This window comes from Marinobacter sp. F3R11, assembly GCF_003318275.1.
In the GTDB taxonomy this organism is placed as follows: domain Bacteria; phylum Pseudomonadota; class Gammaproteobacteria; order Pseudomonadales; family Oleiphilaceae; genus Marinobacter.
Genome location: NZ_QOCH01000015.1, coordinates 1176640 through 1234310 on the forward strand (window position 1 = coordinate 1176640; position 57671 = coordinate 1234310).

Annotated in this window: 52 protein-coding genes (2 of these 52 only partly in view); 38 read left to right on the plus strand and 14 right to left on the minus strand. The window is 55.1% G+C overall.

Going from position 1 to position 57671, the window contains the following annotated elements; genetic code table 11:
• The 3 genes from hslR to DS878_RS13845 all read left to right on the plus strand — a co-directional run.
• Positions 1–220: the 3' portion of a ribosome-associated heat shock protein Hsp15 gene (gene hslR, locus DS878_RS13835; protein WP_113816500.1), read on the plus strand. The gene continues 188 nt to the left of window position 1, outside the view; the window shows 220 of its 408 coding nt (coding positions 189–408); the start codon falls outside the window, past its left edge; it ends in the stop codon at positions 218–220.
• A gap of 58 nt (positions 221–278) precedes the next feature.
• Complete coding sequence (gene hslO, locus DS878_RS13840; RefSeq protein WP_113816501.1) at positions 279–1133, plus strand: Hsp33 family molecular chaperone HslO; 855 nt, start codon at positions 279–281, stop codon at positions 1131–1133.
• 173 nt (positions 1134–1306) lie between these two features.
• Entirely contained in the window at positions 1307–2839 is a 1533-nt protein-coding gene (locus tag DS878_RS13845) for a phosphoenolpyruvate carboxykinase (protein WP_113816502.1), read from the plus strand.
• A gap of 122 nt (positions 2840–2961) precedes the next feature.
• Here DS878_RS13845 and DS878_RS13850 read toward each other — a convergent pair whose 3' ends face one another.
• Complete coding sequence (locus tag DS878_RS13850) at positions 2962–4212, minus strand: ABC transporter substrate-binding protein (protein ID WP_113816503.1); 1251 nt, start codon at positions 4210–4212, stop codon at positions 2962–2964.
• Positions 4213–4382: 170 nt separating this feature from the next.
• On the opposite strand from DS878_RS13850, the gene DS878_RS13855 reads away from it, so the two are divergent.
• The gene (locus DS878_RS13855) at positions 4383–4655 is read left to right on the plus strand and encodes an HU family DNA-binding protein (protein WP_113816504.1); all 273 of its coding nucleotides are present in this window, start codon (positions 4383–4385) and stop codon (positions 4653–4655) included.
• Between the two features lie 38 nt (positions 4656–4693).
• On the opposite strand, the gene DS878_RS13860 is transcribed toward DS878_RS13855, so the two are convergent.
• Genes DS878_RS13860 through gshB form a run of 7 tightly spaced genes read right to left on the minus strand, consistent with a single transcriptional unit; the run spans position 4694 to position 10420 of the window.
• Positions 4694–5995, minus strand: a complete 1302-nt coding sequence (locus DS878_RS13860; RefSeq protein WP_113816505.1) for a dihydroorotase — start codon at positions 5993–5995, stop codon at positions 4694–4696.
• Positions 5992–7014 carry an aspartate carbamoyltransferase catalytic subunit gene (locus DS878_RS13865; RefSeq protein ID WP_113816506.1) on the minus strand — a complete coding sequence of 341 codons (1023 nt, stop codon included), beginning with the start codon at positions 7012–7014 and terminating at the stop codon, positions 5992–5994. Before DS878_RS13865 ends, DS878_RS13860 begins: the two co-directional genes overlap by 4 nt.
• Before the next feature lie 28 nt (positions 7015–7042).
• Entirely contained in the window at positions 7043–7552 is a 510-nt protein-coding gene (pyrR, locus tag DS878_RS13870) for a bifunctional pyr operon transcriptional regulator/uracil phosphoribosyltransferase PyrR (protein WP_113816507.1), read from the minus strand.
• 15 nt (positions 7553–7567) lie between these two features.
• The gene (ruvX, locus tag DS878_RS13875; protein ID WP_113816508.1) at positions 7568–7999 is read right to left on the minus strand and encodes a Holliday junction resolvase RuvX; all 432 of its coding nucleotides are present in this window, start codon (positions 7997–7999) and stop codon (positions 7568–7570) included.
• Positions 7992–8558, minus strand: coding sequence for a YqgE/AlgH family protein (locus DS878_RS13880; RefSeq protein ID WP_187298796.1), 567 nt, complete (start codon positions 8556–8558; stop codon positions 7992–7994). The genes ruvX and DS878_RS13880 overlap by 8 nt, the downstream gene beginning before the upstream one ends.
• Complete coding sequence (locus tag DS878_RS13885; protein WP_113816509.1) at positions 8555–9421, minus strand: energy transducer TonB; 867 nt, start codon at positions 9419–9421, stop codon at positions 8555–8557. The genes DS878_RS13880 and DS878_RS13885 overlap by 4 nt, the downstream gene beginning before the upstream one ends.
• Before the next feature lie 45 nt (positions 9422–9466).
• Positions 9467–10420, minus strand: a complete 954-nt coding sequence (gene gshB / locus DS878_RS13890) for a glutathione synthase (RefSeq protein ID WP_113816510.1) — start codon at positions 10418–10420, stop codon at positions 9467–9469.
• Positions 10421–10720: 300 nt separating this feature from the next.
• Here gshB and pilG point away from each other — a divergent pair, with 300 nt between their 5' ends.
• The 11 genes from pilG (at position 10721) to znuB (ending at position 26422) form a co-directional block, all read left to right on the plus strand.
• Positions 10721–11113: a twitching motility response regulator PilG gene (gene pilG / locus DS878_RS13895; protein WP_100689151.1), complete on the plus strand. Its 393-nt coding sequence runs from the start codon at positions 10721–10723 to the stop codon at positions 11111–11113.
• A gap of 32 nt (positions 11114–11145) precedes the next feature.
• A complete protein-coding gene (gene pilH, locus DS878_RS13900) occupies positions 11146–11508 on the plus strand; it encodes a twitching motility response regulator PilH (RefSeq protein WP_072795640.1) in 363 nt (120 codons plus the stop codon).
• Between the two features lie 21 nt (positions 11509–11529).
• Positions 11530–12075: a chemotaxis protein CheW gene (locus DS878_RS13905; RefSeq protein WP_113816511.1), complete on the plus strand. Its 546-nt coding sequence runs from the start codon at positions 11530–11532 to the stop codon at positions 12073–12075.
• Between the two features lie 93 nt (positions 12076–12168).
• The gene (locus tag DS878_RS13910) at positions 12169–14244 is read left to right on the plus strand and encodes a methyl-accepting chemotaxis protein (RefSeq protein ID WP_187298797.1); all 2076 of its coding nucleotides are present in this window, start codon (positions 12169–12171) and stop codon (positions 14242–14244) included.
• Positions 14245–14271: 27 nt separating this feature from the next.
• The gene (locus DS878_RS13915) at positions 14272–15171 is read left to right on the plus strand and encodes a CheR family methyltransferase (RefSeq protein WP_113816513.1); all 900 of its coding nucleotides are present in this window, start codon (positions 14272–14274) and stop codon (positions 15169–15171) included.
• Positions 15172–15182: 11 nt separating this feature from the next.
• Positions 15183–22691 carry an Hpt domain-containing protein gene (locus DS878_RS13920; protein ID WP_113816514.1) on the plus strand — a complete coding sequence of 2503 codons (7509 nt, stop codon included), beginning with the start codon at positions 15183–15185 and terminating at the stop codon, positions 22689–22691.
• Positions 22691–23743: a chemotaxis protein CheB gene (locus DS878_RS13925; protein WP_113816515.1), complete on the plus strand. Its 1053-nt coding sequence runs from the start codon at positions 22691–22693 to the stop codon at positions 23741–23743. The genes DS878_RS13920 and DS878_RS13925 overlap by 1 nt, the downstream gene beginning before the upstream one ends.
• 11 nt (positions 23744–23754) lie before the next feature.
• Positions 23755–24216 carry a chemotaxis protein CheW gene (locus tag DS878_RS13930; RefSeq protein WP_113816516.1) on the plus strand — a complete coding sequence of 154 codons (462 nt, stop codon included), beginning with the start codon at positions 23755–23757 and terminating at the stop codon, positions 24214–24216.
• A 110-nt stretch (positions 24217–24326) separates the two neighbouring features.
• Entirely contained in the window at positions 24327–24818 is a 492-nt protein-coding gene (locus DS878_RS13935; RefSeq protein WP_113816517.1) for a Fur family transcriptional regulator, read from the plus strand.
• Positions 24811–25611 (plus strand): zinc ABC transporter ATP-binding protein ZnuC, encoded by an 801-nt coding sequence (znuC, locus tag DS878_RS13940; RefSeq protein ID WP_113816518.1) that lies wholly within the window; start codon positions 24811–24813, stop codon positions 25609–25611. Before DS878_RS13935 ends, znuC begins: the two co-directional genes overlap by 8 nt.
• Positions 25598–26422: a zinc ABC transporter permease subunit ZnuB gene (gene znuB / locus DS878_RS13945; protein ID WP_113816519.1), complete on the plus strand. Its 825-nt coding sequence runs from the start codon at positions 25598–25600 to the stop codon at positions 26420–26422. Before znuC ends, znuB begins: the two co-directional genes overlap by 14 nt.
• 20 nt (positions 26423–26442) lie before the next feature.
• Here the strand turns inward: znuB and DS878_RS13950 are convergent, their stop codons facing one another.
• Entirely contained in the window at positions 26443–27525 is a 1083-nt protein-coding gene (locus DS878_RS13950) for a patatin-like phospholipase family protein (protein ID WP_113816520.1), read from the minus strand.
• 231 nt (positions 27526–27756) lie between these two features.
• On the opposite strand from DS878_RS13950, the gene DS878_RS13955 reads away from it, so the two are divergent.
• The 15 genes from DS878_RS13955 to DS878_RS14030 all read left to right on the plus strand — a co-directional run bounded on the left by DS878_RS13955 (position 27757) and on the right by DS878_RS14030 (position 44845).
• On the plus strand, positions 27757–28836 hold the full coding sequence (locus DS878_RS13955; RefSeq protein ID WP_410003483.1) for a GGDEF domain-containing protein: 1080 nt from the start codon (positions 27757–27759) through the stop codon (positions 28834–28836).
• 104 nt (positions 28837–28940) lie between these two features.
• Positions 28941–29510, plus strand: a complete 570-nt coding sequence (folE, locus tag DS878_RS13960) for a GTP cyclohydrolase I FolE (RefSeq protein WP_113816522.1) — start codon at positions 28941–28943, stop codon at positions 29508–29510.
• 25 nt (positions 29511–29535) lie between these two features.
• Positions 29536–29910, plus strand: a complete 375-nt coding sequence (gene folX, locus DS878_RS13965; RefSeq protein ID WP_113816523.1) for a dihydroneopterin triphosphate 2'-epimerase — start codon at positions 29536–29538, stop codon at positions 29908–29910.
• A gap of 23 nt (positions 29911–29933) precedes the next feature.
• On the plus strand, positions 29934–30371 hold the full coding sequence (locus DS878_RS13970; protein WP_113816524.1) for a CoA-binding protein: 438 nt from the start codon (positions 29934–29936) through the stop codon (positions 30369–30371).
• 101 nt (positions 30372–30472) lie between these two features.
• On the plus strand, positions 30473–32737 hold the full coding sequence (locus DS878_RS13975; protein WP_410003475.1) for a putative bifunctional diguanylate cyclase/phosphodiesterase: 2265 nt from the start codon (positions 30473–30475) through the stop codon (positions 32735–32737).
• Positions 32738–32788: 51 nt separating this feature from the next.
• Positions 32789–33109 carry a hypothetical protein gene (locus DS878_RS13980; RefSeq protein ID WP_113816525.1) on the plus strand — a complete coding sequence of 107 codons (321 nt, stop codon included), beginning with the start codon at positions 32789–32791 and terminating at the stop codon, positions 33107–33109.
• A 110-nt stretch (positions 33110–33219) separates the two neighbouring features.
• Entirely contained in the window at positions 33220–33651 is a 432-nt protein-coding gene (locus tag DS878_RS13985) for a MerR family transcriptional regulator (RefSeq protein WP_113816526.1), read from the plus strand.
• Positions 33652–33657: 6 nt separating this feature from the next.
• The gene (locus DS878_RS13990; RefSeq protein ID WP_113816527.1) at positions 33658–36279 is read left to right on the plus strand and encodes a heavy metal translocating P-type ATPase; all 2622 of its coding nucleotides are present in this window, start codon (positions 33658–33660) and stop codon (positions 36277–36279) included.
• A gap of 284 nt (positions 36280–36563) precedes the next feature.
• Positions 36564–38549 (plus strand): ribonuclease R family protein, encoded by a 1986-nt coding sequence (locus DS878_RS13995; RefSeq protein WP_113816528.1) that lies wholly within the window; start codon positions 36564–36566, stop codon positions 38547–38549.
• A 446-nt stretch (positions 38550–38995) separates the two neighbouring features.
• Positions 38996–40504: a carboxyl-terminal protease-like protein gene (locus DS878_RS14000; protein ID WP_113816529.1), complete on the plus strand. Its 1509-nt coding sequence runs from the start codon at positions 38996–38998 to the stop codon at positions 40502–40504.
• A gap of 18 nt (positions 40505–40522) precedes the next feature.
• Positions 40523–41164: a penicillin-binding protein activator LpoB gene (locus DS878_RS14005; RefSeq protein ID WP_113816530.1), complete on the plus strand. Its 642-nt coding sequence runs from the start codon at positions 40523–40525 to the stop codon at positions 41162–41164.
• Entirely contained in the window at positions 41148–42404 is a 1257-nt protein-coding gene (locus DS878_RS14010; RefSeq protein WP_113816531.1) for a hypothetical protein, read from the plus strand. The genes DS878_RS14005 and DS878_RS14010 overlap by 17 nt, the downstream gene beginning before the upstream one ends.
• The gene (locus DS878_RS14015) at positions 42388–42849 is read left to right on the plus strand and encodes a YcfL family protein (protein ID WP_113816532.1); all 462 of its coding nucleotides are present in this window, start codon (positions 42388–42390) and stop codon (positions 42847–42849) included. The genes DS878_RS14010 and DS878_RS14015 overlap by 17 nt, the downstream gene beginning before the upstream one ends.
• Positions 42849–43667 carry a hypothetical protein gene (locus tag DS878_RS14020; RefSeq protein WP_113816533.1) on the plus strand — a complete coding sequence of 273 codons (819 nt, stop codon included), beginning with the start codon at positions 42849–42851 and terminating at the stop codon, positions 43665–43667. Before DS878_RS14015 ends, DS878_RS14020 begins: the two co-directional genes overlap by 1 nt.
• Positions 43668–43708: 41 nt before the next feature.
• Positions 43709–44845, plus strand: a complete 1137-nt coding sequence (locus DS878_RS14030; protein ID WP_148707080.1) for a S41 family peptidase — start codon at positions 43709–43711, stop codon at positions 44843–44845.
• 5 nt (positions 44846–44850) lie between these two features.
• Here the strand turns inward: DS878_RS14030 and DS878_RS14035 are convergent, their stop codons facing one another.
• The gene (locus tag DS878_RS14035) at positions 44851–45753 is read right to left on the minus strand and encodes an acyltransferase (protein ID WP_113816722.1); all 903 of its coding nucleotides are present in this window, start codon (positions 45751–45753) and stop codon (positions 44851–44853) included.
• 121 nt (positions 45754–45874) lie between these two features.
• Here DS878_RS14035 and DS878_RS14040 point away from each other — a divergent pair, with 121 nt between their 5' ends.
• The 4 genes from DS878_RS14040 (at position 45875) to DS878_RS14055 (ending at position 50283) form a co-directional block, all read left to right on the plus strand.
• On the plus strand, positions 45875–46786 hold the full coding sequence (locus DS878_RS14040; RefSeq protein WP_113816536.1) for a LysR family transcriptional regulator: 912 nt from the start codon (positions 45875–45877) through the stop codon (positions 46784–46786).
• A gap of 212 nt (positions 46787–46998) precedes the next feature.
• Positions 46999–48222 carry a Bcr/CflA family multidrug efflux MFS transporter gene (locus DS878_RS14045; protein WP_113816537.1) on the plus strand — a complete coding sequence of 408 codons (1224 nt, stop codon included), beginning with the start codon at positions 46999–47001 and terminating at the stop codon, positions 48220–48222.
• A 111-nt stretch (positions 48223–48333) separates the two neighbouring features.
• Positions 48334–48831, plus strand: coding sequence for a thiol peroxidase (gene tpx / locus DS878_RS14050; protein WP_113816538.1), 498 nt, complete (start codon positions 48334–48336; stop codon positions 48829–48831).
• 159 nt (positions 48832–48990) lie between these two features.
• On the plus strand, positions 48991–50283 hold the full coding sequence (locus tag DS878_RS14055) for an MATE family efflux transporter (RefSeq protein WP_113816723.1): 1293 nt from the start codon (positions 48991–48993) through the stop codon (positions 50281–50283).
• Here DS878_RS14055 and DS878_RS14060 read toward each other — a convergent pair.
• A complete protein-coding gene (locus DS878_RS14060) occupies positions 50269–50694 on the minus strand; it encodes a thioesterase family protein (RefSeq protein WP_113816539.1) in 426 nt (141 codons plus the stop codon). The two genes, DS878_RS14055 and DS878_RS14060, sit on opposite strands and share 15 nt — an antisense overlap.
• Positions 50695–50888: 194 nt before the next feature.
• Between DS878_RS14060 and DS878_RS14065 the strand changes: the two genes are divergently transcribed.
• Entirely contained in the window at positions 50889–52526 is a 1638-nt protein-coding gene (locus DS878_RS14065) for an MBL fold metallo-hydrolase (RefSeq protein WP_113816724.1), read from the plus strand.
• Between the two features lie 35 nt (positions 52527–52561).
• Here the strand turns inward: DS878_RS14065 and DS878_RS14070 are convergent, their stop codons facing one another.
• On the minus strand, positions 52562–52720 hold the full coding sequence (locus DS878_RS14070) for a YqaE/Pmp3 family membrane protein (protein ID WP_096782488.1): 159 nt from the start codon (positions 52718–52720) through the stop codon (positions 52562–52564).
• A 202-nt stretch (positions 52721–52922) separates the two neighbouring features.
• Here DS878_RS14070 and DS878_RS14075 point away from each other — a divergent pair, with 202 nt between their 5' ends.
• Positions 52923–54374 carry a succinylglutamate desuccinylase/aspartoacylase family protein gene (locus DS878_RS14075; protein ID WP_113816540.1) on the plus strand — a complete coding sequence of 484 codons (1452 nt, stop codon included), beginning with the start codon at positions 52923–52925 and terminating at the stop codon, positions 54372–54374.
• Between the two features lie 47 nt (positions 54375–54421).
• Positions 54422–55342, plus strand: a complete 921-nt coding sequence (locus DS878_RS14080; RefSeq protein ID WP_113816541.1) for a DMT family transporter — start codon at positions 54422–54424, stop codon at positions 55340–55342.
• Positions 55343–55362: 20 nt separating this feature from the next.
• Here DS878_RS14080 and DS878_RS14085 read toward each other — a convergent pair whose 3' ends face one another.
• Positions 55363–56556: a MalY/PatB family protein gene (locus DS878_RS14085; protein ID WP_113816542.1), complete on the minus strand. Its 1194-nt coding sequence runs from the start codon at positions 56554–56556 to the stop codon at positions 55363–55365.
• Positions 56557–56686: 130 nt separating this feature from the next.
• Here DS878_RS14085 and DS878_RS14090 point away from each other — a divergent pair, with 130 nt between their 5' ends.
• Positions 56687–57574, plus strand: coding sequence for an AEC family transporter (locus DS878_RS14090; protein ID WP_113816543.1), 888 nt, complete (start codon positions 56687–56689; stop codon positions 57572–57574).
• 4 nt (positions 57575–57578) lie between these two features.
• Here the strand turns inward: DS878_RS14090 and ppk2 are convergent, their stop codons facing one another.
• Positions 57579–57671, minus strand: the end of a protein-coding gene (gene ppk2 / locus DS878_RS14095) for a polyphosphate kinase 2 (RefSeq protein WP_113816544.1). It continues 939 nt past the right edge of the window; 93 of the gene's 1032 nt are visible here — the last part of the coding sequence; its start codon lies off the right edge, out of view; the stop codon is at positions 57579–57581.

The following is a 57671-nucleotide window of genomic DNA, read 5'->3' on the forward strand; positions in this document are numbered from 1 at the left end:
ACTTGAAAAAGTCATCATCGTTGATGATATAAGTGAACGCCGACGCGGTGCACCTGAGGCACAAAAGCTTTATCACGAGACTGAAGAAAGCGTGAAAAAACGGGAAGACCTCTCGTGGCAACGCAAAACTATGCAGGCAGCTCAATTGCCACCAGCCCGGCGACCCTCAAAGAAAGATCGCCGCAATATCCAACGATTCCGTGATCAAAACGGTATCTGAACAAGACCGCTCTGTCGTCATCCATCGATGCAAGCACCCAGTTTTCAGGAGAACCAGCATGGCATCCCGCGATCAGTTCCAGCGCTTTATATTCGAACACAGTCAGGTGCGCGGAGCCTGGGTGCAGCTTGACGAAAGCTTTCGTGAAATTACCAGCCAGGCACCTTATCCGGAGTCCATTCGAGGACTGCTTGGCGAAGCTCTGGTTGCCAGCATTGTGATGAGCAGCAGCCTGAAATTCGAAGGCACCCTGTCCATTCAGGCTCAGGGAGAAGGCCCCTTGCGAACACTGATGGCAGAATGCAGCCACGACCGGAAAATTCGTGGTCTGGCCCGGTTTGATGAGCACGCAATAAGCGAGGAAAGCTTTCATGACCTCCTGGGCGACGGACGCATGGCCATCACCATTACCCCACAGCAGGGCAACCGCTATCAGGGAGTGGTCCCCCGGGAGCGCGACAGCCTCGCGGGCTGCATTGAGGAGTATTTCGAGCGTTCAGAACAGATTCCGACCAGCCTGTTCCTGTTTTCCAGCGAGCATGGTGCCGCCGGCCTGATGCTTCAGCGCCTGCCCGGGGCCACCGACGAAGACAACGAGCTCTGGGAGCGGGTTAATCACCTCGCACGCACTGTAGAACCTGATGAACTTCTGGAACTGAACAGCGAAACCTTGCTGCACCGCCTGTTCCACGAAGAAACCGTGCGCCTTTTCGACCCTGAAAACGTGGCTTTTCACTGCAGCTGCTCCACAGAAAGAACACTCAACGCGCTTGAAGCCATTGGCAAAGAAGAATGCTACAGCATACTGGAGGAACAGGGAGCCATAGAGATGGATTGCCAGTTCTGCCACGCACACTATCGGTTCGATAGAAATGATATTGACCATCTTTTCACTGGCCATACGCTACACTAGGCTGGCTTAGCATTCTGACAGAACGCCTGCAAACACTAGATTTCTGTGGCAGTCGTTTTTTATTGGCGCATCTGGCATAATGACGCGCCTGAATTGACCCGATTGTTCAGTTTTCCGCCAGCTTTCAGAGGCGGCCTGAGCAGTCACTAAGACATCCCGAGGGCGAGGTCGAAGTGAGCAACACTTATAATGATCTGAGTACAGCGCGGCTGGTCGAAGAAGCACTGGCGCGAAATGAAGGCCAGCTAGCTGCCAACGGCTCACTGGTTGTAAAAACCGGAAAACGTACCGGACGATCCCCGATGGATCGCTATATCGTTGAAGAGCCGAGCACCTCTGACGATATCCACTGGGGGCCGATCAACCGTCCTTTTGACGCCGATAAATTCGACGCCCTGTGGGATCGTGTAGAAGCCTACATTGCTGAGAAAGACAGCTTTGTTTCCCAGGTTCACGTTGGCTCCGACCCCGAGCACTATCTGCCGGTCAAAATGACCACCGAGACTGCCTGGCAGAACTTGTTCGGTCGCAACCTTTTCATTCGCCCGGAAGTCTACAACCCGGCTGACAAGCAGGAATGGCAGGTTCTCAACGCTGCCAATTTCGAGTGCGTGCCTGAGCGCGACGGTACCAACAGTGACGGCTGTGTGATCATTAACTTTGCACGTCGCAAAGTACTTCTTGCCGGCATGCTTTACGCTGGCGAGATGAAGAAAGCCATGTTCTCCGTGCAAAACTTCCTGCTGCCGGAAAAAGACGTTCTTCCTATGCACTGCTCGGCCAACGTAGGTGAAGATGGCGAAACCTGCCTGTTCTTCGGCCTGTCCGGCACTGGCAAAACCACTCTGTCTGCGGATCCGCATCGTTTCCTGATCGGCGACGACGAACATGGCTGGGGTCCCGGCACTGTCTTCAACATCGAAGGCGGCTGCTATGCCAAGTGCATTGATCTGAGCCAGAAGAACGAGCCAATAATCTGGGACGCTATCCGTTTCGGCGCAATTGTTGAGAACGTCACCATTGATCCGGAAACCCGCGAGCCGGATTACAGCGACGTTTCCCTGACCGAAAACTCCCGCTGCGCCTATCCGCTTGAGCATGTAGAAAAACGTGTTCTTGAAAACAGAGCCGGTGAGCCGTCTCACATTGTGTTCCTGACCTGCGACATGACCGGCGTATTGCCTCCTGTGTCCATACTGAACCGCGAAGGCGCTGCATATCACTTCCTGAGCGGCTACACAGCGTTGGTTGGCTCTACGGAAATGGGTTCATCGTCCAAACTGAAGTCTACCTTTTCTACCTGCTTTGGCGCGCCATTCTTCCCTCGTCCGGCTGGCGTATACGCCGAACTGCTCATGAAGCGTATCGATGAGTACGGCAGCAAGGTCTTTCTGGTCAACACCGGCTGGACCGGTGGCCCGCACGGCGAAGGCACTCGCTTCAGCATCCCGACAACCCGCGCCATCATCAGCGCCATCCAGAACGGCGACCTTGACGATGTGGAAACCGAGCACCTGTCTACCCTTAACGTAGACGTGCCCAAACACATACCGGGTGTAGACTCAGGCCTGCTGAACCCACGTAATACATGGGCCAGCACCGACTACTATGACGAAAAGGCCAGAGAACTCATCACTCAGTTCGTAGAGAACTTCAAGAAATTTGATGTCTCCGATGCAATTGTAGAAGCTGGCCCCAAGCTCTGATTCTGCCAGCTAAAAAAAAGCGCCGTGTTTTCCCACGGCGCTTTTTTTGTATCTGACTGCCGGCCCTCACTGTTACAGAAGGAACCCACCAGCCATAACCTGCTGTGATGCCAGGATATGGCTCACAGGTGCGGCGGTTTATTGGCTGCGGCGCGCTCAGCCCGCCATTCGGTGAGAGTCTGGGCCGCTTTTTCCCCTTCCAGCGACCCTACGACTTCAAAAAAATCACTACGCAGCGGATCACTTGTAACCTGCTCTCTTTTTTTGCTGCGTACCACGTATACCGTCTGCAAATTCTGATGATCAAAAGCACGCCATTGCTGACGATCCTTGAGCAGAGTGAATTCATGCCCCTCCAGTGCTTTGATCAGGCTTTGAGTATTGGTCGTGCCTGCACGCTCTACGGCATCCTTATACTGATAGACAATGCCATAGGCTGTAGCGGCAGTAGACGTAGGCCTGACGTCATATGCCGCAGTAAATGCCTCAGCAAACTGCTGGCCCCGAACAAAACCCAGTTGATAGGGGATCATCCACTCCCAGGGGGTCGTAGAAATAACATCTTCCATGATGGTAGCTCCCACATTCTGGGCAATTCCTAGTGTGATATTGGGCAAGACAACCTTCATCTTGTCTTTGATACCCATCTCATAGGCAACCTTGAGAGCCCTCACCAGGTCATCACCATATAAAACCAGAATCAGTATGTCGGCCCCACTTGCCTCCGCTTTGACAAGCGCTTCCTTGAAATCTTTGATGAATGCTTTTGGGAAGGGAGTCAGGGCATGAGGGTGAGCTTGCTTGTCAGAAGTATTTGTAAATTCGCGGATAGACTCTTCTGAAGACCAGCCCCAGGTATAATCGGCCGTTACATAAAAGTATTTGGCATCACCAAACGTCGAGGTCAGATAACTTCCGAGGGCATTCGCTGTCATCCAGGCATTAGGATACTCGCGAAACATGTGGTCGTGACCTTCACTGCCTGTAGTGGCATTTGCAGAAGTTGTTGTACCGAAATAGAGACGACCCAGTTTTTTTGCAACCTTACCGGAGACAATGGTTACGGCGCTGGAAGCTCCGCCAAACACCATATCTACCTTTTCCTTCCTGATCAGCTCCTCGGTATTGGCAGCGCCGCGTTCAGGAGAACCGGCCGTATTACGAATAACCAGCTCAACTTTTTTCCCGAGTATTCCTCCGGCCTTGTTTATCTCATCGACGGCCAGAAAAGCTGCCAGCCTTTGTTGCTGTCCAAGGTCTTTATAGCGTCCGGACTGAGGGTAGTTAAATCCGAGCCTGATGGTATCCGCTAATAGCGAAAAGCTGCAAAATAGAAGTACAAATCCTGCAAGTACACTTGCGCTCCGTTTCATTTTTATAGTCCTTAACGCACTTGATATTATATTTATAGCGGGTGACTATATCCTTGTGCGGATCAGAAATTGAGGAATGTTAAGTTAAGAATGTCGTGGTTCTTGTAAAAAAATGTAGGCAGCCGCCTGGCTGCAGCCACCATGGACAAAAAACAAAAAAGGGATACCCGATGCGAAAACCTGAACTCGCGGCGACAATCGCCGAACAGACCGGCCTCTCCCGAGAAAAGGCCAACGAAGTGATTACTGCATTTACGGACCAGATTTCAGCTGCCGCGGCACGGGGTGAAGACACTACTTTGATCGGCTTCGGCACCTTCAGTATCCGCGCGCGGGAAGCGCGGGATGGCAGAAACCCTCAAACCGGAGCACCTATGCGCATTCCCGCCAGCAAAACCGTCGGGTTCAAAGCAGGTAAAGCGCTGAAAGATTCGTTCCGCTAAGCATAGACCCGCCCGTTCCCGCGGGCGGGTCTATGGCTTCAGGCCCCGGCCCAGGCCGCCTGCCCTTCTACCAGAGTAAGCCGCACCACGCCGGGTAATGGCTGGTTCAGGACAGGTGCGTGACAGCCTGCAGAGATCAGGGAGTGGCGGTCCGCAGTCCAGTATGCGGCGGGGTCAAACACACACAGATCAGCAACATCATTGTTACTGATCGTCGCAGTCCGGCCGATTACAGATGCCGGCCCGGTGGTAAGGCCACGAACCAGCTCAACCAGCTTGAGTTCACCACGCTGAACCAGCATCAGCCCCAGCGAAAGTACGCTCTCTACACTGGAAAGACCGGGTTCAGTGGCGGGCAAAGGTGCCTGTTTGGCAGCGCTGTCGTGGGGGAGATGCTGGCTCACAATCGCATCAATCACTCCTTCGCGGACACCGGCAATCAAAGCCTTACGATCCGCTTCAGAGCGCAGTGGCGGGCGCAGATGGAAACGACTGTCAAAACCTGCCAGCGCGTCTTCTGTAAAGACAAGCTGATGCATGGCCACATCGGCCGTCACGGCAATTCCCCGGCTGCGGGCATCGGCAATCATCTCAACACTGCGCCCACAGGACAATTGGCTCAAATGGAGACGCACACCGGTTTCCTCCGCCAGCAGAAGCATTTCCATAACTGATGCAGTTTCTGCCACTTCAGGAATACCCAGGAGGCCAAGACGGGCGGTAACCAGGCCATCATGCGCATAGCCGTCTGCCGCCAATGACTGGTTTTCCGGACGAAACATCACGGTCAAACCAAAGGTCTGGGCATAGGCCATACAGCGGCGGAGTATGCGCGCATTACGCACCCCCCGGGATCCATTGCCCAGGGCAACACAACCCGCGGCAGAAAGACCCTCCATATCACTGAGCATCTCACCTTCCAGCCCCCGGGTCACCGCTCCCACAGGAAACACGCGGACAGGGGAGTTGGTAGCCGCACCATCCCGGATCAGATGAGTAACAGCCCTGGAATCATTCACCGGGGAGGTTTCCGGAGAAGCACAGACAGTCGTGAACCCACCCCGTGCAGCTGCACGGGTTTCCGAGACTATATTACCTTTCTGACCATTGCCCGGCTCCCGCAGGTTACAGCACAGATCCACAAACCCCGGAGCAATCACACAGCCTTCAGCATTATAGGTCTGGTCGGCATCGGCATTTACCGCCGCTGCACCTTCACCCGCAATGCGTCCGTTGCGAACCAGCAGTGCACGGTTTTCCGTTTCACCGCCATGGCCGTTCAGTAGCCGGCCGCCAATGATTTTCAGGCTAGCGCCGGAGGAATGCTCATTACCACTCATGCCAGGCCTCGCTCAGTCTGTTCAGTCAGTTTCTGCTGCCGTTCTGCTATCTGCCCACCCATCGCCATGGACATCACCGCCATGCGGATCGCGATGCCATTGGTCACCTGGTTCAGGATGACCGATTGCGGGCCATCCGCCACGGCGGATTCGATTTCCACGCCGCGGTTAATCGGCCCGGGATGCATCACAATGCACTCGGGATGTGCCAGAGCAAGTTTTTCCTGACTCAATCCGTAAAGCCGGTAAAACTCTCGCTCACTCGGCAACAAGGCCCCCTCCATACGCTCCTTTTGCAAGCGCAGCATAATCACCACATCCAGATCTTTCATACCTCTGGTCATGTCGTATTCCACGGTGCAGCCAAGGCTCTCAACATCATTCGGCAACAGGGTTCCAGGCCCGATAACACGGATCTGGTCGGCGCCCAGCTCATTCAGTGCCCGGATCTGGGAACGAGCAACCCGGGAGTGCAGGATATCCCCTACAATCGCCACTTTAAGCCCTTCAAATGCGCCCTTGTGCTGGCGAATTGTCAGCATATCAAGCATGGCCTGAGTGGGGTGGGCATGGCGGCCATCACCGGCGTTGATAATGGCGACTCCGGGTGTAACGCTCTCAGCAATAAAATGCGGCGCACCGCTCTGGGCATGACGTACCACAAACATGTCGCTGGCCATAGCTTCAAGATTCAGAAGCGTATCTGAAAGCGATTCACCTTTAGAGGTGGCGGATGTGCTGATATCAAGGTTGAGCACGTCCGCGGAAAGCCGCTTAGCGGCCAGCTCGAATGTGCTGCGGGTGCGAGTGCTGGATTCGAAGAACAGGTTGACCACAGTTCGCCCTCTGAGCAGAGGCACTTTCTTGATGGTTCGTTCACCCACTTCGATAAATGAATCTGCAGTATCGAGAATGTCAGTGAGCAGATCCCGGCCCAGGCCATCCAGAGTCAGAAAATGCCGCAACTGGCCGTCCCGGGTTAGCTGCAGATGGTTGGGGGAAGCTGCGTTTGCGGTCATGGTTTGCCTGCTATCGATGTTCGGGAGTTTACTGTCCGGTTTCCTGGATTTCGATCCGGAGCGGATCCGGGCCGCGAAGCTTTACGCGCTGCTGCGCGTCAAGTACGAGTGTCTGCCCCGCCACATCGGGCTGAATGGGCAGTTCGCGCGCACCAAGATCAATAAGGGTCGCAAGTATAATACTGGCTGGCCGGCCATAATCGAATAGTTCATTCATCGCTGCACGTATGGTACGGCCACTCATGATTACGTCGTCGACCAGGATAATATCCCGGCCTTCGGTATCAAAAGGCAGGCTTGAGGGCGTCACCTTCGGATTCAGTCCAATCCGGCTGAAATCATCCCGGTAGAAAGAGATATCCAACTGACCAAACGGCTCTTCAATGCCGAGACGCTTACCCAGGATATCGGCCACCCAGACTCCACCGGTGCGGATACCAATCAGCACCGGTGACTCGATACAGCGCTCCGCAAGCATCTGGCGCAATCCGTTTTCCAGCTCATCCAGCAGCCGGTCTATATCAAGCAATGCACTCATTACTTCCTCGCTTCTCTATTCTGCTTGCAGCCGACACCAGGTTTCCAGTATCAGCACTGCTGCACGATCATCTACTCCGTGCCGGCCATAATCCCGGCTGCCACCAGCAGCCATTACCTGGCCCTTGGCTTCGTAGCTGCTCAGACGCTCGTCCACCATTTCTACCGGTACATGAAAGCGACCATGCAGGCGTTTACCAAATTTTCGCGCACGGCCACACATATCATTTTCGCTGTCGTCCATGTTCAGAGGAAGACCTACCAGAAGGATATCCGGCTTCCACTCCGCCAGCAGTTTTTCAATCTGGCCCCAGTCGGGCGTTCCGTTGTCAGCGGCTATCAGGGCCAGCGGCTGCCCTGTCCCCAGCATCTCCTGACCGGTAGCCACGCCAATACGGCGCAGCCCGAAATCAAAAGCCATAACACTGCGGCTGCCAGGTTCAGGCATGCCCCACCGTCTCACTGAGCTGGTTCAAGTCAATGCCGATCAGCCTGAGGACAGCACTGTAGCGTTCGGACCAGGGTGTTCGGAAGAGGATGTCTGTAGTGGCAGGACAAGTCAGCCAGGCATTACTCCCCAGCTCATCTTCCAACTGCCCCTCACCCCAGCCGGAATAGCCCAGAGCCATAAGAAACGCATCCGGGCCCTCGTTGTTGCCGATAGCAGCAAGTATGTCGCGGGAAGTAGTGAGCATAACGTCATCTGAAACCCGGGCTGTGTTCTGCCAGCTGGCACCTGGCGAATGCAGAACAAAACCACGCTCCGTCTCAACCGGACCACCACAGAACACTGGCAGATCGAGCTCGCCCCCCTGAAGATCGAGCTGCTCCAGTATTTCCCCGAGATGGATGTCCAGAGGCTGGTTGATCATCAGCCCCAGAGCCCCATCGCTGGAGTGCTCACAAAGATATATAACTGCACCATGAAAGCGTGGGTCAGCCAGGTACGGAGAGGCCACCAGAAAGTGATGTCGCAGGCTTTGAGGAGAATGCTTTGATGCCGTCATCCGGATGTCAGACCCCGCTGCTGGAAAGACCAGGTACGTATGATTTCCAGCTCATCCACTTCATTACGCATCTCCTCTGGAAACGGCGCAAACGGTGCAGCCATCCGGACGATACGAATCGCTGCATCATCAAGCAGAGTACTCCCGGATGACTGCAGTATGGAAACCTCTTTGATTGTGCCATCTTTCTGCATGGAAACCAGCATTCGCAAGGTGCCATAAACCCCGGCACGGCGGGCTTCGGTGGGGTAATTGATGTTCCCGACCCGCGTCACCTTGCTGACCCAGTTCTGCACATACCAGGCATTGGTTGACTTCAGTGTGGAGGCCGCTGTTACCCGCATCACTCTCGGTTTTCGCGCATAAGCCTGCCGCTGGGCGTCAAACCGGGCTTCAAGGCTGGCGATTTCCAGGCTGCGCTCCATCAGGCTTTTCTTCTCCCTGACCGGCAAAGGCTCATCTTCCGGTTTTGTGCGCTCTTCCGGCACCTGAACCTGATGACTCGACTTGCTTTCGGTTTGCACAACCGTCTGCTCCTGGCGGAGAACCGGCTCGGTTTGGGCCTGTGGCTCGGGCTGTACCTGAGCCACCTCTGTCTGACTGACTTCCGAGGGCTGGGGCGTTGTCATCTCCAGGACTTCTTCCTCGGTACCACTGCCCTGCTGACTTGTCTGGGCCAGAAAGTCCGCCTTCTCAGGTGCCTCCTCGTCGTCAAATTGCGACAGGGTGATCTCCATCGTCTGGGCAGAGGATCGCGGAGGCTCCGGCGCAAAGGTAATTCCCAGCACCACAACCGCATGCACCACCAACGCCATGAACAGCGTGAAGGAAAACCTGTCAAAATCACTTACCTGCACTGCCATTACCGCGTCCGTTCCTGTCGTTTGCCCTGATCCATCATTTCCCCGTCAGCCCTGCGTAAGACGTTTCTCGACGGCGTCCATCAGCATACCAGCAATGTCCGTTCCGAAAGCATCGTCGAGCTCGCGGACACAGGTCGGGCTGGTCACATTGATTTCCGTGAGATAATCGCCGATCACATCCAGGCCTACAAACATCAGTCCTTTTTCTTTGATCACCGGAGCAACCCGCGCACAGATCTCACGATCACGGGCTGTAAGCTCACGACCCTCGCCTCTGCCACCGGCAGCCAGATTGCCGCGATTCTCGCCTTGAGAAGGAATTCGTGCAAGAGAATACGGCACAGCTTCACCGTCGATCATCAGAATGCGTTTGTCGCCATCGCTGATTTCCGGAATGTATTTCTGGGCCATGGCCTGGTGAGCGCCGTAGTTGGTCAGGGTTTCAATAATCACACCCAGATTGAAGTCATTTTCTTTCACACGGAAAATCGAGTGACCACCCATCCCGTCGACCGGTTTCATAATAATATCGCGATGCCGGGCGTAAAACTCCCGGAAACGCTTCGATGACCGGCTTACCAGCAGAGGCGGCGTCAAATCTTCAAACTGCGTTGCAAACAGCTTTTCGTTACAGTCCCGCAAAGTTGCTGCAGGGTTAACCACCAAAGCGCCCTGCTGCTCTGCCGATTCAAGAATATAGGTAGCCATCAGGAACTCGCGATCTACAGGCGGATCCTTACGCATCAGGATCACATCCAGGTCACCCAGGGCGCGATCTCTGGCTGGACCGAAACTGTACCAGCTCTCGGGATCCATGTGCACAGTCAGGCTGCGCGTGTGAGCCATGGCCTTGCCGCCGTCCAGGTACAGGTCAGGCAATTCCATGTATTCGATTTCCCAACCACGATTCTGAGCCGCTAACAGCATCGCCAGTGAACTGTCTTTTTTGAAATGGATATCCTTGATCGGATCCATCACGATCCCGAGTCGAACTGTCATAATGCCTCTCTGGCGCTTTCAAGGGTTAAAAACACGAACCGGTCTGCAGAGTGAACCGGACAATAAGTGCTATGCTGAGAAACCAGATGGTATTGTACCCGAGCCGTGAATGCATCCGCAGAAATCCTTGGTCAATTACGTGATGTTTCAGGCAGAAGTACATTTGGTCACAAAGTAATACTTTTTATCGAGCCATCGATAATCTATAAATGGGCGGGGTTTCTAGAACAACTTTATGGTTTGTGCTAAAAACCTTCGTTTGAAAACAATGACAGTCGCTGAGCGCAAGGCACCTGGATAATGGATGACAACTTCGAGAACTTGAAGATCATGGTGATCGACGACAGCAAAACCATCCGTCGCACCGCAGAAACTCTCCTGAAAAAGGTCGGTTGTGAGGTGATCACCGCGACAGACGGTTTTGATGCTCTGGCCAAAATTGCCGACTCACAGCCGGATATTATTTTTGTGGATATCATGATGCCCCGCCTGGATGGCTACCAGACCTGCGCGCTCATCAAGAATAATTCCTCTTTCAAAAAGACGCCGGTCATCATGCTGTCCAGTAAGGACGGGCTTTTCGATAAAGCCAAGGGGCGCATCGTAGGCTCTGACCAGTACTTGACGAAACCATTCAGCAAAGATGAGCTGCTCAATACGATTCGTCATTATATTCCCGTGACGTCACAGTAAACCTGCTGACACAAAGAAACATCGAGGAACTCATGGCTCGCATTCTGATTGTTGACGACTCTCCTACAGAGGTTAAGAAAATCTCCACCATTCTGGAAAAGCACAAACACGACGTGCTTACCGCCGATAATGGCGCCGATGGTGTTGCCAAAGCGCGTGCCGAAACTCCGGACCTGGTGCTTATGGACGTGGTTATGCCAGGTCTCAATGGGTTTCAGGCAACCCGTCAGTTGACCCGGGCACCGGAAACAGCATCCATTCCAGTGATCATTGTGACCACCAAGGATCAGGAAACCGACCGCGTGTGGGGCACCCGCCAGGGCGCCAAAGGGTATCTGGTCAAACCGGTTAACGAAGACGACCTGATCAAGACCATCAACAGTCTGATTGCCTGATCCCCAAATCGTGGAGTAAGCATGTCCGCCCAGGTCGCCCCTTTTGAAGTTCTGAAGGATATCGCCCAGCGCAGCCGGTCCATGGCTGCGGGCCTGCCTGAACAGCAGGAAGCCGTAGAACTGTGGAACGGCATCGGTTTTGTTCTCGCAGGTGAACGTTATGTGGCCCCCATGGGCGAGGTCACTGAAATACTGCATGTTCCCCGGTTTACGCATATTCCGGGAGTGCAGCCATTTCTGATGGGTGCTGCCAACGTTCGCGGGCGCCTTCTGCCTCTGGTAGATCTTGCCGGATTTTTTGAAATACCCCGATCGTCTCGCAGCCAGCGGGAACGGCGGGTGCTTGTGGTGGAGCACGGTGATCTTTTCAGCGGCCTGGTCGTCGATACCGTGCTCGGCATGCAGTACTTTGCAACCGACAGTTTCAAGGCAGCGCCAGCTGGTGTGCCTGAAAACGTTCAACCGTTTGTCGCAGGCGGATATGAACGAAACGAAGAAGTCTGGAAAGTGTTTTCCGCCATCGACTTGCTCGAAGACGAACGCTTTCTCGACGTCGCACAGTGGTAAGGGTAGTGACCGTGGCAGGACACACACTCTGACTGCCTGAAGCTTGATTAAAAAAACATTTGCCAAATTCTTGTAGAGGCCGGGAGCCAGAAAATGAAAAACAGAGCCGGAAGAATCGGTATGGGCCAGGGAGGCAACAAACTCGTTGCCGGCCTGATTGCCTCGCTGATCGCACTCACCGTCCTGCTCGTTGTGGTCCTGTTTATAGTTAACAGTGACAGCCAGAACGATCAGGAATACATAGCCAACGCCGCAGAACTCAGGGTGCTTTCGCAGGAAATCGCGAAAAACGCGACGGAAGCCGCCGGCGGTACCGCCGAGGCATTCGACCAGCTGCGCCGCTCCCGTGATGAATTCCAGCGGCTCTGGACTAACGTGACCGACGGTAACCCGGCAACCGGCCTGCCGCCCAGCGAACTGGCCCGCGACAGCGGCGTTCAGCAGCACTGGAACACGGTACGTGAGAATGCTGACAGTATTCTGAGCACTCAGGACGCCGTACTCGGCCTGCACGAAGTAGCGCGAACGCTGAACGAAACTATTCCTCAGCTCCAGGTCGAATACGACGATATCGTACAGATCCTTCTGGACAATGATGCTCCGGCTGAACAGATCGCACTGGCACAGCGTCAGTCGCTACTGGCAGAGCGTATTGTTCGCTCGGTAAACAACGTACTTTCCGGTGATGAAGACGCCGTTATCGCTGCCGACCGGTTTGGCCGGGACGCCAGCTTGTTTGGCCGTGTACTGGATGGCCAGCTTAACGGCAATCAGGCCATGGGTATCTCCCGGGTAAATGATGAAGATGCAATCTACGGCCTGGAAGCTGTTGATGAATTGTTCGAGTTCGTTTCCCAGAACGTAGACGCTATCCTCGAGGCCTCTCCCGACCTCTTCAAGGTACGTACTGCAGCCAGCGACATCTTCCAGAACTCCGAGATCCTGCTGTCCGAACTCTCCGTTCTGGCCGAAGATTTACGTGGCGCCAGCGACTCGCGGGTTGTCAGCCCAACACTGGCTTTCATTATTCTGGCGGCCATGGTTGCCATGGTTGTATTTATCGGCCTGGCCCTCTACCGGGAAGCCCAGGGACGTCTTGCGACTACTCAGGAACAAAATGAGCAGAACCAGAACGCGATCCTGCGACTGCTGGACGAACTGGCTGACCTCGCCGACGGTGACCTTACCGCAGAAGCCACGGTAACCGAGGACTTCACCGGTGCCATTGCTGACTCCATCAACTACGCGATCGACCAGATGCGCGGACTGGTACAGGCAATTCGTGGTACAGCGGTACGTGTGGCCTCGGCGGCACAGGAAACCCAGTCTACTGCGATGCACCTGGCAGATGCTTCCGAGCACCAGGCCCAGGAAATTGCCGGCGCTTCAGCAGCGGTTAACGAAATGGCTGTATCCATCGACCAGGTATCGTCTAACGCCGCGGAATCTTCTGCGGTTGCGGAGCGCTCGGTTGCTATCGCCAAGAAAGGCGCCGAAGTGGTACAGAACACCATTCGCGGCATGGATAATATCCGTGAGCAGATTCAGGAAACATCCAAACGGATCAAGCGTCTGGGTGAATCTTCCCAGGAAATCGGTGATATCGTATCCCTGATCAACGACATTGCCGACCAAACCAACATCCTGTCCCTGAACGCCGCAATCCAGGCCTCCATGGCTGGTGATGCAGGCCGGGGCTTTGCGGTAGTTGCGGACGAGGTTCAGCGTCTTGCGGAACGTTCCTCTGCGGCAACCAAGCAGATTGAAGCACTGGTTAAGACGATCCAGTCTGACACCAACGAAGCCGTTATTTCGATGGAACACACCACGGCCGAGGTAGTTCGTGGTGCACGTCTGGCACAAGACGCGGGTATCGCCCTCGAAGAAATCGAGAACGTATCCATGAGTCTTGCGGAGTTGATTCAGAACATCTCCAACGCCGCACGTCAGCAGTCATCTTCTGCGGCACACATCTCCAATACTATGAACGTTATCCAGGAAATTACTTCCCAGACTTCGTCCGGTACCAACGCAACCGCCAAGTCTATCGGGAATCTGGCAGAAATGGCGTCCGAGCTGCGGTCCTCCGTTGCCGGTTTCACATTGCCTGATGAAGACCTGGCAGACCAGGAGCAAGAGGAAGACAGCAACGTTCCGGTGGTGGGCTGACACACAGCCCGGGGCTAATGGCGGTTTATGTCTGAGCTTCATAACACTCCGTCACCCGCCGAAAGCACTTGGCTTCTGCGCCGACTTCCTGACATGGACGAGGCGCAGTTCAACCAGTGGCAGGTACTACTGGAACATCGCACAGGTATGACGCTGCCTGCAGAGCGCCGCTCGTTTCTGGAAACCAACTTGAGTATCCGGATGCGGGAAATAGGCTGCAGCAGCTATCAGGCCTACTACGAAGCGATTGTCCTGGGGCCGGATGCAATACAGGAATGGTCAATTCTGGTTGACCGGCTGACGGTACAGGAAACCCGTTTTTTTCGGGACCCTGATGCCTTCCGACTAGTCGCTGACTATGTTCTTACACGGCCCAGAGAGCAGCTTCGAAAGCATGCTCTCGAAGCCTGGAGCGTAGGATGCTCCACCGGAGAAGAGCCTTATACGCTGGCCATGGTGCTGAACGAATGTATGCACCAGCTGACACTGCAGCCACTGTATGGCGTAACCGGCTCGGACATCAGTTCGCCGGTAGTCGAGAAGGCCCGGACTGGCCGGTTCAGTGCCCGCAAATTACAGGGCATGGACGAAAGTATAAAAGCCCGGTATTTCCGCCCGGCCGAGCGGAATACCGTTGAGATTATCGATAACATCCGGGAGCGGGTCTGTTTCACCAGGTTGAATGTGTTGGATCTGGATAAAGCACCCATGCACGGGATGAACATTATTTTCTGCCAGAATCTGCTGATTTATTTCCGTCGCTGGCGTCGACGGGACATTGTCAAGCGACTCGCAGAGCGGCTGGCGCCCGGGGGATTACTGGTTCTGGGCCAGGGAGAGCTGACCGACTGGCAGCCCCCAGGCCTGCAAAGAGTACCCTCGGAACATGTACTGGCGTGGATAAAGCGCCAGACTGACGAAGAATAACCGGAGAGGTTATGGGCAACCACCATGACAGCATCGCCCTCGACTGGGTTCGGGGCGAGATACAGGACACGCTGACTCAGGGTCAGCATGCGTTGGAGGCGTATGTCGAAAATCGTGACGACTCGGCTCGCCTGCGCTTCTGCCTGAATTATCTCCATCAGGTGCATGGCACTCTGAAGATGGTTGAGCTTTACGGTGCAGCTTTGCTGACCGAAGAAATGGAAAAGCTCACCCAAGCGGTGTTGGACAACAGCGTCAATAGCGTGGACGAAGCTGTTAACGTCCTTATGCAATCGATTCTGCAGCTTCCACAGTACCTTGAACATCTGGATAGCAGCCAGGACGACTTCCCCATGGTACTGCTACCCTTGCTGAACGACCTCCGTGCAGCCAGAGGTGAGCCTTTACTCTCGGACACATCCCTGTTCAAGCCAGATATGGGACCATCGCGCATGCGGGTTGCAGGCAGCGTATCCCAACGTCTGCAGGATCCCAAGGTCCTTGGGCATATCCGCAAACTGCGCCAGATGTACCAGTTTGCTCTGGCTGGCATCGTTCGCGAAGAAGACCTCAGTGCACAATTTGCTTACCTGCAAAAGGTCATTCACAGACTGATTCGTCTTTGTCAGCAAACGCCCCGCGGAGAACTCTGGAAAGCCGCAGCGGCCTTCGTTGAAACGCTGGAAGCCAGAGCTAATCCTGTCAACGCAGCGGTTAAGTCTTTGCTGCGGGATCTCGATAGTGAAATCCGCCGCCTCATAGATGAGCACGGGAATATTCTTGCACAGCCAGCGCCCGATGCGCTGCTGAAACACCTGCTCTACTACGTTGCCCGGGCAAACGATCTCGACTCCGATAAAGTCCGTGATCTGCGTAGCCGTTACCAACTGGAACAGGCCCTGCCATCCGAAGGTGACGTAGATGCTGCCAGAACCCGGGTCTCCGGCCCCGGCCGTGAAGCCATCCACTCGGTGGTCAGCGCGCTCAACGAAGAACTTGCTAAGCTGAAAGATCAGCTCGACCTGTTTGTTCGTTCAGAAGTGCGACAGAACAATGAACTTGAAGACCTTCTGCCCGGCCTGGTGCAGGTTGGCAACACGCTCGCTGTGCTGGGTCTGGGGATTCCCCGGAAAGTCATTACAGAACAGATTGAGCTTATCGAGAAAGTCAGCGCCCAAAGTGAACTGGTCGATGACGGCACTCTGATGGATATCGCAGGGGCTCTGCTGTACGTAGAGGCAAGTCTCGCAAGCCTTGATAATGACCGACAGCCGGAACTCTCCGGAAATAACGGCGACAACCTGCCTTCAAGCAAAGGGTTCCGTGAGCTCGGGGAAGCCAGCAGCGCTCTCCTCAGAGAGTCACGCAACACTCTGGAGCAGGTAAAATCAGCGGTAATTAACTTTATAGCGTCCCAGTGGGATACCCGTGAAATTGAGCACGTCCCTGGCCTGCTTCACAGCATTCGCGGCGGTTTGAGCCTGGTTCCTCTGGAACGTGTGTCCACCATGCTTGCCTCCGCCGAGCGCTACATTTCAGACGTTCTGCTCAGTGACAAGCACGTGCCTGACTGGAAACAACTGGATACCCTGGCAGACGCAATCACCAGCATTGAGTACTATCTGGAACGCCTGGATGAGGGCATCAGTGACAACGAAGATATTCTGAAAATCGCTGAAGAAAGCCTTGCAAGCCTGGGCTTTCCGGTGGGTGAAGAACCAACCTGGGACAAAGAGCCCGCCCAGGACGATATTCCGGTTGTCGAGCAAACGGAAGTCAAAACCTCTGACGAAGATCTTCTGGACGACGAAATTCTTGGCGTCTTTGTAGAGGAAGCAGAAGAAGTCCTGCAGACAATCGAGGAATTCTATCCTCGACTGCGCCAGGACCACGACGACAGGCAGGCATTGACAGAAGTCCGCCGGGCCTTCCATACACTTAAAGGCAGTGGTCGTCTGGTCGGGGCAAACAGCCTCGGAGAACTGGCCTGGTCCGTGGAAAACCTGCTGAACCGTGTCATTGATCAGACCATTAAACCGAACGACGAACTGTTCGCCCTGATTGATGAAGCCAACGCCCGCATCCCTTCACTTATTCAAGAGTTCCGGGAAGGCCAGGTAGGCGGTGACGTATCCAGTCTTATAGACCGCGCAGAGTCCATGGCGACAACCCGCCGCAGCGAAAGCGAAGAAGCTTCTGCTTCTGCACCCGAAGATGTGAGTCCCGAAGCGGCACCCGAGGAAATCCCGGTACCGTTAGTAGCAGAAGCCAACGACAATCAGCAGGATGACCTGATTGACGATGAAATCCTCGAAATCTTCATCGAGGAGGCAGGCGAGGTTCTGGATACGATCCGCGAGTACCTGCCTATGCTTCTTCGTCAGCACGACGATCGCAGCGCTCTGTCCGAAGTACGCCGCGCATTCCATACCCTCAAGGGTAGTGGCCGCATGGTCGGCGCACAGGTAGTCGGTGAACTTGCCTGGTCTATCGAAAATATGCTGAACCGCGTAATCGACGGCAGCATTTTCATGAACGACGATATAGCAAACCTGCTGGACGAGGCCACCGGCATTCTTCCTGCACTGGTAAGTGACTTCGAACGCAAGCAGCCACCTTCCGTCGATCCGGAAGGGCTTCAGGCACGTGCCACTGCACTGTCTAACGGCGAAATTCCCGAAACCAGCTCCATGCCAATCTCCGGGGAGGAGGCAGCACCCTCCATCGGCGTAATGGATGAACCCGATACAGACGATGGTGGCGTAGACCCGGTACTCCTCGATATCTTCGAGAGCGAAACCGAAACCCATCTGCAAACCCTGAACGAGTTCCTGGCCTCAGCCGGCGACAAAGTCAGCGTGTCCTACACCGATGGACTTTCCCGGGCTCTGCATACACTCAAGGGCAGCGCCCACACTGCAGGAATTACCCCCATTGCTGCAGTTATTGCTCCTCTGGAGCACTTCATCAAGGAGTCCCGCAGCCAGAATTTGCGGGCAGACCGCGATGTGCTATCGCTGATTGAACGGGCCTGTAACTTCCTGACACAAGGCTTGGCACAGCTTCGCAAAGATCCTCAGGCGTCCCTGCCTGGTACTGATGCGTTCCTGGAAAAACTGCAACTCGTTTCAGACGACAGGCTTCGCACATACAGCAAAGAGCCAAGCCCAGAAGGCGAGCAGCCAGCGCCATCACAGCTGGTGCAATTGTTCCTGAACGAAGGCCTGGACGTTGTTCTGAACGCAGATCCTATTCTCGATCAGTGGTCAGATAACCCACAGGACACTGCATCACTCAACCGGCTCAACACTGAACTGACGCGGCTTACCAATGCCGCCGCCGACGCTGGCCTGCCGGACGTTGCAGCGCTGTCAGAAGCCCTGCAGGAAGTCTACGAAGCAACCATCGCCGGTAATGCAGTACCGGATGCACAATTCTTCCCGACCGTTCGCAGGGGCCACGAGCATCTGATCAATATGATGGATCAGGTTGCAGCAGGGTTAGCGATCACACCGGGAGACGAACTGGTTGCCGAACTGGAAGCACTTGCCCAGTCCATCGCCAGTCGGGAGCCTCAGGAATCCAGTGATTTTGATCAGGCCTTTACTGAAGACCTGGAAGAGATTGATCTCAGCTTTGACCTGGATGAACTGGAAACACTTGGCTCAGAACAGGGTGACGCCAGCCAGCAGTCGCCCTCCGACCTGCCTTTACCAGAAACATCTGAAGATAATCTGGATGAGGAACTCGCCGAAATATTCCTCGATGAGGCACGCGACCTTATCGACAGCACCGGCGAGGCACTGCAGATCTGGAGCACTTCAACCGGCAATCTGGATATCCTGCGCCTGCTTCAGCGAGACCTGCATACGCTCAAAGGTGGAGCACGCCTGGCAGATATTCCGTCGGTGGGCGATCTTTCTCACGAACTTGAAAACCTGTTTGAAGGGCTGACCGAACAGCGGCTATCGGTAAGCGACGAGCTGTCGGACCTGCTTTTCCGTTGTCATGACCGCTTGGCCGGCATGGTTGAAAGCATGCAAGCGAAGGAGCTTCCACGACCTGCCCCGGATCTTATCAGCGAAATCCGGGCCTACGTGGACTCCTCAAGCGGCTCACGGCTGGTCACTGATGTAACCGTATCGGAAGAGCAGGATAAGGCCACATCCGATGAAGCCCCGCTCCCGGTTCCGGAGCCTGAGGAAGTTGACGAGGCCAAAACCAGCGATCACGCAACCTACCTCTCGCACATGGACCCTGAGCTGATCGGGATCTTCCTCGAAGAGGCCTATGACCTGATCAACTCAACAGGCAGTGCATTGCACACCTGGAGTGAAGATCCGTCCAATCATGCAATTGCCGCAGAGCTCCAGCGAGACGTACACACCCTCAAAGGTGGCGCGCGGATGGCCGGCGTCGAGGCCATTGGTGACCTGACTCACGTACTTGAAGATCTCTTCGAGCGAGTAGCTGAGCGCGACCTTGAACCCAGCAGCGCAATGAATGAGCTGTTGTTCGCCTGCCACGACCGGCTGGCCCAGATGGTTGAACAGGTTGCCACCCAGAAACCCTGCCCCCCCGCCAATGAACTGGTGGATCAGGTTGAAGCAATTCTCCGTGGCGAATCAATACCACCGGTCGCAGAAGCAACTGAAACTGAAATAGCCGAAGCCGAAGCCGAAGACGCAGAAGCAGAAGCAGAAGCAGAAGCAGAAGCAGATATTACCCCACCACTTCCGGAAGTTATCCAGGAAGAGGACAGCGATGACGAGCTGGTGAGCATCTTCCTGGATGAAGCTCACGAGATCCATGATGTTATCAGCGAATGCCTCGACCAGTGGCGCGAAGACCCGCAGGCTATGGAAGGTGTCGCACAGTTACAACAGGAACTGCATGCGCTCAAGGGTGGCGCACGGCTGTCCGATTTCGACCCCATCGCGGATCTCGCGGAAGCCTGGTCGGGCGCACTCGACACGCTGATGTCCAACCCCGCCAATCAGAAGCTTCTGCTGGCACTCAGCGACCGCGGGTTTGCAAACCTGGCCCAGATGTTCAGTACACTGGAGCAAGGTAGCGATCCTGTAGCGGACGCTGAACTTCTTGCTGCCTTCAGCGGCGTACAACAACCTGACAGCATTCCCGGAGAACGCCCGCAAGAGCAGGCAAAAGAGGCAGACCAGGAAGCAGTGGATCCGGAAATCCTGGAGATATTCCTGGAAGAAGCCGGCGAAATCATGGATCAGCTGGACCAGCTTCTTGATGACTGGCGCAAAGATCCGGGCAGCAGCCGCTTCAATCACGAAGCGCAACGCGCTTTGCATACGCTCAAGGGCGGCGCCCGTTTATCGAAGCTATCGGTGCTGGGCGATAAAGCTCACAGTTTTGAAGCCCGCCTTATCGAATTGGGCGACAAGGCACCGGATGATGCCCAGTGGCAGGCCATCACCGAAGCCCACGACGACATCATTGCCCTGGTGGCAGAGGTGCGCAATGGTTTCAAATCCGATGACACACAACAGGAAACCCTGAGCGAAGTTCCGCCAGCGGTTGAGGAATCGCCGCAGCCGGAGATATCCGGTGATGAGAACGCGCCAGATACTCAGGCAGAGCCTGCGGCTAAACCTGTACAGGCAAAAGCGCCGGCAAAAGCAAGAAACAAAGGCCCAGAGATACACCGCCCTGCGGCACAAGAGACCATCCGGGTATCTGCTCCTCTGCTGGATGACCTGGTCAACCTTGCGGGTGAGACCAGTATTACCCGTGGTCGACTGGAACAGCAAAGCAGCGATTTTGGCCAGACCCTGGACGAGATGGCCGCGACCATTGAGCGTTTACGCGAACAGCTGCGTCGGATGGAAATCGAGACAGAGACCCAGATCCTGTTCAGTGCCGAAAAAGAGCACGGACCCGACTATGGCGACGCCTTCGACCCGCTCGAAATGGACCGGTACTCCTCTATACAGCAGCTATCCCGGGCTTTGACCGAATCCTCTTCGGACCTTGCAGACTTGCGCGAGACGCTTTCTGACAGGGTCAGGGATACGGAAACCCTGCTGGTGCAGCAGTCCCGCATCAATACGGAACTCCAGGAAGGTCTGATGAAGACCCGAATGATTCCGTTCTCCTCCATGGTGCCGCGTCTACGACGGATTGTTCGCCAGATAAGTAACGAGCTGGGCAAGAAAGTAGAGTTTGATGTACGCAATGCTGAAGGCGAAATGGATCGCAACATTCTGGAGCGCATGATCGCGCCACTGGAGCACATGTTGCGCAACGCTGTCGATCACGGCATTGAAAGCCCCGCTGAACGCCTGAAAAATGGTAAGCCCGAAACCGGTGAAGTGACCCTGTCACTTGTCCGTGAAGGTGGCGATGTGGTTCTGCGCATGATGGACGACGGCGCAGGCATACCATCTGAAGTCATCCGTGACAAAGCGATCCGGCAAGGCCTGCTGCAAAAAGAAGAAGATCTCTCTGAGCGGGAAATCCTCCAGTTTATTCTGCAACCGGGGTTCTCAACCGCGCAACAGGTTACTCAGATTTCCGGTCGTGGCGTTGGTATGGATGTGGTGGCCACCGAGATCAAACAGCTCGGCGGAAGCCTGGATATAGAATCGCAGGTTGGCCGAGGCACCATGTTCACCGTACGGCTGCCGTTTACCGTCTCGGTAAACCGTGCCCTGATGGTATCCACGGGTGAAGACTTCTATGCAATCCCACTCAATACAATTGAAGGTATTGTCCGGGTCAGCACCTACGAACTTGAGGAATACTACAAGCCAGACGCACCGCTTTACGAATACGCTGGCCAGGAATATCGTCTGCAATACCTCGGTAGTCTGCTGAACAGCGACCATCAACCGAAGTTACAGGGCCAGGCACTGCCGTTGCCGGTAATCCTGGTTCGCGGCGCTGACCAGCCCATGGCATTGCAAGTGGACAACCTGATGGGCAGCCGGGAAATTGTTGTTAAATCCCTTGGCCCGCAGTTCAGTAGTGTCCGTGGCGTATCCGGTGCAACCATTCTTGGTGATGGTAATGTGGTAGTGATCCTCGATCTGCCAGCGATGATCCGTTCCGACATATTGTCTGAACGCCAGCGTCTGGCCGATCTGGAAAAAACACGGGAATCTGCTCGCTACGAAGAGCGCGCCACCGTTGTGATGGTAGTGGACGATTCTGTTACCGTCCGGAAAGTTACCTCACGCTTGCTGGAACGTAATGGCATGGAGGTAATCACCGCCAAAGACGGCCTGGATGCAGTTGCGCAATTGCAGGATCATAAGCCGGACATCATGCTGCTGGATATCGAAATGCCACGTATGGACGGTTTTGAAGTGGCCAGTTTTGTGCGACACGACGACACTCTGCGTGATATGCCTATCTGTATGATTACGTCACGTACCGGTGAAAAACACCGTGAGCGGGCACTGTCTATTGGCGTAAATGAATACCTCGGCAAGCCGTTCCAGGAGACTGAATTGCTGAAGACAATCGAACGGCTAACCGGTAAGCAGTGATGACCGGCCATAACGGTCGGGCTCAGGTTGGTATTGTGTCGGATATTCTCCTGCAGAGGCATCGTCTGCAGGCGACGACTACGAAGTTCGGCCTTGAGGTCTGCTTTACCGGGGATCCCGAAAGGCTTCAGAGACAGTCAGGGTTCCCGGAAGCAGGTTTATGGCTGGTTTCGCTGGAAGATGAAGCGGACCATCCGACTCTGTTCGATTACCTGCTGGAGAATACAGAGGCGCCCGTCCTGTTCGGTCTCGATCAGGCCCCGTCCTCAGGCAGTACCGAGTATTTCCGCTGGGAGCGCAGGCTGCTGGGCAAGCTGGAGCAAGAGCTGGGAGAGTTTGCGCAACTGGACTCCAAAGACAGTCTTGAAGAGCTTGCGGAACAACCTGCTAAAATCGATGGGGCGCCCGTGCTTCCACAGTGGCTGCCCGCCGCTGAACCTGGCTCTGTGGCTGAGGATGTCTGGGTACTATGCGCCTCTTTGGGCGGACCTGCAGCGGTTAAGGCGTTTCTGGATAACCTTCCTCCAGGCTTGCCTGTAGGGTTTATTTACGCCCAGCATATTGATGGTCATTTTACAGAAGTACTTACCCGTGTACTTGGCCGTCATGCCCATTACAAACTGCGGCATGCTGAAGAAAATTACCGGGTGAAAAACGGCGACGTAGTAATGATGCCGGTTGAAAACGAATGGAAATTTGACAACACCGGGGTACTTACCAAACTGGACACCCCATGGCCCGGGCCTTACGGCCCTTCCATTGATCAGGTATTGCTCAATACGGCAGATCATTATGGGGCCCACTGCCATGCGATCATGTTTTCCGGAATGGGTGCCGACGGCGTGACGGCCGCGCCATTACTCAAAGCCTATGGTAGCCGGATCTGGGTTCAGGAAAGTTCCAGTTGTGGTAACAGCTCCATGCCCGATTCTGTAGCCGCCACGGGCTGTTCCGGTTTTTGCGGCACTCCCGAACAACTGGCCCGGGAACTGGTCAAAACTATTGAAAAATCCTGTCTGCTCAAAGGCAGGCAGAAACGGGATACCGTCTGAGGACACAAGCAATGAAAGACAACAGCCAGACTCTCTCCTGCGTTATGATCCCCGTAAGCAGGCGGCAGCTTATTCTCCCCAACGTATCCATCGCCGAGGTAGTGGACTATGCCAGTAGTGACGCAGGCGTCGGTGCGCCGGATTGGCTGGCTGGCCGGCTGGAGTGGCGGGGATTAAATCTGCCGGTTATCTCCTACGATGCAGCCAACGGTGGAAATCTGACAGTACCTGGTGAAAATCGCGGGCGGATTATTGTGCTGAACACCATCAGCGAGAATAGCAAAAAGCTTCGTTTTATAGCTTTGATTACCCAGGGCATTCCCAGCCAGGTTCGCATTAACGAACAGCAGATTAAGCCTCTGGATGGTGAAAAAGGTCCTGCCGATCTTATGCAGATCGATGTTGACGGTGAAGCCGCCTGGATTCCTGACCTGGATTACCTTGAATCTCTTGCCAGTGAAGCACTGGTGTAGCTGTAGAATCAGGAACTGCAAAGTGGCAGACACTCGGGTTATTCACCGGCCCCGTGGCATGAGGATCCTTGCGAATGTTATAATGTTGCAAACCTAGCAGGATCCCGACCATGTCCGCCAGCGCACTCCCATACCGTCCCCATAACCACGATACCTGTGTCAGCGACGCTCTGGCCGATGCCAGGGAAATCTGTCAGCAGAAAAATGTCCGTCTGACCGCCACCCGTGAGCGGGTGCTTGAGTTGATCTGGCAATCCCACAAGCCCCTCGGGGCCTATGATGTGCTCGCGGAGCTTGCCTCCGAAGGCCATAACGCCGCGCCACCAACAGTTTACCGGGCACTGGATTTCCTGCAGCAGCATGGGCTGGTTCACCGTATAGCCTCGCTTAACGCGTTTACCGGTTGCGCCCACACGGGTGAAAAGCACACAGGCATGTTTCTTATCTGCCGTGCCTGCGGCAATGTTCTTGAACTGACGGACACGCATGTTTCCACAGCGATCCACAATGCTGCTGACGCAGAAGCATTCCGCGTCGAAAATATAACCCTTGAGGTGTCAGGCCTCTGCCCCCGCTGCCTGGCGGAAAAAAACCATGAGTGAAACCCTGGTTGCCATCGACAACCTTACTGTCCGGTTTGGCGACCGGACGGTTGTTGACGGGGTAAACCTGTCACTCCACCGTGGCGATATCATAACGATCATCGGGCCCAACGGCGCGGGCAAAACTACCCTGATCAAAGCCATTCTGGGTATACAGCCGGTAACCAGTGGCCATATCACGCTCTCAAAAGGCCTGGTGACAGGTTATGTGCCCCAGCACCTTAGCCTGGAGCCTACTCTGCCTCTCACCGTTAAACGCTTTATGCTGCTCAGCGGTCGATCTCTGGCAGATTGCGAGTCTGCATTGGCAAGAACGGGGGTCAGCCATCTGCTTAATGCTTCCGTACATCACCTGTCCGGGGGTGAACAGCAACGCCTGCTGCTGGCACGCGCACTGGTCCGGAAACCGGACCTTCTGGTCCTCGACGAGCCCGCACAGGGTGTTGATATCAACGGCCAGGCTGCACTTTACGACCTGATCCGCCAGTTAAGAGATGAGCTGAACTGTGGCGTTATCATGATCTCCCACGATCTGCACCTGGTCATGGCTGCCACCGACAAGGTTATCTGCCTGAACCAGCACGTATGCTGCAGTGGACACCCTGCGGATGTTTCCCACGACCCTGCTTTTATCGAAACCTTCGGGCAGCCTGTGGCCGAGTCTCTGGCTGTATATCACCACCATCACAATCATAGCCATGACCTTCATGGCAACGTAGTTGGTAGCGGCAAACCTGGCCAGGACCAGATGTGTGAACTCAGTCATGACAGGTGTCATCATGAGCATCATTGATGCCGTACTGAACGATTTTTTCTGGCGTGCCCTTGTCGGTGGACTGGGTGTTGCTTTGGTTGCCGGACCATTAGGCTGTTTCGTGGTCTGGCGGAGAATGGCATATTTCGGCGATACCCTGGCCCATTCGGCTCTGCTGGGCATAGCCCTGAGTTTTCTGATCAGTGTCCCGCTCAATCTTGGGGTGATCATTACCAGCCTTATTCTGGCCATTGCCCTGATGTCTTTTTCCCGCAATAAAACCCTCGCCACCGACACTTTGCTGGGTATTCTTGCTCACAGCGCTTTAGCCATAGGTCTGGTAGCACTCAGTTTTATGCCGGAAGTCCGGGTTGACCTGACCGGCCTGCTGTTTGGTGATCTTCTGGCCATGACTCGCAACGATTTGCTGTGGATCTATGGCGGGGCGGTTTTGGTCCTGACGCTCCTGATCTCACTTTGGCGTGCTCTGCTAATGAGCACGATCCACGAAGAGCTGGCACGGGTTGAGGGCGTGCATGTTGAGCGCCTGCGCCTGCTATTGATGCTGATGTTTGCTCTTGTTATTGCCGTTGCCATGAAGATGGTCGGCGTCTTACTGATTACCGCACTACTGATCATCCCTGCAGCCACGGCACGCCGGTTGGCAAAAACCCCGGAGCAAATGGCAATGCTGGCGATCATGTTCGGTTTTTTTGCAGTAGCAGGAGGGCTGGGCCTATCGTGGCACATGGATACACCGGCCGGTCCATCCGTCGTGGTAACCGCGTTCATTACTTTTCTTGTTGTCTATGGCGCCGCGGGAATATTTTCAGCCCGGAGTACTACCTGAGAGCTGCAAAGTTCCGGCGGTCATAAAGGTTGAAGCACATCCATCAGGCGGCCGGTTTCCAGCAGCTCGAGAAACTCGTCTCCCATACGCTCACTCTCGGCAATCGCTCTTCGCCATGAGCGCTCCCGGCCGCTGTCATCACCAACATAGGTTTCGAAATCCTTACGATCGGGGAGTTTGCGGTCTGGCAGGCCAGCCAGATAGTCCGGAGAAGGCGCTACCAGCAACACATCCTGTAGGCGGGTCGCATCGCCACGCCGCCAGGGCAAGGTTTTATCAAACCAGCCCGGCACTATCCGATCAGTAAAGTGCGGATACAAAACCACTCCCGGCTGCTCATAGGGCAAATCCAGATGGTAATCCAGAAGACCGCCATCCCGGTATATACCACCTGGAGCGCCTGGAATATCCCGAACGCCAGACATAACCAATGGGATGGACGCTGAAGCCAGCAATGCAGGCTGAAGATTATCGCGAGTCAGAGGAACTTCATGGCTGAGAAAATCATTCAGGGGTGCCAGAGGAGCTTTCTGCCGGGCATCATGGAGAATACCCCGTTCCATGAATCGACCGAGGTGGCGCCGGCCTACCATGTTTGCACCTATAGCTCCCATGAGGCCCAGTCCCAAACGCCCTCTGGATTCAGGCTCAAGCATTCCCAATGTGCGCACAACGACGATATTAAGGCGATACCATGGGTGTTCAAGGATATAATCCTCGCGCCCCCCGATCAGTTCTTCGAGGAATTCGACGCTTTGACGGCTGACCTCCGCAGCAGTGACACCTTTCGAAAAGCGCTGTGAGGTATAGAGTTCGGCCAATCGGGCAAGCTGAGCCCGAGGATTGTCCGACGATGCAATCGCTGCAAACCGCCAGCTACCGATGGACGAACCAATGAGCGAACGCTCCTGTTCAACCCGCAGCAGCCAGTCACCAAAAATGGCTTTATCCAGGCCACTGAGACCAAGAGCCTTGGGGCCGCCGGCAGCACCGGGTATCACATGGACATCATCCGGAGTCAGGGGTTTCTCCTGCAACCGCTGCATGGCTCGGCGACCTGCCCGGATGGTAAGTGCTGGCGCGCGGGTGTGGATAGCGGTCATATAGGGTTTCCCGTCAACGATCTGTATGAACAGTAATCAGATGGAACGGAGATTTTAACGAAGTGGCCATCAAGGGCCAACTGAACCAAATTAATAATGCATGAAACATCTATCCAGGCGCCACCGGGAAAATTCCCATGTTAAACTTTCAAACAACCCTGTAGCGGGGGCTGGATGGCTCTGCTCAGACAGCGGGAGTATGCAGTGAATACCTTTTCCTCTACCAATACCATGTCGACCAATCCGACCCTCGCGGTGCTTGGCTTCAAACGGCAGCTTCTTTACCACTTGCACTTATGGGCGTTCATTGCGGTTGCTCCTTTGGTGGTGGTGCAATGGAAACACAATCATTTCCTGCTCTCATCCCTGCTACTTCTCTTTTGCATTAACGCTGTTCTGGTAATCGTTCTTTTACGGTTCCGTGACATCTATTTTCTGAAAGGCCGGCTTTTCCCCCTGCTAGCCATGGCTTGCGCAGCATACTCCACATCCATTACCGGGCACGCAGGCGTTTACCTGGCATATCCTGCCGCCTCAGCCCTGTTCTTCCTCCTGCCGCTGGGGGAGGCCATTGTCTGTAATATCATCTTCATCAGCCTTATGGCCGTGGTTTCATTTGTTAAATTTCCCGAGGCGGATTTCTGGCGCATCACCTTTTCACTGGGCTTCAACTGCCTGTTCTCCATGATTTTCGCGTGGCTGGTCGGCAAGCTTCAGAATGAGCTTACCCGACTGGCAACTACCGATCCGCTCACTGGCTGCCTAAACCGGTCGCAACTGGCCGACATTCTGAACAGCAAGATTCGGATGCAGGAGCGTTATGGGAGAGTATCCAGCCTGATCCTGCTTGATCTGGATTACTTCAAGGCGATTAATGACAAGTGGGGGCACAATGCTGGCGATAAAGTCCTGAAAGAGATGACTTTGCGTCTACGCAAACGCCTCAGGGAAAACGACCGGCTTTTTCGCATCGGCGGAGAGGAATTCATGATCGTGCTGCCTGAAACCAATATGCGGGAGGGTAGTATCCTGGCCCAGCAACTCCTGACCAGCATCAACTCCCGACCGTTTCTGGACGACATCAAAGTGACTGCCAGCGCCAGTATTGCCGAGGTCAGCAAGGGTGAAACCTGGTCCGTATGGCTGAACCGCGCCGACCAGGCATTATACGAGGCCAAAGCCAGGGGCCGGAATCAGGTGGTGTCTGCTGGCCGGAGCCTTACTGGCGTTAACGCCCCCCCTGTAAGCACAGCACTCCGTAAACGACTGATCAGGGACGGTCTTTCACGAATACAATATCGTAGATCATAGAGATGCCGGGCAAATTCACTTAAGCTTTGAGCCTCGGAGCTTAGACCTTGCCGTACTCTGAAGTACAATCCTGACCCCAACACCATAGAGAGCCGGAAAAGATTATGACCAAACTCCTTGACGACCTCGCGGACAACTACCGCGCCATCATCAACGGACTGGGTGAAGACACCAACCGTGAAGGTCTGCAGGACACTCCCATGCGGGCTGCCAAGGCCATGCAGTTTCTTACCCGTGGCTACCAGCAGGACCTTGATGACCTCGTCAACAATGCAGTCTTTGAGTCCGCAATGGACGAAATGGTTGTAGTTCAGGACATTGAGCTCTACAGCATGTGTGAACATCATATACTGCCTTTTATAGGCAAATGCCACATCGCCTACATGCCCCAGGGACGAGTGCTGGGCTTATCCAAGTTCGCGCGCATCGTCGATATGTATGCCCGCCGGCTGCAGATCCAGGAAAACCTGACCAGACAGATTGCCGAAGCCATTGAAAGCGTTACTAATGCCAAAGGCGTTGCCGTGGTGATCGAGGCACAACATATGTGCATGATGATGCGCGGGGTTGAAAAGCAGAACTCGAAGATGAAAACCTCCATGATGCTGGGGCAGTTCCGCAAATCCCAGGCAACACGCACAGAATTTTTTAATCTGATCAGCAGTAACCGTTGATTCCTGCGGTTCAGATGGAGGCGGTATGACAGAAGTTCTCAGCAACCACCAGGCAAGAGTGCAGATCAAGGATTTGCTGCTGCGGGCATATATAGGCATCAAAGAAGAAGAGATAAACAATCAACAGGATGTGATCATCAATATCTGCCTGACCTACGATGCGGCGGAAGCGATCAGCCGGAACGAAATCACGGCAGCGCTCAACTACCGTACAATCACCAAGCAGATTATCAGTCATGTAGATGGCAATCGGTTTGCGCTTCTGGAGCGTCTGACCCACGAAGTGCTCAGCATCGTTATGGAGCATGCAGCTGTCCAGTGGGCACGAGTGGAAATAGACAAGCCCCACGCGCTACGCTATGCGGAATCCGTATCCGTCTGCCTTGAGGCACACCGTTAGTTCAACACAGGTAGTCCATATCCATGCCAAGCAATAAACCCGATCAAATGCGTGCCATTCTGGAGCGCATCCACACCATCGCACTTGTGGGCGCCAGCGAGAAAACCAACAGACCCTCCCATGAAGTCATGGAATTCATGCAGCAGCATGGATATCGGATTATTCCGGTAAATCCGCGTCTTGCTGGCCAGAAAATACTGGGCGAAACCGTCTATGGGGACATAGCCTCTATACCGGAGCCAGTCGATATGGTTGAGCTGTTCCTTGCACCGGAGCGTACAGATGCCGTTATTGACCAGGCCATTGAACTGAAGGTTCCGGTGCTCTGGCTGCAGATCGGTGTGATCAATGAAGCAGGTGCCGCCAGGGCTGAGGCTGCAGGTCTGACAGTTGTCATGGATCGCTGCCCGAAGCAGGAAATTCCACGTCAGGGCATACCAAAAGTCGGCGCCAGGGCCTGAGCCACTTGGATTGTCAGGTCAGATCCCCGAAAAAAGTTTTACTATTGTTAATCATCTGTCGCTAAACTGACCAATTAATTTTCTGGTAACCGGAGCACTACTTGGAACACTCACCAAAAAAAGTCGGGCTTTTTATGGAGCGCCTGCTGAATCCGGCTATACCGGTGGTGATCTTCCTTGTTTTTCTGAGTATGGCTACCGGTCTTCGCTACGGTTTGATTCAGCAGTATACCGGGCAAATAGAGGCCAACCTCGAAAATGAAGCCCGGAGTATGGCCCATAATCTGGAATGGGAATTCAGGGTGCATGCCGACGCTATACGGCGAATGGCCAAGCGTATGGTATCAGATCCGCAAATGTCTGAAAGCGTATGGCGCGAAGATGCACACAGCTACCTTGAAGATTTTCGTATATATCAGGCCATCGAGTGGATAGACCGGGATTTTTTTATTCGCTGGCTGGAACCTGAGTCCTCCAATGAAGGCACAAAAGGCTTCAACGTAGCGTTTAATGAACAGCGCAGGGAGGCTCTTGAAGCCGCTATTGAACATGGAAATTACGACATCTCCGGGGTGATAGAGCTGCATCAGGGTGGTCAGGGTATTGTGATTTATGCTCCGGTCGGCGCCGGAGCTGAAAACAATGGCCTGATTGCGGGCGTCTTCCGGATGGAAACACTGGCACACCAGCTGATTGCATCCCGGGAACCCTCCATGTTCCGGATTGAGATTCTCAGCAAGGGCGTTCCGGTTTACACCCTGAGCGATTTCGAAAGTTCCACCCACCTGATGTCCTACACCGAGCCGGTCAACATTCCTACTCTGGACTGGCAACTCACTGTTCAGCCCTCACCTGAATGGATTGATAAACAGCGTAGCCCCTGGCCACGCTGGACGTTCATCACACTTATATGTATGGGTCTACTGACCAGCCTTTCAGCCCTTCTTCTGCAGCTCATACTCAGGCGCAACAGGGACCTGCTAACGGCCAGAAAGGAACTCGATGAAGAAATTGCTCAGCGCAAAACGATTCAGCAGGACCTTGTGCGGCTTGAGTCAACCGATGTTCTCACAGGGCTGCCGAACCGGCGCTTCTTTATGGAGGATCTCGCCCATTCACTGAATATTGCGAGTCGCCAGGGGCGCCAGGTGGCACTCGTGATGCTGGACCTTGACCGTTTTCAGACGCTGAATGATTCTCTCGGACACCAGTTCGGTGATGAGCTGCTCGCTCAGGTTGCCGCAAGGCTCGACCAGCTCAGTGATGAAGGCATTACTGTAGCTTATTCCGGCGGTGACGAATTCATGATCTGCCAGCAAAACCTGGAAGATATTGACGATGTTATCTATCTGCTTGGCTTGATCAAACACTGTTTTGACACGCCTTTTGTGATTCAGGATGAAGCTCATGGAGTCACAGCAACTCTGGGAGTTGCTGTGTATCCCCATAGCGGCCTTGATGCCGATATACTCCTGCGCAATGCCGATATTGCCCTTTATCGCGCCAAGGAACAGGGACGCAATACCTACCAGTTTTATACGGAGGGTATGCAGGAAAGAGAAGTTATGCGTCTGGAACTCGAAAAGGATCTCAGTCAGGCTCTTGCAAATAATGAATTTGTACTCCACTACCAGCCACAGGTGAACCTGACCAGCGGCAAGATCAACAGCGTTGAGGCACTTATCCGGTGGCAACACCCCCGTCGGGGTTTGCTGTCACCTATAGAATTTATTCCATTGGCAGAAGAAAGCGGCCGGATTACCGACATCGGGCAGTGGGTAGTCATGGCAGCGTGCCGACAGTTGGCCGCCTGGAATGGAACCCGTTTCGAGAACCTGAGGGTAGCGATAAACCTGTCCGGGCGCGAACTGGATGAAGACAACCTTGTTGACCGTATACGTAATGCTCTGGATGCAGAAGGGATTCCGGCAAACCGGCTAGAGGTAGAACTGACCGAGGAAATTTTCATTCAGAACATCGAGCACAACCTGGGGCAACTGTCGCGCCTGCATGAACTTGGTATAAAGCTGGCGATCGACGATTTTGGTGTTGGCTATTCCTCTCTGGCATATCTGCGAGATTTCCCGGTAGATTTTCTGAAAATTGACCGCTCGTTTATCAGGGATATAACTGAGCGTCATGACGATGCGGTCATCACCCGGGCGATTATCAATCTCGCCCATAACCTTGGCTTGCATGTTATTGCTGAAGGCGTAGAAACACCGGCACAGCTGGCCTTCCTCAAAAGCCAGGGCTGCGATCTCGTTCAGGGTTACCTCATCAGCCGCCCGGTTCCGGCGGCCGAACTGGAAAAGTCGCTGGCCAATGGAGCTTTTGAGAAACTCGCGGAAACTTCTGGTTTGTAATTGCCTTCTTACGCCTCCAACATTGAATTTGAATTCTTCAGGTGAAATTTTATGAGCACGGGTTATCTGACGCAGGAACAGGACCGTAAACTTCGTCGATGGGAACGCTGGAACCGGAATTATTTCATTTTTGCGTTCGTAGCCCTGGTCATTCTTCTGGTTTTCAGCAGCCAGCTCGGGCTTTCCAGTGGCGATGACTGGGGCCCACTGGGCCTTCTGCTTGCAGCTCTGATTACTCCGATCATTATTTTGCAGTTGCGCCTGTCGTGCCCGGCCTGTGGCCACAAGATTGGCTGGCAAGCCAAATTGATGGCACCTGACCAGTGCAAAAGCTGTGGCACCTTCCTTCGGGCCAAAAATTCCTCTTCCTGAAAACCTTTGACCTGTGAGCAGCTCACAGGTTTTAGACTATCCTTCGTCATTAATATTGCCGGCATTTATATTTCGATGATCGCCCGCGATAGTGTGGAGGACTGCTGAATATGAAAGTTAAAGAACTCGCTACTTCCGCCGGAGTGAACCCGGACACTGTTCGCTTTTACACCCGGGAAGGGCTGCTTAAACCCTCCCGAAACCCTGACAACAACTATCAGCACTACGACGCTGAGGATCTTCGCCGACTGCGTTTTGCCCGCAAGGCCCGGCAACTGGGTTTTTCATTACCGGAGGTTCGGCAGATTCTGGATCAGGCAGACGATCATCACTCGCCCTGCCCTATGGTTCGGGATGTATTCCAGCAGCGACTGGAGGAAGTAGAGCGGGAAATTGTCGAGTTGCAGCAACTGCATAAACGAATGAGAACAGCCCTGGACACCTGGCAGGATATGCCGGATGGCACGCCGGATGGCCATACTATTTGCCGGTTGATCGAACATTGGGACGACAGTAATTCAAAAATGCAGGCTGAGGAGTAAACCGCCATGACCGAAGCACCGGTGCTACGCACTACCCTCAGCATTTCCGGCGCCTCCTGCCAGGGGTGCGCAAGGAAAATCCGCAATGCTCTGGAGCCACTGACCGGGGATACCAGTCTGGTTGAGGTTAATCTCGAAAATCAGACAGTGGCTTTGCCTGAAAACATTGATGCCAGCGAGGCGGCGAGAGTTGTCACCGAAACAGGCTTCCCGGCTGAGCCGGTAACCAAGGCTGAACCCCCAGCCAGCTGCTGTTCTACAACATCCGCAAGCCCTGCCCCCAAAGCGGCTGAACACGAGAACAAGCGGGCCGGGGTTTCGAACAGCACGCCTGAAAACCAAAGAAGGGTCACTCAGGCTGATAACCAGATACACCTGTCAGTTACCGGCGCTACCTGCGCCTCCTGCGTCAATACCATCGAGAAAGCGCTGAAGTCAGTTACCGGCGTTAATCATGCCCACATGAATCTCGCTGACAATACTGCCACAGCAACGGGCCAGGCAGATCCGAAAGCTCTGGTGCAAGCAGTAACAAGGGCCGGATATGGCGCCAGCGTTATAGAGAATACCGATGCAGCAGACGACCAGAGACAGGAAGAGGATAAAAAGCGATACAGAACCCTGCTGGTAAAGATGGCTATCAGCCTGGGACTGGGCGTTTGTCTGATGGTATGGGGCATGGGATTCGGTTCCATGACGGTAACCGATGCAAACCAGAGCATCTGGTTTGGGCTGGGTATGCTGACACTGGCAGTTATGGCCGGTACCGGCGGACATTTTTACGCCGGTGCCTGGAAGGCATTCAGGCACCACAACGCCAATATGGATACGCTGATTGCGCTGGGTACAGGTACGGCATGGCTGTATTCCATAACAGTTGTGAGTATTCCTGAAGCCTTGCCGGAGATGGCGCGACATGTCTATTTTGAAGCCTCGGCCATGATCATCGGTTTGATCAACCTGGGTCAGGCACTGGAGCTCCGGGCCAAGGGCAAGACCTCCGAAGCAGTTCGCCGGCTACTGGATCTGCGAGCGAAAACGGCGCGGGTTATCCGTGACGGCAAAGAGCAGGATATTCCGGTAGAAGATGTGTGTAAGGGCGATCATATCCGCGTTCGCCCCGGCGAGAATCTGCCTGTCGACGGGCGCGTCGTTGAGGGCAGCACTCGTATCGACGAAAGCATGCTCACGGGCGAGCCCATGCCGGTGAGCAAAGCGGTGGATGATGAGGTGTCCGCCGGTACGCTGAATACCCACGGCACGATTGTCTACGAGGCAACAAGAGTCGGCAGCGAAACTGCCCTGGCCCAGATTATCCACCTGGTGAAAAAAGCTCAGGGCTCTAAGCCGGCCATAGGGCGGCTGGCAGACACGATATCGTCGGTGTTCGTGCCCGGCGTTATGCTGATTGCCGTGGCTGCAGCGCTGGTCTGGTACAACGTCGGGCCAGAGCCTGCGGTTGTGCATATGATGGTGGCGGCTACCACCGTTCTGATCATTGCCTGCCCCTGCGCCCTGGGCCTCGCCACGCCCATGTCGGTAATGGTCGGCGTTGGCAAGGCTGCAGAATACGGAGCCCTGATTCGCCAGGGGGACGCCCTGCAAACCGCAGGCAAGCTGGATCTGGTGATTCTCGATAAAACCGGAACCATTACCGAAGGCCACCCGGCGGTGACCTTCCTGCATGCGATAAATGACGATGAGCAGCAACTGCTGGCTCTGGCTGCAGGTCTGGAGCAGCATTCCGAGCACCCACTCGCAGAAGCCATCATTAATAAAGCCAAAGAGCAAAATGCGGAACCTCTGAAAGTCACCGGCTTTGAAGCACTGAATGGCAAAGGTGTGGTGGGAGATTTTGATGGGGAACCGGTTCGTCTCGGCAACCGCCGCTGGCTGGAAGCGGAGGGTCTGTCTCTGAGTGGTCTTAACGACGTAGAAAAAGCCATTACCGAAGAAGCCGGTACACCACTGTTTCTTGCTCTCGGCACCAAACTGCTGGGTGTTTTCGGCGTTGCCGACGCCATCAAGGCAGATTCTGAGGACGCCATCCGGCGCATGCACGATGCCGGCATCCGGGTCATGATGGTCACCGGTGATATCGACGCGACGGCCAAGGCCATTGCCGCCAAGGCCGGTATTGATGAGTACCGCGCTGAAGTTCTGCCGGAAGATAAAGCCGACGTGGTAAACGAAATGCGCGGTAAGGGCTACACCGTCGCCATGGTGGGCGACGGTATCAACGATGCGCCCGCTCTGGCCGCAGCCGACGTTGGCTTCGCCATCGGCACCGGCACCGACGTGGCCATCGAGAGCGCCTCCATCACCCTGATGCGGGGTTCACTGCACGGCGTACCCGATGCCATAGAAATCTCCCGGGCTACCGTAAAGAACATTCGTCAAAACCTCTTTGGAGCCTTTGTGTACAACAGCCTGGGCATTCCTGTCGCCGCAGGCCTGCTGTATCCGGTCTGGGGCATATTGATGAGCCCGATCCTTGCCGGGGCCGCCATGTCGCTGTCTTCGGTAACCGTTGTTACCAACGCCAACCGGCTGCGGCTGTTTAAAACCAGTCACAAACCGGTTCAGGGAACAAACCAAAGCCAACTATCAAAAGGGGAACCGAACTGATGGAAACTATACTGGTCAATGCTGGTGGTCTTGTTCTGATGGCCGCGATCATTTGGTGGTTCTGGCTCTCACCATCGGATAGCGATGCCCCCACTGGAATGGATAGCCAGCACTGAGTACCTGCCCAGGATATTTTCCAGGGCAACACAGATACAATACTGCGAAATACCAATAAAACGCTTTATCGCAGCAAACCTGAATTAACCCCCTGTAACGAGTCTGACTCGTTACGCTATAACCGTTATACTCCGCCTCATCATTCATTTTTTCAGCCAGGTTAACCCATGCTCAACGCCGACGCTCTAAACCAGTTGCGCCAGCTAAAGTCTGACATTGAGGAAAGCAAAGTTGTTTTCCCGGGGACAGTCAAAGCCACTAACGGCCGTTTCGGATTCGTCGTTCTCGATGAAGGGCGGGACCTGTTCCTGCCTCCGGAAGAAATGCAGAAAGTACTCCCCGGAGACCGGGTCAATGTCACTGAACAGGAAGTGGCAAAAGGAAAAACCCAGGGCGTGGTGGATGGGCTGATCGAAAGTCGGCTAGACACCTTTGTCGGGCGCTATCTGGTAAAGGGCAAAGGGCACTTCGTTGTGCCGGAAACCCCCGGGATCAATCGCTGGATCTTTATCCCGCCGAAAGAACGCATGAATGCACAGCCGGATGATTATCTCTACTGCCGCATTCACAAACACCCGATTCACGATGGCAAAGGCCAGGCGAAAGTACTTCGGGTTATTGGCAAAGCCGGTGAACCTGGTATTGAACGCGCGCTTACCCTGGCCACTTTCGATCTTGCAGACGCCTGGCCAGATCCTGTTGTACAGCAGGCGGAAGGTCTCGACGAAAACGTCATTGAGGCACATGTGGCCGGCCGTGAAGACCGCACCGACCGCGCATACGTCACCATCGACAGCCCAGCCACCCAGGACATGGATGACGCTCTGCTGGCCGAACCCAATGCCACAGGCTGGGCATTATCCATTGCCATTGCCGATCCATCGGCCGTGATTGACCCGGAAAGCCCTGCTGATCTCGAAGCCTTCAACCGGGCTACCGCAATCTATTTCCCGGGTGAACCACTGCCCATGCTGCCCGATTCCATAAGCACCCGGCTATGTTCACTGATGCCTGACGTGAAGCGGCTGGCCCTGGTGTGTGATCTGCAAGTCAACAATGACGGAAGTCTGGGCGACTACAGCTTTCATCAGGCGGTTATCCGTTCCCGGGGCAAGCTCAGTTACGACCTGGTCGCGAACCTGATAGAGGGTCGCGAAGACGAAGACATCAAAGCCCTGCCAGACGCAGTGGCCAACAGTCTGGACCAGCTCCACCAGGCTGCAACTGCTCTGCGGAAATGGCGCACTGAATATGCCCTGTTAAGCGGTGACCGGCCGGAATTCCGGCTCCGCCTGGACGAAAACCGGCGTATTCGCAGCATTGAGCCCTCGGTACAGAATGAGGCCCATCGCCTGGTTGAAGAGTGCATGGTTGCAGCCAACCGCTGCGCTGCGGATTTTCTTTCCCGGCAGCCGTCTGGTCTGTTTGTTCAGCATCCCGGTATCCGTAACGATCGAGCAGATAACATCCGGGCCCTGATCGAAGGCTATGCCCCGCATCTTGCGGATATCGACGCCACCACTCCTGAAGGTTTTCAGGCACTGATGAAACAGACCTCCGGGCTGGAAGCGGAAGTTCCGGTAAAGGGCATTATTTCCCGTCAACTGGCCCGCGCCGAACTGGCCTTTACTGCGGCTCCGCACCAGGGCATGGGACTCAGCGCATACACAACCTTTACGTCTCCCCTGCGCAAGTACTCGGACCTCTATGTCCACCGGGTTATCAAAGCCGCACTCTGGAATGCCCCCATAAAAGCACTGGATAGTGAGCAGCTGCTGACACTGCAGAGCACCCAGCTGAAAGCCCGCCAGGCCGCGACCAGCCTGGAAACCTGGCTGAAAAGCGACTATGCCAGAACACTGGGCGAGGAGCCCATGGAAGGCGTGATCAGCCGCACGATTCCCGCAGGATTTTTTGTTCGTCTGGAAAGCAATGGCCTGGAAGGCTTTGTCAGTTGCAAAGATCTGGACGGCAAGTACAGTTTCGATCCGGTTACTCTGCGCCTTATTCACAACAAGAATGGTCGTATCTTCCAGTTGGAACAGACTGTAAAAGTCAGCTTTTCAGGAGTAGAGGAAGAGCGCCGACAGATCAATTTCAAACTGGTGGAAGCCCAGGAAATCCCCACGGGGGCCGACACAGACGGCGCCTGAAAGACCTCAGGGGCATGGCGCATCGTACAATCAGGGACATGATCCATTGATGGCGATGCGCCATGCCCATCTGCCCTGACGGTTTTTTTCAGAAAATATGGTTTCGACACGGAAGAGTGGGAGCGTTTCAAACAAGAACATCCGGAAGACATCGAAGACGATAACGGATGAAAATGCTGCCGAAACAGCCGAAATAGGTAGCATTAACAAATTTTTGCATATTTTTTCATTTTTTTATAACCACCAAGCAGCCCGCACAAACCAACTAGTTTTCATACAGTTATAAACTGCACTCTACCCGCCATCAATGCCTCACAATCAAAATGCCTTTTTTTGGGGCGCTCGCACCAAGACGAACTCATTAAAAATTGTTTATAAAACTAACCGAACTCCGGTGTGTCGCTGTCCCGGACCCATTTAATCAATGAATCTTGGGTGACCTATCAATGAAGTTCCGTCGTTCTCAAAATTCTGCCGGAGAAATACACGCTTCGGCTTTTCAGCCAGGAAAAGCACTGCTCAGTCTCGTCATGGTGGCCCTGCTCACTGGCTGCCAGGTCTATCAATTCGACCGAAACAGTGTAAGCGCCCCCGACCCGTCGCCCTACGGCACCGGGACCGTCCCCTTTACCGTTGTTGGCGACGAACGTCCTGACTGGCTGGTTCCGGAATCCGCTGGAGCCCCCGAGGTTGTCGTAACGCGCACAACCGAAAAGACAGAAACATCGGATTTCGAGTTTTTGAGCTTTCTGGGCTACATGGTTTCCCTGACGCTGATCCCCTACCATGAAGAAATACCATTCTCAGACGTCTACGCACTGACCTGGCAGGGAGAAACGCTGCTCGAGAGCCGTATCAATTACTCCATCGACAACTATTTCTCTGTTTACTTCCCGACCCCACTACTGTTTTTGGGGTCACAGGGCGATCAAGATGCAGAAAAAGCCGTCGCCCGGGCCTACATCACCGATTATCACAAGGCCAATGTTCTGACCGCCATCGATCAGCAGCGCATTGAGTTCGAACGGTTTAATCCTCAAACGGCCGAGGAAATTGCAGCCTACCTGAGCGGCCCCGGCGCAAACTCCGTTTACCGGCCTTCTGCCGTCCTGCGCCTGATCGATCAGGCTCCGGAAACCAGCGCCCTTGCCTACCATGCTGCAAACAGTCACATAGCGGGCTACCTGGACCTACTCCCTGTTCGCTATCAAGCCTGGCTGATCGGCCCGGATGGACTGCGTGGTATCGATCTGGAGAATCAACTGACCGAGGGCGTCGAGGCAGATCAGCTGCTGGTACAGATGCTCAACGCCTATCCAGACCAGACCCAGGGTATTCAATCCGGCTATTACACGGGAATGACCCAGGATCATCGTGAGGTGCTCAAAGAGGCCGGGCTGCCCGAGGGGCTGGTGGACCGCATGACCAATGAAGCTCCATCGGCCCAGCTGTTAGCCGCAGCGAGAACTGGCAAACTCCGTGACGAGAACGGCAACATCCGGATTCCAAGCAAAGCCGAACTACTGGAACAACTGGTTCGCAATGACAATCAGGGCCAGTACCTGAGTCCCTACACCAGCGATGATGTATTGGCTGAATGGGTAAATTCCGCGATTAATGCAAACATCGGCGCAACCGTTGGTACCGGAGTCGGTGCGGCTGCGGGCGCTTACATGGGCGAGAAAGCCCTGGAGCAGGTTCCTTTTGTCGGCAGCTTCCTCGGCGGAGCGGTCGGTGCTGAAGTTGGTAAATCCGTTGGCCGGGAGACAGCAATCAACGCATCAGGCGGTTGGGAAGCCATCCGCGCCTCATCGGACCGCAGTTTTGACAACATCCATTCCATGGCTCGCTACTTGCGCGAAAAGTATGAACACACCGGCAATTTCAGCGATGCCATTAACGCGACCCAACAAATTTACCCTGAGCTGGCCGAAGCGCTCGCGCAAGTCCGCTAACTGATAATGGAGAACAACATGTTCAAAAAGAATGCCTTTATTGCGGCTTGCACCTTTGCAGCAACGTCAATTCTGGTTTCGGGCTGTGCCAGCAACATTGAAAACGTACAGGGTAAGCCAACGGTATATGAGGACGCCTCAACCACAGGCAGCGTTGGTGGCGTTGGCATCGAAAGCCAGGACGTGGTTGCCATGACTGACCAGATGATGCGGGACATGCTGGCTAACCCGATGCTGACCGGGCGCGCCACACCGCCTCGGATCATCATCGACAACGAGTACCTCAAGAACGAAAGCACCTCGGTAATCAACACCAACATGCTCACCGACCGCCTGCGCATCGAGCTCAACCGCGCTGCCAACGGCCGCATGGTCTTTGTCGGTCGCCATTTCTCGGATATGGTTCAGAAAGAACGCGATCTGAAGCGCGATGGCGCAGTGGATGGCGGCACCATCCGCCAGACCGCCGCCCAGGCCGGCGCCGACTTCCGCCTTGGCGGCCGCATCTCATCACTGGATGCAATTGACCGCGACACCGGGACCAAGTCCCGCTACAGCCAGATCACCTTCGAGATGATCGATCTTGAGCTGGGCACCATTGTCTGGAGCGGACTTTACGAAATGAGGAAGGCGGCCCGTGACAATGTGGTTTATCGATAAGACGTGGCTGAAACCCGTGCTGGCGACTGCAATCGCCGGCACACTGGTCGGCTGCGCCAGCGGTCCGAAAGTCTATGACCGGGCAACACTGGCATCTTCTGAACAGTCGCTGGTAGATAGCAAACCCGATGTTTTACAGGCTGATTTCCAGAACCTGTTCGAAGAGGGCCAGCGCAACAAGGTTCTGAACCTGATGGAGATCGGGGTGAAGGCCTATCGCGCCGGCTATCGTCAGGAAGCCAGGAACACCCTGACCCAGGCGAGGTTGGAAATCGAAAGCGTTTACGCCGACACCGATTCTGCACGTAAAGCCCGGAGCATCTGGTACGAAGAAGCCGAGAAAGACTTCAAGGGCGAACCCTACGAGCGCGCCATGGTCTATTTCTACCTTGGCCTGATCTACCTGGAAGAAGGCGATTACGGCAACGCCCGGGCCAGTTTTCTGGCCGGGCTGCTGCAGGACGCATTCGCCGAGGAAGAGCAGAACAGCACCGATTTCGCGCTGTTGCTTTATCTTGCCGGCTGGTCCGCGCTCCAGATGGGCAGTGATCAACTGGCTCGGGAGCATTTCGAGGAGCTGAAGCTTTACCGCCCGGACGCGCCGATACCCGACGCTGACGACAATGCGCTTCTGATTGTGGAAACCGGCAAGTCCCCCCGCAAGCTCGGTGACGGTGTTGGTCACTACCAGTTGGTCTACCGCCGCGGCAAGAAATTCCAGGATGTCTCTGCCGAAGTCCGTAACGGGAAAGAATGGTTGCCGCTGTACCCTATGGAAGACATTTTCTTCCAGGCGTCCACCCGTGGCGGTCGCGCCATAGACCGGATAGTAGAAGGGCAGATCCAGTTCAAGGAGAACACCCGGGCAGTTGGCTCTACCCTTAGCTCCGCCAGCCAGAACAGTATGCTGGCCGGTTTCAGTGCTGCTGCTGGTGGCGCAGTGGGCGCGGGATTCGCGGCTATCAGTCTGATCAGCGTCGCAGCAGATGGCATGTCGGCATCCGCAAACACTCGGGCAGACATCCGTTACTGGAAAGGTTTGCCAGACACCATACACCTGATGCCGGTGACAGCTGCCAGTGGGGACCCGGTTACAGTCCGGTTCCTGGACAAATATGGCCAGCCTGTTCCCGGTCTTACCGATAACACCGAGTTCAAATTTGATGGTCGCGGGGCGGGCCTGGCTTTCGCCACTTCCCGTCGTCCAATACAGGAGAAAACCCATGATCAAGCTGATTAAACCCCTTGCCGCGGTAGCGACCTGTCTCAGCCTGCTAACCGGTTGCGCAAGCCAATCCTCCAGCAGCACCGAACTGATCGAACGTACAGCGCCGATTACCATGAATTCCGTGGCCTTTACCGATTACGACCTCAAGCGCACATGGCCCCGCGGCTTCGGCCAAATGGAAAACGGAGAGAGCTATCGCCTGTCACTGGTCCAGCATGGTCAGCGACCGAGTGCTACCGGCACCACCGAGGTGTATGTGGTCCTGCGTAACCACACCGACTATGACTACCAGATTGAGGCCCGGACCCAGTTCTTTGATCAGGATGGTGTGCCAGTGGATGTAAAACCGACCTGGCAGCGTTCTACGGTGCCCGCTAACAGCCTGGCCACCTACCGCGAACTCTCCACCACGACTCAACCGCTGCAATACCGTGTGGAAGTCCGGGAGGTTAACTGATGAAACGACTGGCTCTGGCACTCTGTATGCCCCTGCTGGCGCCAGGTTTCGTCCTGGCCGCCAGCCAGCCCCATGAGGCAGCACCGATGATAGCGCCGGCCCAAAAGCCACTGACTGACGAGGACCTGAAAAACGATCGCTCCGCTCCTCAGCGAGCAGAGAGTGCTGAGGTTATTATCACACGGTTCAAGGCAGCCTTTGGCAACCAGCCACCGCGCATGGCTGTTTTCTGGAACCGGGCGTTTGACGATCAGGTCAGTGACTGGAGCAGTAACACCCGTGGCGTAGTCTCAACGCGAGGTTCCCTGAATGGCGAAGTTCCAGACGGCAACGTCAACCTTCAGGCACAGGGCCAGATGGCAGCGCAGGGAGAATATCGCTCGAATCGCAGCGTAGGCCTGGCGGGGGCAGCGTTTGAACTCCAGAGTGGTCTGGTCAGCCAGATGATCCAGGCTGGCGTCACTGTAGTGGATCGGGCTGCGATCATGCGCATTACCGATAACACACTGGAAACCGGCGACTTCTCCCGCCTGTCTCCGGATCAGCGCCGACTGGAAATGCGAGCACTGGGCGAACACGCCGACATGTTGCTGGTATTTCGGAAACTGGCCCATGACAAATTCGAGGTTGAAGTTCTGGATATTCGGGATGGCCAAATTCGCGCCATGCTCAGCTCTAACGGCGTGCCACCCGAAAAAGACAAGACCCGCCAGTGGAAAGCCACTGACCATGGCTTCCAGAAAGTTGAGCAGACCGTCACCCTGGACGAAATCGGCCAGGAACTGGCACTGCAAACCCTTGCGAAACTGGGCCGCTGAAGAAGCGGATGTTTTGAGATTCCTGATAGGAGTTAGACGTATTGACGTCCCCAACAATCAAATCAGCCTTGATTCTGCTGCCATTGGCGGCGGCTCTGGGGGGCTGTGCTTCAGCGCCAGCGCCAGCGCCAGCGCCAGAGCCAGTGCCAGTGCCAGTGCCAGTTCCGAGTGATCCCGCCCAGATGAGCCAGTTCCAGCGCTTTCAACATGGGTACACGGATTGTGGCCGGGAGGACAGGGATGGAGGCATAGTCGCTATTTTCCCGGAACAGACAGCAGTATCCAAATTGCCCGAGTCTCCGAATTACACCTGGAGGTGCATACTTCCGGATGAAGGCTATACGGTTTCTCCCGCAATGGTCAGCAGCCATCCAATCCCTGAAGCCGAAAAACCCGGTGATGGTCTGATTGGGGCAAAACTGGAGCAAACCGATTCGGGCATTTTCATTGCCTGGCTTACCCCGAACGGCAGCGCCAATGCCAGTGGAGAAATCTCGGTTGGTGACCAGGTGCTGTTCATCAAACCCTCCTCCGGCGCTCAGGACGTCAGCACTGCCAACCTTAGCATCACACAGGTAACGTGGCTTTTGAGGGGCGAGCCCGACACTGACGTTCAGTTGACGGTAAAACGATCAGATGATGAAAATCCCAGAAGGGTCACGCTTACCCGAAGCTCCATGTCTTCCAACGATCTTCAGGCATCAATGGCGTTTGAGGAAACGCGCAAACAGGAAGCCGCTGCTGAGGCCCGAAGAAGCCTGGTCATCCGTAATAACTCTGGCCAGTTTATGAGCCCTTACACCAGCGACCGAGTGACCGCGGAATGGGTTAATAAGGCCCTGAATGCCAATATCGGTGCAACCGCAGGCAGTGCCGCAGGTGCCGTTGCTGGTGCCTATGCAGCCAATAAGGCGCTGGAGTCTGTGCCGTTCGGCAGCCTTCTGGGGGGAATGGTGGGCTCTTCCGTCGGGAAACGGGTTGGCCGCAGTACCGCCATCGAAAGCATCGGCGGTTGGGACTACCTCCGCTCTACCTCGGACATGAGCTTCCGCACACTGGCAGACATGGCTCAGTACCTGAAAGCAGAATACGGAAGTGCCCCCAACTTTGGCGACGTGGTAAAAGCGACAAGCCAGGTCTACCCCGAATTCTCAGCTGCCTTTGCAGCCGCGCGATAGGTCCGTCACCGGTCGCGGCTGGCGAGCATACTTGTCAGCCGCTCATCCTTGGCCTGCCAAAGCTCTGCCAGCCAGTTTTTCACGTTACGCCGGTGTTCGGCATCAGTTGAGTAATCCCGACCTTTCAGGTGCTCAGGAATGGCAACCGTCTGAATGTCCATTTTCACCTCCCGCGACCGGCCACAAATAAAGTCCCAGAAGGTGGGTGCCCCGCCAGGGTAGGCAATGGTTACGTCAACAAGCGTTTCTATCGAGTCGCCCATGGTATCCAGAACAAAGGCTGCGCCGCCGGCTTTCGGTGTCAAAAGATGGGTATAGCGTGACTTTTGCTTGTCGTGCTTGGCCTGGGTAAACCGTGTGCCTTCCACAAAGTTCATGACACTCACTGGCGTATAGCGAAACTTTTCGCAAGCCCGGCGAGTGGCCTTCAAATCTTCCCCACGCTTCTCAGGGTGCTTGAGCAGGTACTCCCGCGAATATCGTTTCATGAAGGGGAAATCCAGACCCCACCATGCAAGACCGATAACCGGTACCCAGATAAGCTGCTGCTTAAGAAAAAACTTCAGGAAAGGTGCACGACGATTGAACACCCGCTGCATGGCAAAAATATCCACCCAGCTCTGGTGATTGCTCAGCACAAGATACCAGCTCTCACGGCGCAAATTTTCCGCGCCGGTTACGTGCCATTGCGTACCATGGGTCAGCTTCATCCAACCAGTATTACAAGCCACCCAGGATTCCGAGATCCAGATGATGATCCGGGTGCAGAGAACCCGAAAGCCTTTGTGGGGAATAATAAGTTTCAGCAACGCCGGTATATAAAGTAACAGGCACCAGAAAAGTGTGTTGATTGCCAACAGAATGGAATTGAGTACGCCGATTACGGGAGCAGGTAGAAAGCTGAGCATGCGGTGCCTGTTTTGATTATTGGACCAGAGATGGGCAATCATACCAATCACCACGCACTATGGGCAGTGGCTGATACCCGATCGGTTCCGGGAAAGACACTTCTGGATTACACTGCTATCCATGAACCTTATTGATACATTCAATCTTGATATCCGCGCACTTCAAACCTTTGTTGCTGTTCTGGACGAATGCAGTGTTTCCCGTGCAGCCATCAAGCTTGGGGTCAGCCAGTCTGCAGTCAGCCATACGCTGGACCGGCTGCGCATTGCCCTCGGCGACCCCCTTTTCGTCAAATCCGGGCGCGGCATAACGCCCACGCGCTACGCAGTTCAGGCCGGCCCTCACATTCGCCAGATTCTCGATGATCTGCACTCGCTGGCTTCCGGCCCGCCCTTTACACCGGAGACCACCGAGTTCACTTTTACCGTTGCTGCCAACGATTACGAGCGGGACCTGCTTTTGCCACCGCTGATGCAGCGCCTGCGGCAACAGGCTCCGGGCATCATGCTGCAGGTGATAGCTTCCGGCATTCCCAGTGCAGATATGCTGCGCAAAGACATATGCGACCTGATCATATCCCCCCACGCTCCGGAAGCCACCGACATAATGCAAAGAGGCTTGATGGGGGACCGCATGGTCGTCTTCTACGACCCGAGCCAGCGCGAAGCGCCAGAAACCGTGACCGACTATTTAAAAGCCGATCACATAGCATTGGTATTCGGCACTGGTGAGAAACCCGCCCTGGAAGCCAGCCTTTCAGCCCGGGGGCTGACCCGGCGCAACGTGATTACAGTCTCAAACTTTTCCGGCCTGCCGGAATTTCTCCGGGGCAGCGACATGCTGGCAACGGCACCCGAGCGCATGAGCGAACACTTACTCCGGGACTTTACCTGGGCACCTCTACCATTCAGTTACAAGCCCTTCACCTTGCTGATGCTCTGGCACCGCCGCAACCAGAATGACGCCGCTCACCGCTGGTTGAGAAACCAGGTGAACGAAGTCGCAGCCACCATGAACGGCATCAATGAGTAATTCATCAATTTTACTCATATGTCCTATGAGCAGCGCCCCTGTTATTTTTTTGCAAATCAGCCCCTAGAATCCACTCCAATGTCGAGTGCAGGTGTGGGATGGGCTTTCCAAAACACGCTCCTTGCGGCACATCCATGTGGCGCTTGGGCTCCGCACAGATTTGGAAAGCCCATCCCACACCTGCTATCCCCCAATGTAAGCTTGGACAATAAATGCTCGCACTCACAAGTATATGGACAACCATACTGCTAGCCGCCGCCGTCGCACTGGGACCGCTGGCCACCGATATGTATCTGCCGGCACTGCCGCAGATTGGCAGTGATTTCGGCAGCGGCACCAGCCAGGTTCAGCTGACCCTGAGCCTGTACATGGTCGGCTTTGCCATTGCGCAACTGGTGTGCGGCCCCCTGGCCGACCGGTTTGGCCGCAAGCCGGTGATGATTGGCGGTTTCGTGCTGTTTGCTCTCGCCAGTATCGGTTGTGCACTCGCCAGCAACATAGAAACCCTGATTCTTTGCCGATTCCTTCAGGCACTGGGTGGGTCGGCAGGCCCCGTTCTCGGGCGGGCTGCCATCCGGGATATCTACACCCCCCGGGAAGCCGCAAAAATAATGGCGCTTCTGGCCAGTATCATGGCTCTGGCACCAGCCGTAGCGCCAACACTCGGCGGCCTGATGGTCGCCGGCTTTGGCTGGCACTCAATTTTTCTCGCACTGGGCATTTATGCCCTGATCATGGCCTTAGTGGTAACCTTCGGCATCCCCGAACCCATGCGCCCGGAATACCGCCAACCTTTACAGCTCTGCAGCCTGCTGCGGAACTATCGCGCCATAGGCACCGACATCAGCTTTCTTGGCTACACACTGACCAATGCGCTGATATTCTCAGGGCTGTTCGCGTTTCTCTCGGGATCCTCATTCGTACTGATCGATTTTCTCGAAGTACCGCCACAGCAGTTTGGCCTGTATTTCGGTGGCATAGTTGCCGGCTATATAATTGGCAACCTCTCAGCGATTCGCCTTGGCAGCCGCCTGGTGCCGGACCAGATCCTGGTTCGCGGACTGGTCATTGCTGCTATTGCTGGAGGACTGATGGCCGCACTGGCTTTTGCAGAGGTATTCAGTGTGTGGGCCGTTATTCTGCCCCAGGCACTGTTCATGGCCGGAACAGGCATGGTGATGCCCCAAACCATGGCTGGAGCCATGGCCAACTTTCCGCGCATGGCCGGCTCCGCCTCAGCATTGTTCGGCTTCATGCAGATGTCTGTCGCAGCTGGCGCGGGCATGCTTGTGGGACACCTGCATGACGGAACCTCGCTGGTGATGGCGACAATCATTGCTATATGCGCCATTTGCGCCCTCATATGCTACCAGCTACTGGTTCACCGCTATCCCGCTCCCGGGTTCGAACCACAAGCGGTGTCCGGGCAGTCGTAGCCTTTCAATATCCCCGTGCGGGATGCAAACTCATCCAAAATGAACTAAACAGAGTAAGCTGTCTCTGAACATTTCCGGATAACCATTTCCGCACCACGAAAGGAGCAACCCATGAGCACAGTAAATCTCGGCGGCAATCCCATTGAACTGAGCGGCAAGTTCCCGCAAAACGGCGACACTGCCCCAGCCTTCACACTCACCAACAGCGGCCTGGAAGAAGTAACTCTCGATAACTGGGCAGGAAAGCGCAAGGTACTCAACATCATCCCCAGCATCGACACAGGTGTGTGTGCCGCCTCCACTCGCAAGTTCAACGAAAAAGCCGGCACTCTGGATAACACCGTTGTTCTGGTTATTTCCGCCGACCTGCCATTTGCTGCAGCCCGCTTTTGTGGTGCAGAGGGCCTGGAAAACGTCGTCACACTCTCGTCATTCCGGAACTACAGCTTCCAGCAGGACTATGGAGTCGGTATTCAGACCGGCCCGCTGGCCGGCCTTTGTGCCCGCGCAGTGTTGGTCCTGGATGAAAACAACAAAGTTATCCACAGTCAGCTCGTCGGTGAAATCAAAGAAGAACCCGACTATGATGCAGCGCTGAAAGTTCTCTGATCAGGGCTCCAGAGCGACATCAGGAAATCCTGGAGGAAAAGCCGCTCTGCCCGGAGCCTTTTGGGCGGGCCGGCCTCCCCCAAACCCAGACCAAGGCATCAGCCCGAACCCGTGAGTAACACCGCCCAAACCGATAGTCTCTCCCGCCAGCTCTATACCATGACCTGGCCCATGTTGTTTGGCGTGCTTTCACTGATGACATTCCAGCTGGCCGACAGCGCCTTTATTGGCCAGCTTGGAAGAGACCCACTGGCCGCACTGGGCTTCACGCTGCCAATGCAGCAGCTCATCATCGGTCTTCAGGTCGGTCTGGGGATCGCAACCACAGCGATTGTTTCACGAACACTCGGCGCCGGGGATGAACTGAGGGCATTTCGCCTTGGCGGCCTGGTTATTACCGTTGGCTGCACCCTGGTATTTATTCTGTGCCTCTGCCTATGGCTTTTGCAGAGCCCGATCATGACCGCGCTCGGCGCCGACGCCAGCCTGCTTCCACTGGTACGCAGCTACTGGATGCCCTGGCTATGCTCTGCCTGGATCGGTGCGTTTCTGTATTTTGGATACAGCATCTGCCGGTCCCACGGCAACACAAAACTGCCAGGCTATATGATGGTCAGCACCAGCCTCACCAATATCATCCTGGATCCTCTGTATATTTTTGTTTTTGACTGGGGGCTGCCCGGGGCTGCCTGGGCTACGGTAACGTCTTTCGGAATCGGCTGCCTCTTCATCTATCCGAAACTTCTGAAACGTGGCTGGGCCCGCTTCGATCTGCGCGAACTGGCCCTTGGCCGTGCCCTGAGACAGCTCAACAGCATTATGGGGCCAGCTATGGTGAGCCAGCTCATGCCGCCAGTCTCGGCCATGCTGGCAACCTCAATGGTCGCTGGTTTCGGCTCAGCTGCCGTCGCCGCATGGGGCCTGGGCACACGCCTGGAGTTTTTCTCCATTGTTGTGGTACTCGCCCTGACCATGTCCCTTCCACCAATGATCGGGCGCATGCTTGGCGCCGGAGACATAGAACAGATCCGCAAACTGGTGCGGCTTGCCGTGCGTTTTGTCGTGGGCTGGCAACTGGCCATAGGCTTGCTCTGGCTTATCGCTTCAGGCCTGGTCGCCGAACTGTTCGCCAGCGACCAGGACGTTCAGGAAATTCTTGGGGGCTATCTCTTGCGGGTGCCGCTTAGTTACAGCGGTCTGGGTGTATGCATGCTGATGGTATCTGTATGCAACGCTCTTGGCCTGGCTATGAGAGCTTTGCTGGTAGCCTCTCTGCGGTTGTTTCTGTGCTTCCTGCCGCTGTTGTGGCTGGGTAGCCAGTTCGGCGGCCTCTATGGCCTGATGAGCGGTGCGCTCACAGGCAACCTGTTCGCCGGGGTAATGGCCTACAGTTTCTACCGCGCCGGCATAGCACATCTGCGCATGGGCGCAGGAAATTCAGTCAAAACGTGAGCGGAAGCTCTCTGGCATGGGCACCACTTTTTTCTGCTGGTAATCAAAAAAAACGAATCCGTATTTTGCCAGGGCAACAGGCTGGCCACTTTCGGCTTTGGTCACCCGGAACACAAAATCCCCGCCATATTTATTAAAGTCCATTACCCCCACTTCAAAACGCAGCATTTCCGGAAAGAATGACTCCGACTGATACATGGTTGCCAGGTCTGTCATGATAATACCCGCGCCATCGTTACTGCTCTCTTGCATGTCGCAACTTATAAGAAACTGTGCCCGAGCCTCTGAGAGCATGGAGATCAAAGCATCGTTACCCAGATGATTGGCCCCATTGATGTCGGTCGTTCGCACCTGCATACGAGTTTCAAAACAGAATACATCGTCAGGAAAAGAAAGTTTGATTCGGGCCACTTCAGGTACCTTATCTGGCAGAGTGTCGGGGGCAGAAATGAATAATACGCTGTTGGACCCAGGTGTTCACCTCAAGATCTTGTCGTAAAAATCGGTTATTTTAGCTCTGACTTCTGCTTTTACGTGCCTGATGTGGCTTACATGGCGGATCCAAAGACATGCTGGAGGTTACAGTTTTGAATAATAAGAACTCTATGGATATTCGCCCTGCGGCAACCCTCGCACTGGTTCGGGATACCCGCGATGGCATTGAAATATTGCTGTTACAACGTACCTGGAACGCCGTATTTTTACCCGGCTATTATGTATTCCCCGGCGGCGCAGTAGACCAACAGGATGCCTGCGGACGTAAGCACGCTGCTGGCCCGGAAGACACTGAAATCAGTCAGACCATGAGCCTGAGCGAGGGCGGCGCCAACTATATGCTGGCCGCAGTCCGTGAGTGTTTTGAAGAAGCGGGCGTATTGCTGGCGGTGGATGCAGATCAGCGCATCATCACCGGTGATCACCCCGTGCATGAGGATCGCAACGCAGTATTCAGAGGTGAATTATCCCTGGCTGAATTGTGTCAGCGGCATAAGCTGACAATTCCCCTGGACAGGCTCGCTTACCTGAGCCACTGGATTACGCCTCCCGGCCCTCCCCGGCGTTTTGACACCCGGTTCTTCGTGACCACAGCTCCCGAGAATCAACCGGTCAGCCATGACGGTGAGGAAACCATCAGCCACGTGTGGATCAGCCCGGCGCAGGCACTGGAAGAACATCGTGCTGGCCAACGGTTAATGACGCTGCCGACCATAAGAACTCTGCGGGTGTTGCGAGACTTTGAGAACGTCGAAACCCTGATGCGCTATGCCTGGGCCAATCCTCCTGAGCCCTACCCGAGCCAGCAGTGGCCGGCCACCCGGCGTGGCAAACCCGTGATTCTGGAGCCCGGCGCCCCAGCCTATGACGAGGCATCCAAGCTGGACCCGGAGGGCGAAGGCACCACCAAAGCCGAGATCATTCCCGGTGAGGCAGTCGAAATCGCTGCCGGCGTGATCCGGCTTACAGCCCCCAACCCCGGCGTAATGACCGGGCCAGGCACCAATACCTACATTCTGGGCCACGAACGTTTTACTGTGCTGGATCCGGGCCCTGACCACGCCGGACACATTGAACGGATGATGGAAATAACAGGGGGGAAAATTGATTCCGTGGTTGTCACTCATACCCACCTCGACCACTCCCCCGGCACCAGGGCCCTGAAGGAAAGAACCGGGTGTCTGATTTATGGTCGGCCGGCACCGGCCGGAGCATCCCAGGACCAGAAGTTCGCACCCGACAAACAACCTGAACATGGCGACCTGATCAACACCGATGCCGGCACGCTGACAGCGCTGCACACGCCCGGGCACGCTTCGAACCACCTTTGTTTTTTGCTGCGGGACCAGCAGCTGCTGTTTTCGGGAGACCACATCATGCAGGGCTCAACGGTGGTCATAAACCCGCCTGACGGCGACATGAAGGCCTATCTGGAATCACTCTACGATCTGCTTACGGAGCCTGTGCGGTATATAGCTCCGGCTCATGGTTTTCTGATGGGTCACCCGGAAGCGATTATCGATTACCTGATTACTCACCGACTGGCGCGGGAGCACAAGGTGGCAAGAGCCCTTGAAAAGCTGTCACCTGCAGACCTGAAAGACCTGACAGCTAATGCCTACGGTGATGTACCAACAGCGATTCACGGAATCGCCGCACGGTCAGCACTCGCCCACCTGCTAAAGCTTGAGGCAGACGGCCGCGCCGTGCAGGACAACGGGCTCTGGCATTCTACGTCAACAACCTGAACACCAACCCTGGCAGGCCCCATACCTGCCAGGCACTATTTCTTAGCGATAATGTAAACAGCGTGTACGATTCCGGGAATATAACCAAAAAGGGTCAGCACTATGTTGATCCAGAAGTGCTTCCCTATGCCTTCTTGCAGGAACACTCCCAGAGGCGGTAACAAAATAGCAATAAGAATTCGCAAAAGGTCCATATAGTTCACTCTCACTGTCGGTTATAACTGACTTGCCTGCACACTAATTCCTTGCAGGTTGATTAAGCCAGTGATTCTACGCAGATTTGCCTGAGATTCACGGCAACACTATGAACATGGCATTAAACCTTTGTTATTGCCATGTTCACAACCACCAATCGACCGTTACCCTTAGGTTTTTGTTGATGCCCCGTGAGGAATCATGTTGTTTTACAGGTTGCAAATGCTGACCGACATCCGGACCTTTCTTTGCTTGCTGATGCTGGTGATTTGTCCGGCCAGTGTTCTGGCGGACCCGCCCGTAAGCAAAAAACAGGAAGAGGCATCCCGGGTAATTCTGTTGGCAGAGCTGGCCGAAGACGAAGACGTCGAGGATGTAGTACGCTCTGAGCCCAGGCGCAGTGTCGAAGCTCCTGCACCCCTCACCGGCCCGACACCCGAAGAACCAGCACCAAAGGCTGCGCAGCCTCCCCAGGCAGAACCCAAAAAAGTAGCTCCCAACATTGATCTGAAAGAGGTTGCGCCAGTACCTGCACCGGAACCCCAGGCAGATCCGGAAGTACAGGTAACTCCGGACAGTGGCGATCAGCAGAGCAGTGAACCCCCGGAAGACAGCGCTCCGGCATTATCAGAATCAGGTCCACAGGAACACCTGGCACCAGAGGCAGAGGCAGAGGTTGAAGCCCCCCCGCGTGCAGAAAACCTGGTCCTCCTTGGCAGCGAGGTTCTGCCGGGCACATCAACCCGTCTGGGGTGGTCATCAGGCATCCAGATTGCAGGCCTGTCCCAGCCCACCCCGGTGCTGGTGGTTAACGGTGTCAATGCGGGCCCCGTCCTGTGCCTGACCAGCACAATTCATGGTGATGAGCTCAACGGTATCGAAATTATCCGCCAGACCATGTACGACCTTGACCCGGAAAAGCTGAGCGGCAGTGTTATAGGCGTTCCCATTGTAAACCTGCCCGGTTTCCAGCAGGGCAGCCGTTATCTGCCAGACCGCCGCGACCTGAACCGCCACTTCCCCGGCAGTGCAAATGGCAGTCTGGCCGACCGCATAGCACACTCTCTGTTTGAGAAGATTATCCGGCACTGCGACATGCTGGTGGATATTCATACCGGCTCATCGAAGCGCACCAACCTGCCTCAGCTGCGTGCCGATATGAATAACCCGGCTGTTGCAGAATTTACCCGGGGCTTTGACCGTATGGCCGTTGTTCACAGCAGCGGATCACCAGGCATGCTGCGCACCGCAGCAGTCAACGCAGGCATTCGCGCAGTGACCCTGGAGGCAGGCGAATCCCATCGCATTCAGGAGCACCAGATTGATGCCGGAGTGAACAGCCTGGCCAGCCTGATGGAGAAACAGGGAATGATCTCCCGTATGTTTGTATGGGGGGAGCCGGAGCCAGTGTATTACGATTCAGCCTGGGTTCGGGCTGACCATGGCGGCATTCTGTTCAGCAAAGCGGAGCTGGGTGCAAAAGTGTCCGCAGGACAGGTCCTTGGCCATATCGTAGATCCAATCACCAACGCCCAGTATCCGATTCACTCCAGTAGCGATGGCCGCATAATCGGCATGGCCGTTGATCAGGTAGTTATGGCTGGATTCGCCGCCTACCACATCGGTACAAAGGCAAAAGTTCCGGGAGAGTAGTACCCTGTCGTTTTTTACGCTTTCGCGAATAATCGACAGGAGTTAATGTGTCTTCAGAGAATAGTCCGGTCAGGTCCGCCATTCTTACCTATGCGGGGCTGGTTCTGACCCCCCTTTTCTGGGCTGGCAATGCTGTTGTTGCACGAGGCACGGTTGAAAGCATACCGCCCCTGTCCATGGCATTCTGGCGCTGGATGATAGCACTGGCCATTCTGCTGCCTTTTGCTCTTCCAGGTATCTGGCGCCATCGTACTGTTATTCGTCAGCACATGGGTTCAATGCTGGTACTTGCGGCACTCAGCGTCGGCGCTTTCAACTCACTGTTATACCTTGCTGCAGTTACTACCACAGCTACCAACATAGCGCTTATAAACGCCACCATCCCGATTTTTGTGTCTCTGCTGGCCTGGATTTTTCTGGGTGATCGCACCCGTCCTGTTCAGGTATTGGGTATCGGTCTGGCAATCTCTGGCATTCTCACTGTGGTTGCGCGGGGAGATTTGTCGGTGCTTACGGGCCTGGAAGCCCAGGCAGGCGACCTGATTATGGTTGTAGCTGTGATCAGTTGGGGGCTGTTTTCCGTATTGCTAAGACGCCAGGCGGTCCCTCTCCCCGGGTTCACCTTCCTCAGCACTCAGATCCTGCTCGGCACACTGGTTATTCTGCCGTTTTATCTGGTCGACCTGCTGTTCTTCTCAGGCGGCTTTGAGGTAACCCGTGGCACCGCGCTGCCGATCGCTTTCTTCGCGATCTTCCCCGGGATTCTGGCCTACGGTTTCTGGAACTACGCAGTACACAGGATCGGACCATCGCGGGCGGCCATTTTTATTTACCTCACCCCGGTTTTCGCCTCGATCCTGGCCAGCATATTTCTTGGAGAATCACTGGGGTTGTTTCATATTATTGGCGGCGCGTTCATTCTCGCCGGCCTGCTGCTGGCAACCCGGGCAGGTCCACAAGCCGCTTAAACATATGACTCTCCAGCCCGTCAGGTGGCCTGTCGGCCGCCTGGCAATGCGGCTTCTATGCGCTGCAGAACATCTGCAAGCACCGACCTGGGGCAGCCTATGTTGAGTCGCATGAAGCCACTACCCTGCTCACCGAATGATATGCCGGGGTTCATTCCTACGCCGGCATCCTCGACAAAAAACCGTTTCAGGCCAGCGTCATCCAGCCCCAGCTGGCGGCAATCGAGCCACATCAGATAAGTTCCTTCCGGCGCCAGCGTCTGGATCCCGGGCAACCGGGTGTTTACTGTTTCCAGCACAAAATCGCGGTTCTTCTGTAAATACGCCATCAGGTCATCCAGCCAGGACGCGCCGTAGCGGTAGCCGGCTTCAAATCCTGCAATGCTGAACGGATTACATTGCGGCAGGTGCATGGAATCGAACACAGCTTTTATGGCATTGCGCTGTTCCCGGTCCGGCACAACCAACGCTGACAATCCCAACCCTGGCATATTAAAGCTCTTGCTTGGCGCAATCGCTGTTATCAGGGCATCGTCTGGCCCCGCAAATGTCCCCAACATCCGGTGCCGGGGCTTATCGGCATAGGTAAGGTCACAGTGAATTTCGTCGGAAATTACTGTTAGCTCATGGCGGCGGGCAATATCCAGTACAGCTTTCAATTCTTGCTCTGACCAGATGCGGCCGACAGGGTTATGTGGCGAACACAACATCAGCAACCGCGCATCCGGGCGGGCAGCGCAGGCTTCCAGGTGCTCCAGATCCATCCGGTATTGCCCGGTTGCATCGTCGCAAACCAGCGGATTTTCGATCACTGAGCGGCCACTAAGCTGAATGGAGCTGAAAAATGGCGGATACACTGGCGGTTGTATGATTACGCCTTCTCCCGGGCCAGCATAAGCCATACAGGCAGCGTGCAGGGAGGGCACAACCCCTGGTGCCATCAGTATCCATTCGCGCTGGATTTTCCAGCCATGCCGCTCGCGAAACCAGTCGATGATTGACATAAACAGGCTGTCCGGAAACAGGGTATACCCGTAAACCGGATGCGCAGCCCTCTCCGAAAGCGCGCGGGTGACGGCCTCTGGCGCAGCAAAATCCATATCGGCCACCCAGACCGGAATTACATCATCACGACCGAACACCGCTCCGCGGGCATCAAACTTTACCGAGCAGGTGTTTTCCCGGGCGATGGGCTGGTCAAAAGAATCTGTCACAAGGCTCTCCACAGTCGGTTAGCAATCAAACTCTACTGGTTACTATAATACTTGCCGAATCACCCGGATACTTGCGAACCTAATGGTTTACTGACGTAACCTTCCCCCGACGCCTTATATGGAGTTTTGAATGATTGGCCAGATCCTGTCCACCCTGTTACCGGTGTTTCTCATCGCCGGCTGTGGCGCTCTTTATGGGCGGTTTCGCACTCCGGACATCAAGGGGCTGAATGTTCTGAATATGGAGCTTTTTGTTCCAATGCTGGTTTTTGGCGTACTGGCCGACCAGCAGGCTCCATTACAGGAGTATGCCGGGCTGGCGCTGGCTGCGGCGGTTGTTGTTCTGGGTTCAGGGGTTATCCTGTACCCGCTTGCCCGGGTTCTCAACCTGAACCTGAAAACCTTTCTGCCCCCTATGATGTTCAACAACTCGGGCAACATGGGCCTTCCCCTGTTAGTGCTCGCATTTGGTGAGGCGGCCCTGCCTGCAGCTATCGTTTTGTTTATTGTGGAAATGCTGCTGCACTTTTCTGTGGGTCTGTACATGCTTGACCCACACACCTCTGTTTTAAAGCGCCTGAAACTACCCGTTGTGTTTGCGTGTATTGCAGGGCTTACCGTGAATCTCGCAGGCGTATCCTTACCGGGCTGGCTGCTGCAATCCCTGAACATGCTTGGTGAAATCTGCATACCACTGATGCTCTTTACCCTGGGCGTGCGCATGCTGGATATCGACTTCAGCGATTGGAAGCTGGGCATGCTTGGCGCCATTGCCTGCCCGCTCAGTGGCTTGCTGTTAGCGTGGCCCATGATCTACCTGCTGGACCTGCCCGGCCTTCAGGTTGCTGCGCTCTGGGTATTCGCCGCCCTGCCACCGGCAGTGCTTAACTATATGGTGGCGGAGCAGTATCAGCAGGAACCTCATAAAGTGGCTTCCCTCGTACTATTAAGTAACCTGGGAAGCCTCGTTGTCATGCCTGTTGTGCTCGGGCTGGTGTTTGCTGCTGGCTACGTCTGAGCAGCTAGTCAGTGCGCTTAACGTCCGGATGCAAACTCTTACCCAGTATGTGGTTGTCTTCCTCTATCACGGTGGAAGCACTGCCTACAATCAGCGG

Bases quoted from the DNA above. Each gene is read 5' to 3' on its own strand.
- hslO (WP_113816501.1), top strand. From the start codon at position 279: ATGGCATCCCGCGATCAGTTCCAGCGCTTTATATTCGAACACAGTCAG.
- DS878_RS13850 (WP_113816503.1), bottom strand. From the start codon at position 4,212: ATGAAACGGAGCGCAAGTGTACTTGCAGGATTTGTACTTCTATTTTGC.
- DS878_RS13855 (WP_113816504.1), top strand. From the start codon at position 4,383: ATGCGAAAACCTGAACTCGCGGCGACAATCGCCGAACAGACCGGCCTC.
- DS878_RS13860 (WP_113816505.1), bottom strand. From the start codon at position 5,995: ATGAGTGGTAATGAGCATTCCTCCGGCGCTAGCCTGAAAATCATTGGC.
- DS878_RS13865 (WP_113816506.1), bottom strand. From the start codon at position 7,014: ATGACCGCAAACGCAGCTTCCCCCAACCATCTGCAGCTAACCCGGGAC.
- pyrR (WP_113816507.1), bottom strand. From the start codon at position 7,552: ATGAGTGCATTGCTTGATATAGACCGGCTGCTGGATGAGCTGGAAAAC.
- ruvX (WP_113816508.1), bottom strand. From the start codon at position 7,999: ATGCCTGAACCTGGCAGCCGCAGTGTTATGGCTTTTGATTTCGGGCTG.
- DS878_RS13880 (WP_187298796.1), bottom strand. From the start codon at position 8,558: ATGACGGCATCAAAGCATTCTCCTCAAAGCCTGCGACATCACTTTCTG.
- DS878_RS13885 (WP_113816509.1), bottom strand. From the start codon at position 9,421: ATGGCAGTGCAGGTAAGTGATTTTGACAGGTTTTCCTTCACGCTGTTC.
- gshB (WP_113816510.1), bottom strand. From the start codon at position 10,420: ATGACAGTTCGACTCGGGATCGTGATGGATCCGATCAAGGATATCCAT.
- pilG (WP_100689151.1), top strand. From the start codon at position 10,721: ATGGATGACAACTTCGAGAACTTGAAGATCATGGTGATCGACGACAGC.
- pilH (WP_072795640.1), top strand. From the start codon at position 11,146: ATGGCTCGCATTCTGATTGTTGACGACTCTCCTACAGAGGTTAAGAAA.
- DS878_RS13905 (WP_113816511.1), top strand. From the start codon at position 11,530: ATGTCCGCCCAGGTCGCCCCTTTTGAAGTTCTGAAGGATATCGCCCAG.
- DS878_RS13910 (WP_187298797.1), top strand. From the start codon at position 12,169: ATGAAAAACAGAGCCGGAAGAATCGGTATGGGCCAGGGAGGCAACAAA.
- DS878_RS13915 (WP_113816513.1), top strand. From the start codon at position 14,272: ATGTCTGAGCTTCATAACACTCCGTCACCCGCCGAAAGCACTTGGCTT.
- DS878_RS13920 (WP_113816514.1), top strand. From the start codon at position 15,183: ATGGGCAACCACCATGACAGCATCGCCCTCGACTGGGTTCGGGGCGAG.
- DS878_RS13925 (WP_113816515.1), top strand. From the start codon at position 22,691: ATGACCGGCCATAACGGTCGGGCTCAGGTTGGTATTGTGTCGGATATT.
- DS878_RS13930 (WP_113816516.1), top strand. From the start codon at position 23,755: ATGAAAGACAACAGCCAGACTCTCTCCTGCGTTATGATCCCCGTAAGC.
- DS878_RS13935 (WP_113816517.1), top strand. From the start codon at position 24,327: ATGTCCGCCAGCGCACTCCCATACCGTCCCCATAACCACGATACCTGT.
- znuC (WP_113816518.1), top strand. From the start codon at position 24,811: ATGAGTGAAACCCTGGTTGCCATCGACAACCTTACTGTCCGGTTTGGC.
- znuB (WP_113816519.1), top strand. From the start codon at position 25,598: ATGAGCATCATTGATGCCGTACTGAACGATTTTTTCTGGCGTGCCCTT.
- DS878_RS13950 (WP_113816520.1), bottom strand. From the start codon at position 27,525: ATGACCGCTATCCACACCCGCGCGCCAGCACTTACCATCCGGGCAGGT.
- DS878_RS13955 (WP_410003483.1), top strand. From the start codon at position 27,757: ATGTCGACCAATCCGACCCTCGCGGTGCTTGGCTTCAAACGGCAGCTT.
- folE (WP_113816522.1), top strand. From the start codon at position 28,941: ATGACCAAACTCCTTGACGACCTCGCGGACAACTACCGCGCCATCATC.
- folX (WP_113816523.1), top strand. From the start codon at position 29,536: ATGACAGAAGTTCTCAGCAACCACCAGGCAAGAGTGCAGATCAAGGAT.
- DS878_RS13970 (WP_113816524.1), top strand. From the start codon at position 29,934: ATGCCAAGCAATAAACCCGATCAAATGCGTGCCATTCTGGAGCGCATC.
- DS878_RS13980 (WP_113816525.1), top strand. From the start codon at position 32,789: ATGAGCACGGGTTATCTGACGCAGGAACAGGACCGTAAACTTCGTCGA.
- DS878_RS13985 (WP_113816526.1), top strand. From the start codon at position 33,220: ATGAAAGTTAAAGAACTCGCTACTTCCGCCGGAGTGAACCCGGACACT.
- DS878_RS13990 (WP_113816527.1), top strand. From the start codon at position 33,658: ATGACCGAAGCACCGGTGCTACGCACTACCCTCAGCATTTCCGGCGCC.
- DS878_RS13995 (WP_113816528.1), top strand. From the start codon at position 36,564: ATGCTCAACGCCGACGCTCTAAACCAGTTGCGCCAGCTAAAGTCTGAC.
- DS878_RS14000 (WP_113816529.1), top strand. From the start codon at position 38,996: ATGAAGTTCCGTCGTTCTCAAAATTCTGCCGGAGAAATACACGCTTCG.
- DS878_RS14005 (WP_113816530.1), top strand. From the start codon at position 40,523: ATGTTCAAAAAGAATGCCTTTATTGCGGCTTGCACCTTTGCAGCAACG.
- DS878_RS14010 (WP_113816531.1), top strand. From the start codon at position 41,148: ATGTGGTTTATCGATAAGACGTGGCTGAAACCCGTGCTGGCGACTGCA.
- DS878_RS14015 (WP_113816532.1), top strand. From the start codon at position 42,388: ATGATCAAGCTGATTAAACCCCTTGCCGCGGTAGCGACCTGTCTCAGC.
- DS878_RS14020 (WP_113816533.1), top strand. From the start codon at position 42,849: ATGAAACGACTGGCTCTGGCACTCTGTATGCCCCTGCTGGCGCCAGGT.
- DS878_RS14035 (WP_113816722.1), bottom strand. From the start codon at position 45,753: ATGCTCAGCTTTCTACCTGCTCCCGTAATCGGCGTACTCAATTCCATT.
- DS878_RS14040 (WP_113816536.1), top strand. From the start codon at position 45,875: ATGAACCTTATTGATACATTCAATCTTGATATCCGCGCACTTCAAACC.
- DS878_RS14045 (WP_113816537.1), top strand. From the start codon at position 46,999: ATGCTCGCACTCACAAGTATATGGACAACCATACTGCTAGCCGCCGCC.
- tpx (WP_113816538.1), top strand. From the start codon at position 48,334: ATGAGCACAGTAAATCTCGGCGGCAATCCCATTGAACTGAGCGGCAAG.
- DS878_RS14055 (WP_113816723.1), top strand. From the start codon at position 48,991: ATGACCTGGCCCATGTTGTTTGGCGTGCTTTCACTGATGACATTCCAG.
- DS878_RS14065 (WP_113816724.1), top strand. From the start codon at position 50,889: ATGGATATTCGCCCTGCGGCAACCCTCGCACTGGTTCGGGATACCCGC.
- DS878_RS14070 (WP_096782488.1), bottom strand. From the start codon at position 52,720: ATGGACCTTTTGCGAATTCTTATTGCTATTTTGTTACCGCCTCTGGGA.
- DS878_RS14075 (WP_113816540.1), top strand. From the start codon at position 52,923: ATGTTGTTTTACAGGTTGCAAATGCTGACCGACATCCGGACCTTTCTT.
- DS878_RS14090 (WP_113816543.1), top strand. From the start codon at position 56,687: ATGATTGGCCAGATCCTGTCCACCCTGTTACCGGTGTTTCTCATCGCC.